The organism is Streptomyces sp. NPDC096311 (assembly GCF_044763085.1).
Classification (GTDB): domain Bacteria; phylum Actinomycetota; class Actinomycetes; order Streptomycetales; family Streptomycetaceae; genus Streptomyces.
In genome coordinates this window covers 114257-171421 of sequence record NZ_JBIWFN010000005.1, presented here as the reverse complement: position 1 = coordinate 171421, position 57165 = coordinate 114257, and the positions used below count along the sequence as shown (strand labels likewise).

The following is a 57165-nucleotide window of genomic DNA, read 5'->3' as shown; positions in this document are numbered from 1 at the left end:
TGCCCTCCTCGGCGAGGGCGAGCGCGACGGCCGCGCAGTCCTCGACGTCGACGACGCCCCACTGCTCGCGCAGCCGGTTGCGGTACTCCCGTCCGTGCCCCGCCGATCCCCCGTAGTTGACCTCGGCGACGCCGATGCCGCGCGAGGTGAAGTAGGCGATCTCCAGGTCGAGGACGAGGGGCGCGCGGCCGGTGGGCCCGCCGTGCGCCCACACGACGTAGGGCGGCAGTTCGTCGCCGGGTGCCACGTGGTCGGGGTGGTGCGGCGGGTAGATGTGGGCGTGGACCTCACGCCCGGCGGGGCCGGTGAAGGTGCGGATCTGCGGCTCCGGGTAGTGCGCGGGGTCCACCGGGTCGGCGTGGCCGGCGCCGATCACCCGGGCGCGGCCGGTGCGGGCGTCCAGTTCGACGACCTCGTACGCGCTGCGGGGGCTGGCGGCGACGCCCACGATCCGGCTGCCGTGGACCGCGAGTGTCGGGGTGAACTCGGTCCAGGGGCCGGCCGCGTCGACGACCTCGCCGGTCTCCGGGTCCAGTATCCCGAGCGCGGTCGCGCCCCGGCCGTGCACGACGGCGACGAGCCCGCTCTCCAGCGGCGCGAACCAGCGGTACCCGATCTTCCACAGCGGCCCGCCGAACTCCTCCTCCCGGGGGCAGACCGGCGTGTCCTCCCCGAGCCGGTAGAGGTTCCACCAGCCGGTGCGGTCACTGGCGTACAGGAGGGTGCCGTCGGGGGTCCAGTCCGCCTGGGCGATCGATTCCTCCGGTCCGCCCGCGACGGGCCGCGCGCCGCGCAGGGTGCCGTGCTCGGTGACGTCGGCGAGGATCAGTTCGGTGCCGTCCCAGGGCATGCGCGGGTGGTCCCAGGCGAGCCAGGCCGCCTGCGCGCCGTCGGGCGAGAGCCGGGGTCCTGTGACGAACCGGTGGCTGCCGTCGGTGAGTTCGCGCACCGCGTCGCGGTCCTGCGCCGCCGACCCGTCGAGCGGCACCGCGGCCACGACCCGTCGTACGTCGGTGGGTCCGTCTCCGGTGAACTCCTCCAGCACACACCACACTTCGCCCAGCTCGGGGCGCAGCCGCGGGTCCACCCAGCGCAGCCCGCCGCCCACCGGGGACACGGGGGTCAACGGGCGGGGCCGCACGTCCGGGGCGTCGGGCTCGTAGGCGTAGAGCCGCTGGTCGGCGAAGTCCACGAACACCACGAACGGCCCGTCGGGGCGCATCTCGCCGGCCCAGGGCTGCCCGCCGTACTCGATGACCCGGCTGCGCACGTTCCAGGGGGCCGGCAGCACCGGCTCCTGCGTGCCGTCGGCCCGTCGGCGTACGAGGGTGCGCCGTCCGCCCTCCGTGGGCCGGGGCTCGGTCCACCATGCCTCGTCGCCGACGAAGCCGACGAACTCGGGATGCCCGTCGTGCGCGGCGGCGAGCGCCGCGTCGATGGGCGAGGGCCACGATCCGTACGCCAGGTTCTGCATCCTGTCCTCTCTAGGCCGTGCGCAGGAAGCGGTCGAGGACGCGAACGCCGAAGTGCAGCGCCTCGACGGGAACGCGTTCGTCGACTCCGTGGAAGAGGGCCTGGTAGTCGAAGCCCTCGGGGAGCTTGAGCGGGGAGAAGCCGTAGCCGGTGATGCCGAGGCGCGAGAACTGCTTGGCGTCCGTACCGCCCGACATGCAGTACGGCACCACGTGCCCCTCCGGCGCGAACTCCTCGACGGCGGCACGCATCTTGGCGTACGTCGGCGAGTCCACCGGCGACTGGAGGGCCACCTCGCGGTGGTGGAACTCCCACTCCACGTCCGGTCCGGTGAGCCGGTCGAGGGTCGTGCGGAACTCCTCCTCGCCGCCGGGCAGATAGCGGCCGTCCACGTGGGCGACGGCCTCCCCCGGAATCACGTTGATCTTGTAACCGGCGCTGAGCATGGTCGGGTTGGCGCTGCTCCGGACGGTCGCCTCGACGAGCGCGGCGGCGGGCCCGAGCTTGTCGAGGAGGCCGTCGACATCGTCCAGGTCGGCGTCGACGCCGTACAACGTGGCGAGTTCGGTGAGGGCGGCGCGGACGGTCGGGGTGAGCCTGAGGGGCCACTCGTACGCGCCGATCCGGGCGATCGCCTCGGCCAGCCGGGTCACCGCGTTCGCCCGGTTCACCTTGGAGCCGTGGCCCGCCCGCCCGCGCGCGGTGAGCTTGAGCCAGCCCGTGCCGCGCTCGCCCGCCGCGATCGGGTACAGCTCCCGGCCCGCGCCGTCGTGGAAGGTGAACGCCCCGGACTCGCTGATGCCCTCGGTACAGCCCTCGAACAAGTCCGGATGCCGGTCGGCGAGGAACCCGGAGCCGTCCTGCGCGCTCGCCTCCTCGTCGGCTGTGAACGCGATCACCAGGTCGCGCCTGGGCCTGACGCCGAGGCGCGCCCACAGGCGTACGACCGCAAGGATCATCGCGTCCATGTTCTTCATGTCTACCGCGCCGCGACCCCACACAACCCCGTCGCGGATCTCCCCGGAGAACGGGTGCACGCTCCAGTCGTCGGCCTGCGCGGGCACCACGTCGAGGTGACCGTGGACGAGCAGCGCGTCGGCGGACGGGTCGGTGCCTTCGAGACGGGCGACGACGTTCGTACGGCCCTCGGTGCGCTCCAGCAGCGTGGGTTCGAGGCCCGCTTCGGCGAGGCGCGCGGCGGCGTACTCGGCGGCGGGGCGCTCCTGGCAGTCGCCGCCGCCCCGGTTGGTGGTGTCGAAGCGGATGAGATCGGAGGTGAACCGTACGACCTCGTCCAACGCCCGCTCGTCCACGGCCCGCTCCTCCGTGGCCCGCTCCTCCGTGGCCCGTTCGTCCACAGCCCACTCGTTCATGGCCCTCCGCTCAGCCATACTGCTCCTCCACCGCGGCCGAGACGATCGTGGTGACCGCCTTGAAGGTGCGAATCCCCTCGTACATGGTGTCGCTGGTGTACTCCACCTTGCGCTCCCCGACGCGCCGCACACCCGGCACGACGGTGGCCGCCATCGACAGGTGTTCGGCGTCGAATTCGAGTGCCACCGTGAACGGGCCACCCACCAGCGGTTCTTGACGTACCGCCAGGGCTGCCGCCGTCTTGGCCGCGGCCCGGATGTCGGCGGCGGTCCTGGCCGGTGTGCGGCAGACCGCCGTGTACCGCGACACATGGTCCTTGACCGCGACCTTGAGTGCCTCCGGCGCGTAGCCGAGCGCGTCCTCGCAGGTCAGGTCGTCGCCGGTGACGAGCACGACGGGCACCCCGTACTCGGCGACGACATGGGAGTTGAGCAGTCCCTCGCTGGCCCGTACGTCGTTCACCCACACGCCGGTGATCGAGTTGGGGAGGTAGGTGTGGGCGAGGACGCCCTCCGTGCCGGCGCCCGTGTGGTAGCCGACGAACGCGATCCCGTCGACGTCTCCGTTCTGGACGCCCTCCACCATGGACAGCGTCTTGTGGCGTCCGGTGATCATCTCGGCCCGGTCGTCGAGCTGCTCCAGCAACAGGTTGCGCATGGACCAGTGGGCCTCGTTGATCAGTACCTCGTCGGCGCCGCCGTCGAAGAAGCCGAGGACGGCGGCGTTGACGTCCGAGGTGAACATCGGCCGGCAACGCTCCCACTGCGGGGTCCCCGGCAACACGTCGGCGGGACAGGTCACCCCGGTGGCGCCCTCCATGTCGGCGCTGATGAGGATCTTCACGACACACCCTTCCGGCACAGGTCAGCGGCTGTCTCCATGTCGTGTCACGTTACGTGGCGCCGTGCGGCCGGGCCAGAAGGCCCTCCACGGACGGCGCCGGCGCCGTCCGTGGAGGGCCACTGTGCGCAGCAGACGAGACCCGGATCGAGGAGGTCCAGGCCCTCGACGAAGGTGGTGATCTCCGCGCGGCCACGGGCGGTGACCAGCGGGGTCGCGCACGTCGAGGGTTCCCGCGACGCTCCGCATGACGGCGCCGGGGTCGTGGACGCCGGCGTCGAGGTGGTCGGTGGCGCCCTCGGGCGTGCCGGTCAGCAGCGCGCGGGCGTGGGCGAGCACCTCGCGGTGGCTGTCCCGACCGCCGATCCAGTAGTTCCACGGCAACGGCTCAGAGGGTAGGCATCGCCCGGATCAGTCCTCGTAAACGGTCAGCACGACACCGTCGAGTTCGATGCGGCGCGGGGTGCCGCCCTCGCCCCGGACGAGGGCGTCCAGGCAGCGCCGGAAGAGTTTCAGCTCCTCCTCGTCGAGGACGGCCGCCGCGAGGTCGAGGAGTTCGGTGAGTGCGCCCTCGGTCAGTATGGCGGGCAGCTCACCGGAGAGGAGGACGACGGACTCGCCCGTACTGCCCCGCACCACTGCGGTGGTGGGTCCTCCGTGCACGAACAGCACATGTCCCCCTGGGTGACACAGGGGTCGTGCGGCTCACGTGCCCCGAGCAGAATGAGAGACTAGCTGCGGATCTTGGGGGTTTCGGCCGTTCTGGATTCTTTTACCGGGAACCCCGGGAAGCGGAACCGGAGCACTCGGACGGGCGTCTTCGCCGTACGGCCCTTGACCGGGCCAAAGCCTCCGGGGCGCCTGCGACGGAGCGACCGTACGGACCGAACCCAGGTCAACGTCTCCTTGACGAGGGGCTCCGACATCCGGCGCAGACCCCCGCAGCACCGCCGCCGCCCAAGTCCACCCGCCCCTACGACGCCACTCCGCCCCCCATCACCCGAATGCAAGCCGCCCTCGTAGACGCGGACGCATCCCCCTCCGGAGACGACCGCCACCCCGCCAGGACGGGCCATTGCCCACCGGCCGGGCCCCCCTCCGGCACCGAGGACCCCAGAGCCGCGGACGCCCGCCAACGCACCACCCACCCGGCGCGACGCGCCCCGACAGGCCCGGCCTGTCCGGCGGATCATGCCGCAGACGCGGGTCTGGCACGCCCTCCCCCAAGCTCTTCGAGCAGGGGGTGCCCCCAGCGGCGTTGTCGTCGGTCGCCAAACCTCCGCCATGACTCCCTCCTCCGCCTTGCAGCCGCACGCACCAGACCCCGCTCACCCGCGCCTATGAGGCGCCGTTACTTCCCTCCGACCTGATCCGCCGGACAGGCCCTAGCCGCGTCGCGCGTCGCGGCCCAGCAAGGACTCGACCAGGGCGGCGACATGGCGGCGGTCGTCGGCCGAGAGTTGCTGGACGCTGGCGATGAGCAGGTCGACCTCGGGGTCGGCCGGCGCGCCGGACGCGCCTTCGGCGGGCGGGGCGTCGGCCGCGTAGACATGAATGCCGCACGCCTCCGCGGCGGCCCGCCGCACGGTGTCCAACGACAGTCCAAGCCCCTTGGACAGTCCTTCCAGCGTGCTGGGCTGGGGCATGCGCACCACCCGCTCGGCCGTGGCCAAGTGGTGGACGGTGGAGCGCGGAATGCCGCCCCGACGTGCCACCTCGCCGTAGGACCAGCCTTCGCGGTCGAGGCGATCTCTGATGATCTGCTGCAGTGCGTTGGCCACCGATGGTCACTTCCTGCTCGCCGCCGGGCGGAACTCTTCCAAGCGGGATCGATTCTACGGGGGGCTTCGCTCCGGCCCCAGAAGTCTTTCCCCGAACCGCTTGCGCGGCGAGCTCCAGGGCTACTACTGTCCAATCTCGTTGGACAGCGCGTCCGACCAGATTGGACAGAGTTTGGGGGGAACCAGCCTCCGTCCGATCGGAAATGCCCATCCCTGAGGGGGAATTGATCATGATGGACAACCGTGAACTCGACACCGAGACCGCTGAGCTGCTTCCGGGTCGCGAGGCCCTCGGCCGGCTGAAGTTCAGCTTCGGCAAGACCGTCAACGTGACCAAGCACGTCGCGAACATCGACGCCTCCAACCAGTCGGCCGCCCTGAACGACCACTCCAGCTGGTCGGACGCGTCGTCGGGCGCCTCGCAGGCCATCAACGTCCACCAGTAATCGGCATCGGAGGCTCGCCCGCCTCCGCATCACCGGATGCTCGCCCGCATCCGCCTCTGTGCCATCACCACACCCGCATCAACGAACCACGTCCCGAAAGGACATCCCATGAGCATGGACATGAACGAGCTGCAGTCCGAGTCCGCCGAGCTGCTCCCCGGCCGCGAGGCCCTGGGCCGCCTGAAGTTCAGCTTCGGCCGCACCACCAACGTGACCAAGCACGTCGCCAACATCAGCGCCCACAACGAGTCGGCCGCTCTGAACGACCACTCCAGCTGGTCGGTGGCGGAGTCCAGCGCCAACCAGGCGATCAACGTCACGCAGTAACACCCGCCGCGTACGACGGCTGTTCGGCGGACCGCGCCCGGGGGCGGGCGGGGTCCGCCCTTGGGGGGGAAGGACCAGAAATGACGGCACTGGGGGACGGGCCCGCGTTGCTGTACGACACCGGGTCGCCGGTGCCGGGGCCGGGGGGAATCCCGGTCACCTACGAGCAGTTCGCCACGGGAAGCCTGCCGGTTGTCGGCGCCGGCGTCGAGGCGCTGCCGGTGCCTCGGCTGAGCTCCGGGCTCAAACTGCACGGGGAGTACCAGGGTTCGGGCTTCACCGAGCCGAAGTACATCGCGCGCCGCGGAGACGGCCAGGTCGTGCAGCTGTCACGGCTGCTGTACCTGGTCGCCTCCGCGATCGACGGCGTGAACGACATCGAGACCATCTCGCACCGGGTCAGCGCCCGCTACGGCCGCGAGCTCAGCGCCGACAACGTGCGATTCCTGGTCGAGGAGAAACTCGACCCGCTCGGCGTCACCGTGCCGGAGGGCAAGGAGGAGGACGAGGTCTCGGCGCCGCGCTCCGACCTGCTCCTCGCCCTCAAGGGGCACCGGATCATCTTCAACGAGCGCAGGGCGGACCGGATCGCCCGCTCGCTGGCCTGGCTGCACCGCCCCACGGTGGTCGTGCTGATGCTGGCGGCGGCCGTGGCCATGGACGTCTGGCTGTTCGGCTTCTTCGGCGCGGTGGAACCCGTGCTCCAGGTCCTCGACCAGCCGGTCCTGATGCTCGTCGTGTTCGCGCTCACCGTGGCCTCGCTGGTCTTCCACGAGTTCGGCCACGCCTCGGCGTGCAGATACGGGGGCGCACGGCCGGGCTGCATCGGCTGCGGGCTCTTCCTCATCTGGCCGTCCATGTACACCGACGTGACGGACATCTACCGGATCGGCCGGGCCGGACGGCTCCGTACCGACCTGGGCGGGGTGTACTTCAACGTCGTCTTCATGCTCGGGATGGCGGGCGCGTACTTCGCCACCGGGCAGCAGTTCTTCCTGGCCACGGTCTATCTCGGGCACTTCGAGATCCTGGAGCAGCTGATGCCGGCCGTCCGGCTGGACGGCTACTACATCCTGGGTGACCTCGCCGGCGTCCCGGACCTCTACGGCAAGATCAAACCGATTCTGCTCAGCACGGTGCCGGGCCGGCGTGGCAAGGCGGCGCGCGCCGAGGTCGTCGGGCTCAAGAAGTCGTCCCGGACCATCATCACCACCTGGGTCCTCACCATGGTGCCGCTGCTGATCGGCGAGCTCGGGTACGCGCTGTGGAACCTGCCGCGGATCGTCGCGACGATGGTCCGCTCGCTCACCGACCAGGTCGTGGGCACCGGGGACGCCTTCGCGGGCGGTCAGATCGCCGCGGCCCTGATGGGCGTGATCGGCTGCTTCATGCTGCTGTGCCCGATGGCCGGCGTGGTCTATCTGTCGCTCAAGATGGGCGGCCGGGTCTTCCGCGCCGCGAAGCGGTCGACGGCGGACAAGCCCCGGCTGCGGGTGGCACTGTGCGCGCTGGCACTGCTGGGCCTCGGCTCGCTGAGCTACGCGTGGGTGTCCGGTGTGACACCCGAGCCACTGCCGAAGCGTCCACCGATCGCGCCGATCCTCCAGCCCGGCGTGTCCACGGCCGAGCCGCCCGCCCGGCCCGCGACCGCGCCCCGGCCGCACACCTCACCGTCCGACACCTCGGCGGCCCTGCCGTCCGGCGCCGCGTCCCCCGGCTCCACGGCCACCACCGCGCCGAGCGCGTCGGCCTCGCCCAGCGCGGACGCCTCCGCCTCCACGTCACCCGGCGCCTCCCCGTCCACGAAGCCGACCACACCGGGCGGCGGTCCGGGCACGACGGGTTCCGTCTCGGCCGGTCCGTCCGCGGGTCCGTCCGAGCCGGCCGGCCCGTCGCCGTCCGTCTCGTCGTCCGCACCGGCGCCCTCGACGGATCCGCCGACGCCGACCGAATCCGTCAGCGCGACCGGCGCACCGAGCCCGGCCACCCCGTGACCGCCCTCGGCGATCACCGGCCCGGTGGCCGTCGTCCCGCCGAACCACGACCGCAGGAGACCCATGTGAGTATCCATCCCAACACGCACCGCAAGCCTCGCCCGGCAAGCCGGGGCCTCTCCCAACGAGCCATGCGCATAGGCCTGTTCGCGGCCGGCGCGGCCGGTATCGCCGCGGCTGTCCCGGCCCAGGCCGCCACCGCGGCGGCGGGCTCGGTCGCCCGCCACGCCGTCGCCGAGGACCACACCTTCAGTCACGCCGACCGGGCGCATCCGACCCAGGTCAAGGACTCCTTCACCGTGCGGCAGCTCGGCACGGCGAAGGCGGTGGGTGTACGCAACCAGGCGGGCGCCGTCTCCGTCGGCTGCTCGGTCGACGCGCACTGCCGGTCGGTCGCACTGTCCTTCCAGATCGTCACGCTGGCGGGCCAGAACACCCACCTGAACGCGGTGAACCTCAGCGACGCGACCAACGAGCACTGCGACGGCTGCCAAACCCTCGCCGGCGCCTACCAGTTCGTGGTGTCCACCGCCCGTCCGTTCACCCTGGACGCCACCGCGCAGCGCAAGCTCGCCGACATCCACCGCAGGCTGGACGACCTGACCCGGTCCAAGATCCCGGCGGCCGACCTCAAGACACAGGCCGACTCGCTGGCCGCGGAGGTCACCGACGTCCTGCACGACGCGGTGGCAGGCGCGCCGAAGGCCCCGGACGCGCCCGCCGTCGCGGTCCACCGTCACCTGGACGGCTGGCCCGGCCACTGACCCAACGGCCACCATGAAGGGGTACGGCGTCACCGACCGGCAGGTGACGCCGTACCCGTGCGTGCGGCTCAGCCGGCCGTACGTCCTGCCACCAGCCACTTCGACGGCAGCTCGATCCGCGCGCCCTCGGGCGTGAACTCAGTCGTCACGAGGGGGAGTTCACCACTCGCGAGGACGGTGAGGCCCGCCGCGCGAAGGTAGTCGGGAACCGCGTCGTCGGACACCTCGCCGGGCGCGATGCCGTGCCGAAAGATGGGGGCCAGTTTGGGCGGCGGTCCGTCGGAGCTCCGGGCCAGGCCCATCAGGACCGGACGGGCGGCTTCGGAGAGTTCGACGAGAAAGGCCCGGCCGCGCTCCCCCACCAAGGTGGCGAGGGCGTCCACCAGCGGCTGGCGGTCGTCCGGCTCGCACTGGTGGAGCACGCCCCGCATATAGACGTTGGCGTCGCCCAGCTCCGCGTGCAGGGTCTGCGCCTCGGTCTTCTCGGCCGCGTCGAGCAGCCGGTACGTCGCCTGGCCCGCCGGATCGGCGAGGCGGGCGTGCTCGAGAGCGGCGGCCGAGAGGTCGGCACCGACCACATGCCGGAAGCGGTCGGCCAGGAAGCGGGTCTGGGTGCCGTTGCCGCAGCCCAGGTCCACGACCGGCAGATCATGAGCCGACAGGTACGGCTCGAAGAGGGCGAGGTGAACGCCCGCGGTCAGTGCGGGGTCCGCGTCCCAGAAGACGGCTCCCTGCTCGTCGGGGGCCTCGCGCCAGAAGCCCTCCCAGGCCTCCCTGTACCGATGTGTCACGCTCATGCCCGCTCCCCAGGTCGCCACCGCGGCCCGCCGAGGATGGCGGGCGGGATCGGTCTATCGCGCCGGGCGTGCGTCGACAAGCCTCCGGCGCATTCCTGCACGGTTCATTTCGATCCGCGTACGCCGGTACGCGCCCCCGGGTCAGCGCCTCGGTCAGCGCCTCGGCAGGGTCAGCTCGAACCACACGGTCTTACCGGCGCTGGTGCGGCTCGTGCCCCACTCGCGGGCCAGCGTGCTGACGATACGCAGACCGCGGCCGAACTCGTCGCCGGGGCTCGCGCTGAGCAGCGTCGGCAGCGTGTGGTCGTCGTCGGCCACCTCGCACAGCAGGGTGTCGCCGCGCACGAGCCGCAGTTCGATCCGGCGGCTGTGCGCGTGCCGTACGGCGTTGGTCACCAGCTCGCTGACCATCGACTCGGCCGGGTCGGCCAGCCGGGCCAGGCCCCAGTCGTGGAGCTGTTCGCGGACCACGGCGCGGGCCCGACGGGCCTCGAGCGGGTCGAGCGAGAGCCGCCACTCGGCGACGTCCTCGGGTTCGATGCCGTTGAGCCGGGCCATCAGCAGGGCCACGTCGTCCTTGCGGCCGCCACGGGTGTTGAGGGAGCGGATGATCGTGTCGCAGGCGTCGTCCATGGACGCGGCCGGGTGGGCGGCGGACTCGCAGAGCGTGGCGAGGCCGACGCCGATGTCCTCGCCGCGCACCTCGACCAGGCCGTCGGTGCACATCACGAGCCGGTCGCCGGGTGCCACCCGCACGCGCACCGCCTCGAAGGGCACGCCGCCGACCCCGATGGGCGCGCCGGTCGGCAGGTCGAGCAGTTCGCTGTGGCCGTCCTCGGCTCGGACCAGGACGGGCGGGATGTGGCCCGCGTTGGCGATCTGCAGCTCGCCGGCGATGGGGTCGTAGACCGCGTACAGACAGGTCGCGAGGTAGTGCTCGCCGAGCCGCTGGGCCAGATCGTCGAGGCTGCGCAGGAGTTGGGCGGGCGGCAGGTCGAGCGCCGCCATGGTCTGCACCGCCGTACGCAACTGGCCCATCATCGCGGCCGAGTTGAGGCCGTGGCCCATCACGTCGCCGACGACGAGGGCGGTGCGGGAGCCGGGCAGTTTCACCGAGTCGAACCAGTCGCCGCCGACGCGTCCCAGCAGGGTGCCGGGCAGATAGCGGGTGGCGATGTCACAGCCGGCCATGCGGGGCGCGATGTGCGGCAGCATGCTGTCCTGGAGGGTCTCGGCGACGCTCTCCTGGTAGGTGTACATGCGCGCGTTGTCGAGGACGAGGCCCGCGCGGGCCGCGAGTTCGGCGCCGGTGGCCCGGTCCATGTCGTTGAACTCGACGCGCTCCGGGTGGCGCAGCAGGATCATGAACCCGAGGACCACGTTGCGGGCCTTCAGGGGCACGACCAGCATGGAGCGGTTGGTGATCAGCGGCCTGATGTCGCGCTTCTCGAACTGCGCGGCGATCATGTGCCCCATCTGCTCGCTGATGCGCGGCACGAGGACGGGTTCACCGGTGGTCATGCATTGGAAGAACGGTGTGTGCGCGGGGAACGGCATGGCCTCGCCGACCGGCACGACGTCGTCCCAGCGGCCCGGCTCGTCGGTGTGTTCGAGGGCGACGCGGTGCCACATGGTGGTCGTGTCGGGCACCCCGTCGGGGAAGCCCTCACCGGCGACGACCTGTTCGCGCAGATAGGTGCCCGCCACGTCCGTGAAGCGCGGCACCACGGCCCGGCTGACCTCGAGGATCGTCTGCGCGAGGTCGAGCGAGGTACCTATGCGCCCGCTGACCTCGTTGAGGAACTCCAGGTGTTCGCGGACGGCGACGTACTCGAGGTCCTCGCCCTCCTCGTCCTGGAGTTCCTGCGGCAGGAGCTCGCCGGTGGCCGCCGCGCGCGCCGCTCGCTCACGGCGCGCCTTGCGTTCGGCGCGCCGGGGCACGCCCCAGTCGGGAGTCACCGGCACCCGGTCGTTCTGGCTGAACTCCAGGACGGGGTAGCCCAGTTCGAGGACCTGGGAGACGATGCGGGCGCCCTCACCCACGCTCATGCTGGGCAGGATCTCGGGCAGTCTGTGGGCCAGTTCCTCGGCGCCGGGGAAGTCGGTGTGCAGCGCGAAGCCGGGCGCGATGCGCTCGATGGCCACCTCTTCGTCCTCGTGGCGCAGCGCGTCCGCGTCGGCGGCGAGCACCAGCAGCCGCTCCGGCCCGGGGCCGACCAGCGGGTACGCCCACCACAGGACGTCCACACGGTCCCGCTCGGGCACGGTGAGCCGGGCGCGTCCGGCGGCCGGGTAGGAGAACCGTCCGCCGAGGGAGGACTCCAGGCCGGGGCCGAGTCCGTCGTACGCCGCGTACGCCCCGTAGGGCGCGATCTCGTCCTCTTCGGGGAGCGCGCCGGAGACGGGGAGCAGGTCGACGGCGGGGCGGCCCACCGCGTCCTCCTTGGGCACGCCGAACTGACGCCGGGCGCCCTTGCTCCAGTGGGACACCAGTCCGTCGCGATCGACGACGACCACGGCCAGCGGGATACGCCCGGCGTCGGTGTGCTCCACCACGCCGTTCCCAGCCGAGGGGCCGGGAAGCGAACCCGTCTCGGTGCCATGGTCCATGGCTCAGGCCCTCTTTTCCCGAGTCCGCAAGATCTGTGCCGCCACGACCCACGGTACGACCACGGCCGGTTGCGATGTGTGGCATTACGCGAATTGCGCCCGGGGGCGCCTTCGGCACCCCGCGAGGGGCGCGGGGAACGGCGCGACCAGCCACGGACGACCGGCGGCCGACGGACCCGGCGGGTCCTCGCCCTCCTAGTCCTCGTGTCCCAGCTGCAGATCCCGCTCGGTCCTGCCACCCCCGGCCACCTGGAGCACCGTGGCCACCGGCGGGTACCCGGCCGCGATGACGGTGTACTCGCCGGAGGACAGGTCGACGAACCGGAACGCCCCGTCCGCACCGGTGGTGAGGGTGTCCACCACGTTCCCCGCGGCGTCCAGGAGCGTCACCCGCGCGTCCTCGACGGGCCGGCCGCCGCCCGCCCGCACGGTGCCGCGCAGCACGGCGCCGCCCGCGAGTTCGACGTCCTGACGGGTCTCGCGCGAGGCCTGCACGCTGACGGGGAGGGCGGCCGGGCGGAACGCGGGCGCGCTGGCGGCGAGGGTGTACTCGCCCGCCACCAATTCCGTGATGACATAGCCGCCTTCGCGCCCGCTGCGGGTGGTGGCCACGACTTCCCCGTGGACGTTGGTGAGCGTGACGGTGGCGTCGCGCACGGGGCTGCCGTCCGCGGTCAGCACGCTCCCGGCGAGGCGTCCCGCGCCGCCGAGGACGACGTCCAGTTCCACGGGGCGCTCGCCGATGGTCACCGAGACGGCCTGCGGCTGGTGGCCACCGGCCGCGGCGATCAGGACGTACGACCCTGATCCGGGCGTGGACAGCGCGTACCGGCCGTCCTCGCCGCTGGCGCCCCGCCCGATCTGCTGTCCGGCGATGTCGATGAGGGTGAGCGCGGCGCGCGGCACGACGGTCCCGTCGGGGTGCTGCACGGTGCCGCAGACGGGGATCCCGGCGGTGTGGGAGGAACGGGCCTGCGGGATCGGGGCGTTCACCCGTGGGGCTTCCGGGTCGGCGATGGGGGCGTTGTGGGACACCAGCGGTTTCTCCTTGAGGAAGCAGGCGATGAGCAGGCCCAGGACGAGCACCGGGACGAGATACAGGAAGATCCGCGGCATGGCGTCCGCGTAGGCGCGGACGTAGGCGTCGCGCAGGGCCCCGGGCAGGGAGTGGACGAGCTGCGGGGTGATGGACTCGGGGTCGGGCAGGCCGGTGCCCGCGCGCTGGGGCAGGCGGTCGGCGAGCGCGTCCGAGAGCCGGTGGGCGAACAGCGTGCCGAAGATGGCGGCGCCTACGCTGCCGCCGATCTGCCGGAAGTAGTTGTTGGCGCTGGTCGCGGTGCCGAGGTCGGCGGGGCGCACGGAGTTCTGCACGGCGAGGACCAGGACCGGCATCACCATGCCGATGCCCGCGCCGAGGATGGCCATCCAGACGCTGTACTGGAGGCGGGGCGTGTCGACTTCGAGGCGGGACAGCAGCCACATGCCGAGGACCGACAGGGCGCTGCCGAGGACCGGATAGATCTTGTAGCGACCGGTGCGGCTGATGAGCTGTCCGCAGACGACGGAGGCGCCGACGATGCCGCCCATCATGGGGAGCATCAGGAGTCCGGACTCGGTGGCGCTGGCCCCGTCGACCATCTGCAGGAACGTCGGCAGGTAACTGGCCGCTCCGAAGAGTGCGACGCCGATGACGAGCCCCACCAGGGCGGTGATGTTGAAGACGCCGTCCTTGAACAGCCTCGGCGGGATGAGGGGTTCGGTGGCGAAGCGCTCGGCGACGAAGAAGAGGACGGTCGCGACGAGCGCGCCCGCGCCGAGCCCCATGATGACCCGTGAGCCCCAGGCGTACTCGGTTCCGCCCCAACTGGTCAGCAGGACCAGGCAGGTCGACGCGGCGGCCAGCAGCAGCACACCGAGTACGTCGACGCGTCCGCGCGCGGGGGGCCTGGGCAGCTTCAGCACGACGGTGACGACGGCCAGGGTGAGCAGGCCGAACGGCACGTTGATGTAGAAGCACCAGCGCCAGGAGAGGTGGTCGGTGAAATAGCCGCCCAGGAGGGGCCCGGCGACCGAGGCGAGGCCGAAGGCGGCGCCGATCAGGCCCATGAAGCGGCCGCGCTCGCGAGGCGGCACGATGTCCGCGATGATCGCCTGCACGCCGATCATGAGGCCGCCCGCGCCGACGCCCTGGATCGCGCGGAAGGCGATCAGCTGGTCCATGCTCTGGGCGCGTCCCGAGCACGCCGAACCGGCCACGAAGACGACGATCGCGAACTGGAAGACGCCCTTGCGGCCGAAGAGGTCGCCGAGCTTGCCGTAGACGGGGAGTCCGACGGTGGAGGTGAGCAGATAGGCGGTGATCGCCCAGGACATCCTGCCCAGGCCGTGCAGCTCACCGACGATCTTCGGGAGCGCGGTGGCCACGATCATCTGGTCGAGGGCGGCGAGCAGCAGCGCGAGCATGAGCCCGAAGAAGACCAGCCGTACCTGGCGCGTGCTCAGCCGGGCGGTCCCGGAGGCCGGTGGAGGGGAGTGCCGCGGCGGCGCGGCAGCCGGTTCGTCCTGCACCAGAGTGATCCCGCCCACGTACCGCTCCCCTCGTCGCGCCCACCGCACAATTCCCGCTTATCGCGACAACTGTGAGCAAGCGCGACGAGTTACGGCGTACCGCCGCGTCGCGAGGAGATCCACTCGAACCGGTGAGGGTGACAACGCGCCCCGGGGAGTTGCCTCTTGGGCCGTGCGGCCGTCAAAGAGGCGTAAGTCCGGGCTACTTCTGCGTCTCGGTGGCGAGCTTGTCGAGCACCAGGTCGTAGATCCTGCCGAGGCCCTTGGGCGCGAAGGTCTTCTCGAAGAAGCCGCCGATGCCGCCCGCGCCGTCCCAGACGGTGGTGACGACGACGCGGGACTTGCCCTCGCCGGCCGGGGTGACCCGCCAGGTGGTGACCATGGAGGAGTTGCGGTCCTTCTCGACGAGCTCGCCGTCGGTGGGCTCGGTGACCTCGAGCAGGCAGTCGCGCACGCGCTTGCTGGTGGCCTGGAGCTTCCAGTGGACGAGGGTGCCCTCGCCGTCGCCGCCCTCGCGCACCTCGTACTCGCTGAAGTGCTCGGGCAGCAGCTTCGCGCGGGTGCCGCTGTAGTCGGCCAGGGCGTCGAACACCGCCTCCGCGTCCGCCGCGATGACCCGCTCCGTCGTGGCCTCGACCTGCGCCATTGCACTTCCTCCAGCACTTGGTGACTCGGGGTGTGCGGCAAGCCAACCACCCGGCGGCCCGACCCCCCAAATCGGGGCCCCGAAATGGCGGTCGCACGATCAAGGGAACATGTGTTCTATTCTGTGGCCAGTGCTATCGAGGAGGCGTCATGCGCTGGGACAACCTCACAGCGGACCCCGCCGGGGACCGCGCCCGGGACGCCGCGCTGTTCGGCGCGGACGCGGTGACCACCCGTACGTTCGACAGCCCGGAGTTCCGTGGCATCACCTTCCACGAGATCCGGGCCCGCTCAATCGTGAACCGGGTACCGGGGGCCTCGCGCATGCCCTTCGAGTGGACGGTCAACCCCTACCGGGGCTGCACACACGCGTGTGTGTACTGCTTCGCGCGCAAGACCCACAGCTATCTGGACCTCGACACGGGACTCGACTTCGACTCCCAGATCGTGGTGAAGGTCAACGCGCCGGAGCTGCTGCGCCGCCAGCTCGGCTCACGCCGCTGGCAGGGCGAGCACATCGCGATGGGCACGAACGTCGACTGCTACCAGCGGGCCGAGGGTCGCTACCGGCTGATGCCCGGCATCATCACGGCCCTGCGCGACCACGCGAACCCCTTCTCGATCCTGACGAAGGGCACACTGATCCTGCGCGACCTCGACCTGCTGAAGCAGGCCTCGGAGGTCACCGACGTCGGGATCTCGGTCTCCGTGGGCTTCACCGACTCCCAGCTGTGGCGCACCGTCGAGCCGGGCACCCCGGCCCCGGAGCGCCGCCTGGACGTCGTGCGCACCCTGACGGACCACGGCATCGGCTGCGGGGTCCTGATGGCCCCCGTGATCCCCTTCCTGGGCGACAGCCCGGCCCAACTGCGCGCCACCGTGCGGGCGATAGCGGCCTCCGGGGCCACCTCGGTGACCCCGCTCGTCCTGCATCTGCGGCCCGGCGCCCGGGAGTGGTTCATGGCCTGGCTCGAGCACTACCACCCCTATCTCGTCCGGCGTTACGAGCGGCTGTACGCGGAGGGCGCCTACGCCCCGAAGTGGTACCAGCGCCGGATCACCCGTCAGGTCCACGAGCTGGCCCAGGAGTACGGCATCGGTCCCACGCGCGCGGGGATGCCCCGCAGGATCGCCGCGCCCGCCGAGCCCGTGGCGCCCGCCACGCCGGAGCCGACCCAGCTCACCCTGCTCTGACCACGGCGAACGGCCGTTGTCCGGCCCGTTCCTGACGGCATCCGAGCGGATCACACGGCTCAATCGGGTCAAGACTTTCCAGAACGAGTTCTTCCGGGGCCCCTTTCCGGGACGATGCGGCGAAGGCCGTGGCGTGCACGGCTCAAAATCCTCCGTCCTTGGGAGGCTCTGTGAAGAAACGCGCAGCTGCTCTGTGCGGGGCGGCGGCCGTGCTGGCCGGGATGATCACGTCGATCCCCGCCGACGCGAGCGCCGGTTCCGCGACCGCACCGCGCACCACCCTCACCACCGCGAAACCCACCTGGAAGAAGTGCGGGACCAGCAGCTATCCGACACTCCAATGCGCGTCCCTGAAGGTGCCGCTGGACCACTCCAAGCCCCACGGCCGGCAGATCACCCTCGCCCTCTCACGCGTCCCGCACACCGCGAAGACGTACCAGGGGCCGCTGCTGGTGAACCCCGGCGGTCCCGGCGGCAGCGGGCTCTCGCTGGCCGGATTCGTCGCCTCCTCGCTGCCGAAGGCAGTGGCGGCGCAGTACGACGTCATCGGCTTCGACCCGCGCGGCGTCGGCGCCAGCAGGCCCGCCCTGGACTGCAGGCCCGGGTCCTTCAACCCGGTGCGCCCGGACTCCGTGCCCAGCACCCCCGCGATCGAGAAGGCCAACCTCGACCGCGCCAAGGCCTTCGCGAAGGCGTGCGGCAAGAAGTACGCCGACCTGCTCCCGTACATCGACACGGTGAGCGCGGTCCGGGACATGGACGCGATCCGCGCCGCGCTCGGCGCCAAGAAGATCAACTACTTCGGTTACTCGTACGGCACCTACCTCGGTGCCGTGTACGCGAAGCTCTACCCGCAGCGCGTACGCCGTCTGGTGCTCGACTCCATCGTCGACCCCAACGGTGTCTGGTACGAGGACAACATCGGCCAGGACTACGCCTTCAACGACCGCCACCAGGCGTTCATGGCCTGGGTCGCCAAGCACAACACGACCTACAAGCTCGGCACGGACCCGGCCAGGGTCGAGGCCAAGTGGTACGCCATGCGCAAGGCGCTCGCCAAGAACCCCGCCGGCAAGAAGGTGGGCGCCTCCGAACTGGAGGACACCTTCATCCCGGGCGGCTACTACAACGGCTACTGGCCCTCCCTCGCCGAGGCGTTCGCGGCCTACGTGAACGACAAGAAGACGGCCCCGCTCGTCGCGGCCTACGAGAACCTCGGCGCCATCGACGCCTCCGGCGACAACGGCTACAGCGTCTACACCGCGGTGCAGTGCCGTGACACGTCCTGGCCGCGCGACTGGAACCAGTGGCGCAAGGACAACTGGGCGGTGTACGGCAAGGCGCCGTTCATGGCCTGGAACAACGCCTGGTACAACGCGCCGTGCGCGTTCTGGCCGACGAAGACGCTGCGGCCGGTGAACATCGCCAACAAGGCGCTGCCGCCGACGCTGCTCTTCCAGGCCACGAACGACGCGGCCACTCCCTACCAGGGCGGCGTGACGGTCCACCACGCACTGCGCGGCTCCAGCCTGGTGGTCGAGCAGGGTGGCGGGAACCACGGCATCACGCTGAGCGGGAACGCCTGCCTGGACAAGTACCTGGCGGCGTACCTCACCAACGGCAAGGTGCCGCACGGCAGCGGTGTGGCCGACGCGGTGTGCAAGAAGCTGCCGGACCCGGAGCCGCAGAGCACGAAGGCGGCGCTGTCCACCGCCCCGGGCGGTGCGTCCTCGGCAGGCACGACGCTGCACGGGCTGCTCGGCTACCGCGGCTGAGCACGCCCTGACGGCCCGTCGGGGGCGTTGTCAGACCCATGGTCCACCATGGACGCATGAGTGAGCTGACCCGCATTCCCGCCCCCGACGGGGTCGCCCCCGCCGCCGCGTACTCGCATGTCGTCCTCGGTACGGGCCGCTTCGTCGCGGTCTCGGGGCAGCTCGCCCTGGACGAGGACGGCAGACTCGTCGGCGCGGGCGACGCGGCGGCGCAGGCCCGCCAGGTGTTCGAGAACCTGCGCCGTTGCCTGGCCGCCGCCGGGGCGACCTTTGACGACGTCGTCAAACTCACCTTCTTCGTCACGGACATGGCCCACATGCCGGCCGTCCGCGCGGCCCGCGACGCCCACATACCCGCGGACCGCCTCCCGGCCGCGTCGGCGGTCCAGGTCGCCGCGCTGGTCCGCCCCGAGTTCCTGATGGAGATCGAGGCGTACGCGGTGGTGGACGAGTGAGCGCACTCCCGGTCCGGATCCGGGAGATGGTCCTCTCGGACTGCGAGCGGGTGGCCGAGATCCGCGTCCGCGGCTGGCAGACCGCGTACCGGGGGCTGATGCCCCGGTCGTACCTCGACGCGCTCAGCGTGGCCGAGGACGCGGCCTGCCGGCGCGAGCGTTTCGGGCGGGGCGGCGGCGCGATCGCGAACCTGGTCGCCGAGCGGGACGGCGAGGTGGTCGGCTGGGCCTGCCACGGCCCCTACCGGGACGACGAAGGCCGCGGCGACGGCGTCGGGGCGGCCGAGTTGTACGCGATCTACGTCGATCCCGAGCGGGTCGGGGCCGGGGTGGGCCGAGCGCTTCTCACGGAATCGATCGCCCGCTGCACCGCCGCGGGGCACGAGCGAATGCTGCTGTGGCTGCTCGAGGGAAACACCAGGGCACGTCGGTTCTACGCCCAGGCCGGGTTCGGTCCCGACGGTGGCGAGGAGCCCTTCGATGTGGACGGTGTCGCGGTGCCCGAGATCCGGTACGCCCGCACCCTCACGCGCCCGGACGCCGGCACCGGCGCGCGCCCGTAGCGGGAGAACATCTTTGCGATTCCGACCGTTCCCGTGCGGACGTCACGGACTACGCTCGAAGGGCCGGGTCCGGAGCGCGACGACACGGTGAGCACGGTCGACGAGGCGCTGCGGGAGGCGGCCCGTCGGCCGCCCGCCGTGTCACCCGGGCAGCCGGGCCAGCGCGTGCACCGCCGCCTCGGCGAGTGCCGGATGGGCGAGCGCCTCGTCCAGGACGGGTCTCGCACGTACGTCCCCCAGCTCCCCGAGCCCCTCCACACAGGCCAGGGCGACTGCGCGGTAGGGGTCGTGGGGGCGCAGCCTGCGCCCCAGGGTGGCGATCAGCGCCGGTACGGCCTCGGGGGCGCGCAGCTCGACCAGGAGCCGTACGGGATGCAGCGCGTAGGCGACGCGCAGTTCGTTGGTGGCGAGCGCGGCCGCCGCGCGGGCCGTGCGCGGATCGCCGAGGCGGGCGAGCGCGTGCGCCGCGGACGCGCAGCGCTGTGGGTCGCGGTGGTTCAGCAGCAGGACGAGCGCCTCGAAGGCCCGCCGGTCCCCGGCGAGTCCGAGCCGGAAGGCGACCAACTCCCGGGCCCACAAGGGCTGTCCGGGCGCGATCAGCGCGTCGGCCAGCACCTTCGGATCCTCGGTCGCCGCAAGTCGCTCGTACGTCGGCGAAGCCCCCGCCTCGTTTCGTAGACGCTCCGTGAGTGATCGCAACTCTTCGTCCATGAAGCCGAGCCTAGGCGCGGCCCCCGTCGCTCCGGGACCTACCTCACAAACTCGGGGGCTGGCGCGCTCGTTACCGGCGGGTTAAGCTCAGACGAGCGAGTTACCCACTCGCGTCTTGCTTGCGGTGGCCTGGTGACGCAGCCACCGTGAGAGCAGTCGGTTCGGTACCTCAGGTACCTCAGTACGACACGGCTCCGGGACAGGGCCGGTCGGCTTCACCGTCCCCTGGGCGCGCCCTCGCGCGCACCTCCCTCTGGACGGCACCGGGCGTGTGCGCTCGTCAGCCCGGCACCACCCGCACTCTCCGCACTCCGTGCGCCTCCTGGGCGTACCTGCGTGCGCTCCTCAGTCGTCACCCTCTTCCTGGAGTCCCGCGATGGCAACTCCCCTGTCCGACACCCCTCTGTCCCCCATCAAGACCGTTGCCGTCGTCGGCCTCGGCACGATGGGCACCGGCATCGCCGAGGTCCTCGTCCGGGCCGGCCGCGAGGTCATCGGCATCGACATCAGCGAGGCGGCGGCCGCCCAGGCCGTCTCCGCCCTCGAAGCCTCCACCGCCCGCGCCGTGCGACGCGAGCGCCTCAGCGAGCAGGACCGCACCGACGCCCTGCCCCGCTTCCGCACCTTCACCGACCTCGCGGCCGCCGCCGACGCCGATCTGGTCATCGAGGTGACCCCGGAGTCGTACGACATCAAGCAGCAGGTCTTCCGGGCGCTGGACGGCATCGTGCGTCCGGACACCATCCTGGCCACCGGCACCAACGCCCTCTCGGTGACGCGCCTGGCCGCCGACTCGGCCCGCCCCGAGCGCGTCCTCGGCCTGCACTTCTTCAACCCGGCGCCCGCGATGAAGCTGGTCGAGGTCGTCTCCTCGGTGCTCACCGCGCCCGCGGCCGTCTCCGCGGTCACCAACCTCGCGCTCGACCTCGGCAAGGAGCCCGTCGCCGTCGGCGACCGCCCCGGCTTCGTCGCCGACGGGCTGCTGTTCGGCTACCTCAACCAGGCCGCCGCGATGTACGAGGCGAAGTACGCCTCCCGCGAGGACATCGACGCCGCGATGAAGCTCGGCTGCGGACTGCCCATGGGTCCGCTCGCGCTGCTCGACCTGATCGGCGTCGACACCGCGCGGACGGTCCTGGAGGCCATGTACGCCGAGTCCCGCGACCGGCTGCACGCCCCCGCACCCATCCTCAAGCAGCTCAGCGAGGCGGGCCTGACCGGCCGCAAGTCGGGGCGCGGCTTCTACTCCTACGAGGCGCCCGGCAGCGCGACGGTCGTGCGGGACGCGCTGACCCCCCTCTCCGGCGGCCCCGAGGTCCCCGGCCGCACGGTCCGCTCCGTCGGCGTCGCGGGCTCGGGAACCATGGCCTCCGGCATCGCCGAGGTCTTCGCGAAGGCCGGGTACGAGGTCGTCCTCGCCGCCCGCACCGAGGAGAAGGCACAGGCCGCGAAGGCCCGCATCGGCAAGTCCCTGGCCCGCTCGGTCGACAAGGGCCGGATGACCGCCGAGGCCGCCGCGAGCACCCTGGACCTGATCGTCCCGGCGGGCTCGTACGATGCCTTCGCCGACGTCGATCTCGCCCTGGAGGCGGTGGCCGAGGACCTGGAGGTCAAGCAGCAGCTGTTCGGGGTGTTCGACAAGGTCTGCAAGCCCGGCGCGATCCTCGCCACGACCACCTCCTCGCTGCCCGTCGTCGCCTGCGCCCGTGCCACCTCACGCCCCCAGGACGTGATCGGCATGCACTTCTTCAACCCGGCTCCGGCGATGAAGCTGGTCGAGGTGGTCCGAACCGTCCTGACCGCGGACGACGTGCACGCCACGGTCCGCGAGCTGTGCGGGAAGGTCCGCAAGCACCCGGTGGACTGCGGGGACCGGGCCGGTTTCATCGTGAACGCGCTGCTCTTCCCGTACCTGAACAACGCGATCAAGATGGTCCAGGAGCACTACGCCACCCTCGACGACATCGACGCCGCGATGAAGCTGGGCGGCGGTTACCCGATGGGGCCGTTCGAACTCCTCGACGTGGTCGGTCTGGACGTCTCGCTCGCCATCGAGAAGGTGCTGCACCGCGAGTTCCGCGACCCGGGTCTCGCCCCCGCGCCGCTCCTGGAGCATCTGGTGGCCGCGGGCTGCCTCGGCCGCAAGACGGGCCGCGGCTTCCGCGAATATGCCCGCCGCTGAGCGTCCCGGCGACCGGCTGGCCGACACCGCCGACTGGGGCGGACTGCTCGGCCCGGCCGGGAGCCCCCCGCCCGTCGAGGGCGGGGGGTTCCCCGGACATGCGCTTTCCCCTGCGCACATGCAGTACGTTCGGGTCATGCCCCAGCCCGCCAAGCCCTCACGTACACCAGCCACGCCCGACGCTCCGGAGAGCGCCGCGGGCAGTCGCGCCGCCGCCCAACGGCTCAAGATGCGCCGAGAACTGGCGGCCGCGGCCATGGAGCTGTTCGCGACCAAGGGGTACGAGGCGACCACCGTCGACGAGATCGCGGCCCGGGCCGGGGTGGCCCGCCGCACGTTCTTCCGCCACTTCCGCTCCAAGGAAGAGGCGATCTTCCCCGATCACGACGACACCCTGATCCGCGCGGAGGCGGTCCTCAACGCGGCTCCGGCGCACGAGCACCCGCTCGACACGGTGTGCCGCGGCATCAAGGAAGTCATGACGATGTACGCGGCCCAGCCCGAGATCTCCGTCTCGCGCTACAAACTGACCCGCGAGGTACCCACGCTCCGGGAGGCCGAGATCGCCTCCGTGGCCCGCTACGAGCGGCTCTTCACCCGCTATCTCCTGGGCCACTTCGACGAGCACGCGCACGACGACGACGCCAACGACGATCCGCTGCTCGCGGAGGTCGCCGCGTCCGCCGTGGTCACGGCCCACAACCACGTCCTGCGGCGCTGGCTGCGGGCGGGGGGACAAGGCGACGTCGAGGCGCAGCTGGACCACGCCTTCTCCATCGTCCGCAAGACCTTCGGGACGGGGATCGGGGCGGGGCGGGAGACCACGCCCCGTACGGCGCCGGCGTCCGCCTTCACCGAGGGCGACGTCCTGGTGACCGTGGCCCGGGTCGACGCGCCGTTGGACCAGGTCATGCGGACCATCGAGCAGGCGCTGCGGGAGCGGTCGTAGAACGCGGGGCGAGGGGGCCTTCCGGCGCCGGAGGCGCGGTCCCGCCCGGACTCACGCGCGCCCGGCGGACGGGCCGAGTCCCCTCCTGACGGCTCAGCGTACTGATCACGGACCGGTCCGCGGTGGTCATCGGCTGCGGGGACGCGGGCCGGCTGGGCACGGTCCACGAGGCGTCGTACGAGGTGCTGCACACCCGCGGACCCGCGACGCACAGCTGCGCACAGGCGCGGCGGCCGCGTGGGGTGCTGCCCGGGATGAGCCTGCCGGTGACCGTGGGCACGGAGGCGGTGGGCACGGTGTGCCTCACGGGCGATCCGGCGGAGGTGCGCCGGTTCGGGCTCGTGGTGCAGCGGCGGGCCGAGATCCTGCTGGAGGAGGCGGCCCCGCTGCGCTCGTGGCTGCTGCACGAGCGGGCGGTGGACGACTGCGTGCGGGACCTCGCGCCGTACGACCCCGAGGCCGTCGACGCCGAGACGGTGGAGGCGCGGGTGGCGGAGCTGGGGGCTCGATCCCTTCCTGCCGCGGACCGCCGTGCTGCTGCACGTCCGGGCGGGTGTGACGGCGCCGGTGTCACGGATGATGCTGCTTCGGACGGTACGGGAGGTGTTCGGCGGCGGGCAGGACGTGGCCGGGGATACGCCACCGCCCCAGCCGGACGGGCGGGCGCCTCGAGGCGTGGGCCGAAAAGTGCTGCCCCTCGGGCCGGTACGCCCCCGGATCCCGTCGCCCGCACCCCCGGCTCCGCCGCCGAGCGCCCCCGTCGTCGACCGCCCGGCGCAGCCGATGCCCGGCGCCCCCGGACGTCTCGCCGCCCCTCCGCGACGCCGGCTCACCCCGACGCCGCCTCCGCACGCACCCCCACACCAGAACCCTTACGCCGTGCCACCGACACCAGGTGTTCTCCGAAGCCGCCCACCGCCCCGCGCCTCCGGCCCCCGCACCGGCCCCTCCATACCGCCCCTGACCAGTGCGCTTTGATCGATCATCGGTCGATCTGATCGATCATCGCTCACGTGTTACGTAAAGATTTCACCTGAGCGAAACTCATGGCACTCCGTGCCTTGCGGGGTGACACGGCGTGCCATACGTTGATGTTGTCCGGGCGGCCGGCGTGCAGAGACCTTTCGTACGCCGGCTGTCCCCGCAAGCCACTGGCGAGCGCGCCCGGACGCCTGCGTCACAGGCAACCTTTTGCGCCAACCCGGCGCTGCCACCGCACCACCCCTCCGCCGAACCGACGGCACACCCCTCACTCCCAGCAGCACCGACGTAACCCTCAAGTGTCTTCCCTCAAGACGCTCATCGCCGGAGGCAACACCGTGAAGGACATCCTGGACGCGATTCAGTCGCAGACGGCCACGTCTGCCGACTTCGCCGCTCTTCCGCTCCCCGAGTCGTACCGCGCGATCACCGTGCACAAGGACGAGACGGAGATGTTCGCGGGGCTCACCACCCGCGACAAGGACCCCCGCAAGTCGATCCACCTGGACGACGTGCCGGTGCCGGAGCTCGGCCCGGGCGAGGCCCTGGTGGCCGTGATGGCCTCCTCCGTCAACTACAACTCCGTCTGGACCTCGATCTTCGAGCCGATGGCGACCTTCGGCTTCCTGGAGCGCTACGGCAGGCTCAGCGAGCTCACCAAGCGCCACGACCTGCCGTACCACATCATCGGTTCCGACCTCGCGGGCGTCGTCCTGCGCACCGGCCCCGGCGTCAACGCCTGGAAGCCCGGTGACGAGGTCGTCGCGCACTGCCTGTCCGTCGAGCTGGAGTCCAGCGACGGGCACAACGACACGATGCTCGACCCCGAGCAGCGCATCTGGGGCTTCGAGACCAACTTCGGCGGCCTCGCCGAGATAGCCCTCGTCAAGTCCAACCAGCTGATGCCCAAGCCCGACCACCTGTCGTGGGAGGAGGCCGCCGCTCCCGGGCTGGTGAACTCCACCGCGTACCGGCAGCTCGTGTCGAGGAACGGCGCCGGTATGAAGCAGGGCGACAACGTCCTCATCTGGGGCGCGAGCGGCGGGCTCGGCTCGTACGCGACGCAGTTCGCGCTCGCCGGTGGCGCCAACCCCATCTGCGTCGTCAGCAGCGACCAGAAGGCGGACATCTGCCGGGCGATGGGCGCCGAGGCGATCATCGACCGCAACGCCGAGGGCTTCAAGTTCTGGAAGGACGAGCACAACCAGGACCCGAAGGAGTGGAAGCGGTTCGGCAAGCGCATCCGTGAGCTGACGGGCGGCGAGGACGTCGACATCGTCTTCGAGCACCCGGGCCGCGAGACCTTCGGCGCCTCCGTCTACGTCACCCGCAAGGGCGGCACCATCGTCACCTGCGCCTCCACCTCGGGCTACAACCACGAGTACGACAACCGCTACCTGTGGATGTCGCTGAAGCGCATCATCGGCTCGCACTTCGCCAACTACCGCGAGGCCTGGGAGGCCAACCGGCTGGTCGCCAAGGGCAAGATCCACCCGACGCTCTCCAAGGTGTACTCCCTGGAGGAGACCGGGCAGGCCGCGTACGACGTCCACCGCAACCTCCACCAGGGCAAGGTCGGCGTGCTCGCGCTGGCGCCCCGCGAGGGCCTGGGTGTGCGCGACGAGGAGAAGCGTGCCCAGCACATCGACGCCATCAACCGCTTCCGGAACGTCTGAGGTCCCGAGATGACTGAGCGTCAGAACGCCGCTGGACGGCGGGAGAAGGACCGGCCGTGGCTCATGCGGACCTACGCCGGTCACTCCACCGCCGAGGCGTCCAACGAGTTGTACCGGCGCAACCTCGCCAAGGGGCAGACGGGTCTGTCCGTGGCCTTCGACCTGCCCACGCAGACCGGGTACGACCCCGACCACATCCTCGCCCGCGGCGAGGTCGGCCGGGTCGGGGTGCCGGTCTCGCACCTCGGTGACATGCGCCGGCTGTTCCAGGACATCCCCCTGGAGCAGATGAACACCTCGATGACCATCAACGCCACCGCCATGTGGCTGCTGGCGCTCTACCAGGTCGTCGCCGAGGAGCAGGGCGCCGACATCACCAAGCTCCAGGGGACGACGCAGAACGACATCGTCAAGGAGTACCTGTCGCGGGGTACGCATGTCTTTCCGCCGGTGCCCTCACTCCGGCTGACGACGGACATGATCGCGTACACGGTCTCCCACATCCCCAAGTGGAACCCGATCAACATCTGCTCGTACCACCTCCAGGAGGCGGGCGCGACACCCGTCCAGGAGATCGCGTACGCGATGTCGACGGCCATCGCCGTGCTGGACGCCGTCCGCGACTCGGGGCAGGTGCCCGCCGAGAAGTTCGGTGACGTCGTCGCCCGCATCTCCTTCTTCGTGAACGCGGGCGTCCGGTTCATCGAGGAGATGTGCAAGATGCGGGCGTTCGGGCGGATCTGGGACCAGGTCACGCGCGAGCGGTACGGCATCCAGGACGCCAAGCAGCGGCGTTTCCGCTACGGCGTCCAGGTCAACTCGCTCGGTCTGACCGAGGCGCAGCCGGAGAACAACGTCCAGCGGATCGTCCTCGAGATGCTGGCCGTGACGCTGTCGAAGGACGCACGCGCGCGTGCCGTGCAGCTGCCCGCCTGGAACGAGGCGCTGGGGCTGCCCCGGCCCTGGGACCAGCAGTGGTCGCTGCGCATCCAGCAGGTGCTGGCGCACGAGAGCGACCTGCTGGAGTACGAGGACATCTTCGAGGGCTCGCACGTCATCGAGGCGAAGGTCGCGGCGCTCGTCGAGGAGTCACTCGCCGAGATGGACCGGATCGACGAGATGGGCGGGGCGATGGCCGCCGTCGAGTCGGGCTATCTGAAGTCGCAGCTCGTCTCCTCGCACGCCGAGCGCCGGGCCCGGATCGAGGGTGGCACCGAGAAGATCGTCGGCGTCAACATCTTCGAATCGACCGAGCCGAACCCGCTCACCGCCGACCTGGACGCGGCGATCCAGACCGTCGACCCGGCCGTCGAGGCCCGTGTCGTCGCCGCGCTCCAGCAGTGGCGCGACACGCGCTATCAGCCGCCGTTCAACCACCCGCGCCCCTGCAAGGCGCTGGAGCGGCTGAAGGAGGCGGCCAAGGGCACCGACAACCTCATGGAGGCCACCCTGGAGTGCGCCCGCGCCGGGGTCACGACCGGCGAGTGGTCCGAGGCCCTGCGCGAGGTGTTCGGCGAGTTCCGCGCCCCGACCGGCGTCTCGTCCGCGCCCGTCGCGGTCACCGCCGAGGAGGGCACCGCGCTGGCGCTGGTGCGCCGCAAGGTCGAGGAGACCGCCCGCGAACTCGGCGTCGGCAAGCTCCGCTTCCTGGTGGGCAAGCCTGGCCTGGACGGGCACTCCAACGGCGCCGAGCAGATCGCCGTGCGCGCCCGCGACGCCGGGTTCGAGGTGGTCTACCAGGGCATCCGGCTCACGCCCGAACAGATCGTGGACGCGGCTGTCGCCGAGGACGTGCACGGCGTCGGCCTGTCCATCCTGTCCGGCTCGCACGCCCAGTTGGTGCCGGACGTGCTGGAGCGGCTGCGCGAGGCCGGCGCGGCCGACATCCCGGTGATCGCCGGCGGGATCATCCCGAACGCCGACGCCGAACTGCTGCGCGCCGCGGGAGTCGCCGCGGTATTCACACCGAAGGATTTCGACATCACCGGAATCATCGGCCGTATCGTCGACGAGATCCGGAAAGCGAACAAGCTCGACCCCCTGGAGGTCCCCGCATGACCACGCCCGTCAACCGCCTTCGCCCGCGGCGTTCCTGCCTGGCCGTGCCCGGCTCGAACCCCCGCTTCCTGGAGAAGGCCCAGGGCCTCCCCGCGGACCAGGTCTTCCTGGACCTGGAGGACGCCTGCGCCCCGCTTGCCAAGCCCGAGGCGCGGCACACCATCGTGAAGTTCCTGAACGAGGGCGACTGGACCGGCAAGACGCGGGTCGTGCGGGTGAACGACTGGACGACGCACTGGACGTACCGCGATGTCGTCACGGTCGTCGAGGGCGCGGGCCAGAACCTCGACTGCATCATGCTGCCCAAGGTCCAGGACGCCCAGCAGGTCGTCGCTCTCGACCTGCTGCTGACGCAGATCGAGAAGACGATGGGCTTCGAGGTCGGCAAGATCGGCATCGAGGCGCAGATCGAGAACGCGAAGGGGCTCGTCAACGTCGACGAGATCGCCGGGGCCTCACCGCGTGTAGAGACCATCATCTTCGGCCCGGCCGACTTCATGGCCTCCATCAACATGAAGTCGCTGGTCGTGGGCGAGCAGCCGCCGGGCTACCCGGCGGACGCGTACCACTACATCCTGATGCGCATCCTGATGGCCGCCCGTATGCACGACCTCCAGGCGATCGACGGCCCCTACCTCCAGATCCGCAACCAGGAGGGCTACCGCGAGGTCGCCCGGCGCGCCGCCGCCCTGGGCTTCGACGGCAAGTGGGTGCTGCACCCGGACCAGGTCGCCGCGGCCAACGAGATCTTCTCGCCCTCCCAGGAGGACTTCGACCACGCCGAGCTCATCCTCGACGCGTACGAGTACTACACGTCCGAGGCGGGCGGCAAGAAGGGCTCCGCGATGCTCGTTGACGAGATGATCGACGAGGCCAGCCGCAAGATGGCCCTGGTCATCTCGGGCAAGGGCCGGGCGGCCGGCATGCAGCGCACGTCCAAGTTCGAAGCCCCGGAGGCCTGAGCACCATGCAGTTCGGACGCACGTACGAGGAGTTCGAGGTCGGCGCGGTCTACAAGCACTGGCCCGGGAAAACGGTCACGGAGTACGACGACCACCTCTTCTGTCTCCTGACCATGAACCACCACCCCCTCCACATGGACACGAACTATGCGGAGCGGACGACGGACTTCGGCAGGAACGTCGTCGTGGGCAACTACATCTACTCGCTGCTGCTCGGCATGTCCGTCCCGGACGTCTCCGGGAAGGCGATCGCCAACCTCGAGATCGAGTCGCTGAAGCACGTGGCGCCGACCTTCCACGGCGACACGATCTACGGCGAGACCACGGTCCTCGACAAGACACCCTCGAAGTCGAAGAGCGACCGCGGGATCGTCTACGTCGAGACCAAGGGCTACAAGCAGGACGGCACGCTGGTGTGCGTGTTCCGCCGCAAGGTCATGGTGCCGACCGAGACGTACATCAAGGAGCGCGGGGGCGAGCAGCCCGGCCGTCCGGAACTCACCGCACCTGCGGACAAGAAAGCGGAGAAGTAGCCATGGCGCGACTCGCCCAGACCGCCGGTCTCACCGACGTCCAGCAGGAGATCCTCTCCACCGTCCGCGACTTCGTGGACAAGGAGATCATCCCGGTCGCGACCGAGCTGGAGCACCGCGACGAGTACCCCCAGCAGATCGTCGACGGCCTCAAGGAACTGGGCCTGTTCGGCCTGATGATCCCCGAGGAGTACGGGGGCCTGGGCGAGTCCCTCCTCACCTACGCGCTCTGCGTCGAGGAGATCGCCCGCGGCTGGATGTCGGTCTCCGGCATCATCAACACGCACTTCATCGTGGCGTACATGCTCAAGCAGCACGGCACGCAGGAGCAGAAGGACCACTTCCTGCCCCGGATGGCACTGGGCGAGGTGCGCGGCGCGTTCTCGATGTCGGAGCCGGCTCTCGGCTCGGACGTCTCCGCGATCACCTCGAAGGCGGTCAGGGACGGCGACGAGTACGTCCTGAACGGTCAGAAGATGTGGCTGACGAACGGCGGCTCGTCGAACCTGGTGGCCGTGCTCGTACGAAGTGACGAAGGACACCCGGAGGGCACCGCGCCCCACAAGTCGATGACGACCTTCCTGGTCGAGAAGGAGCCCGGCTTCGGAGAGGTCCGCCCCGGCCTCACCATTCCCGGGAAGATCGACAAGATGGGCTACAAGGGCGTCGACACCACCGAGCTCATCATGGACGGACTGCGCGTTCCGGCCAATCGGGTACTCGGCGGCACCACTGGCCGAGGGTTTTACCAAATGATGGACGGAGTCGAGGTCGGCCGCGTCAACGTGGCGGCACGTGGTTGCGGTGTCGCACAGCGTGCGTTCGAGCTGGGTGTCTCGTATGCCCAGCAGCGTCACACTTTCGGCAAGCCGATCGCGCAGCACCAGGCCATCCAGTTCAAGCTGGCCGAGATGGCCACCAAGGTCGAAGCGGCCCATGCAATGATGGTGAACGCGGCCCGCAAAAAGGACTCCGGGGAACGAAACGACCTCGAGGCGGGGATGGCGAAGTACCTCGCCTCCGAATACTGCAAGGAAGTGGTCGAGGACGCCTTCCGGATCCACGGCGGCTACGGCTTCTCCAAGGAATACGAGATCGAGCGCCTCTACCGCGAGGCACCGATGCTGCTGATCGGCGAAGGTACCGCCGAAATCCAGAAAATGATCATCGGGCGCCGACTGCTCGAAGAGTATCGACTCCAGGGTTAAGCAGGGCTGGATGTCCTGGTACGGGGTGTTTTCTTCGAGAAGAAGATCACACCCCGTCAACACTCTTCGGCCGCCGACTCGGCTTCCTGGCTTGCCCAGTTGCGGCCCACGCCCGGTACGATCCCGGGAAAGCCGCCGTCCCCCGTTCCAGCGCGGCATCATCCGCTACGAAGGTCATCCATGCCCCACAGCCAAACCTCTGCACCTCGCGACAGCCTGGTCGGCGTACGCCTTGCGCGCGGAGCATCGCCGTGGCTTCTCCCGACCGTCGCCACCGCAGCACTCAGTCTGGCCAAGGCGCGCCGCTCCGGCGCCGCCAAGGCCGTGGCCGTACCCGCCACCGCGCTCGCGGCGGGCATGCTGTGGTTCTTCCGCGACCCCGAGCGCGAGATCGCCCCGGGCCGGGTCATCTCGCCCGCCGACGGTGTGGTGCAGAGCATCATGCCGTGGAAGGACGGACGCACCCGCGTCGCGATCTTCATGAGCCCTCTGAACGTCCATGTCAACCGCGCGCCGCTCTCCGGCACGGTGACCTCGGTCGAGCACATCCCCGGCGGGTTCGTTCCGGCGTTCAACAAGGAGAGCGAGAACAACGAGCGCGTCGTCTGGCATTTCGACACCGAACTCGGTGACATCGAGATGATCCAGATCGCCGGCGCGGTCGCCCGCCGTATCGTTCCTTATATCCCGCAAGGTACGAAGGTCGAGCAGGGCGACCGGATCGGTCTCATCCGCTTCGGCTCGCGCGTCGACATCTACCTCCCCGAGGGTGTCGAGGTCGATGTGGAAGTCGGTCAGAAGACCGTGGCTGGGGTGACTCGAATTGACCGTGATTGATCCTGAGACTCAGGCCGGCTGGGTGCCGGAGGCCGACGAGGTGGACGACGAGGAGGAGATGCCCCTCTCTCTCCGCCTCTCAATAGCGGACACCCTCACCCTCGGCAACGCCACGTGCGGCTTCATGGCGGTGTACTTCACCACCACGGGCATTCTGATCCCGCACCTCACCGGCAGCCAGGAATCGGGCATGGCGCGCCACAGCGCCGCCACGGCCGTCATCCTGATGCTCTGCGCCGCGGTCTTCGACCTCTTCGACGGCCTCGTCGCCCGCAAACTGCGCTCCTCCCCCATGGGCGCGGAACTGGACAACCTGTCGGACCTGATCAGCTTCGGTCTGGCGCCCGCGTACTTCGTCCTCGTCTATGGCATGGTCGCGGACGACGCGCACCAGAGAATGGCGGCGCTCGGCGCGATCGTGGTGTTGCTCGCGGTCGTCCTCCGCCTCGCCCGCTTCTCCTGTGTCACGGTGAAGGACGGCACGTTCCAGGGCATGCCATCGCCGTTCGGAGCGCTGACGGTCGTCTCGATCGTGCTCCTGGAGCTGCCCTTCGCGGCGACGCTGATGGCGATCCTCGGCACGGCGTGGCTGATGGTGAGCCGGGTGGAGTACCCGAAGCCGCGGGGCCGCCTCGCGGTGGCGATGCTCTCCTGGATCGTCCTGTCCATGGGTCTGCTGGCGGCGTGGGCCTTCGACGCCCCCAGCGGTCAGCTCCTGCTCCAGACCGGCTGTGCGCTGCAGCTCGTGATGGGTGCGGTGATTCCGCTGTTCGCGACGGCTCGGCGGGTGAACAACTTCCGCGACAACCGGCGTGAGGCACGGGCGGCGCAGCTGCCGTAGCTTTGCCTCGTACACGCCCGAAGGGGCCCGAACCGGACAACCGGTTCGGGCCCCTTCGTCGTACCTCGTCGTACCTCGTAGTCCCTGGGACGGACCAGGTCAGGCCAGGTCAGGTCAGGAAGTCACGGGCGATGTTCTGGGCCACCGTCTCCAGGATCGGCCCCGCGTCGGAGATGCATCGCGCGATGTCGGGCTCGACCTCCGTGAGGGGGTACGCGCGCCGGATGCCGGCCCTGCCGAGCGCCTCCGGTCGCAGTGCCAGGCGCCCGCACACCGCGACGACCTCCTTGCCCGCGGCACGGGCGGCCGCGGCCACCCCCGCCGGAGCCTTGCCGTGGAGGGTCTGTTCGTCGAGGGACCCCTCACCGGTGATCACCAGGGTGGCCCTCTCCAGCGCGGGCGCGAAGCCGAGGACATCGAGCATCACCTCGATACCGGGACGGAACCGGGCGCCCAGGACCAGCGCGCCGTAGCCGATGCCACCCGCGGCTCCCGCCCCCGGCGCCGCGGCGTACTCCGTGGCGCTGGACCCGATCGACTTCTCCAGAACCGCGGCGAAGTGTCCGAGGGCCGCGTCCAGGATCTCCACGTCGTCGGGGCTCGCCCCCTTCTGGGGGCCGTACACGGCGGGCGCGCCCTTGGGCCCGGTGAGCGGGTTGTCCACGTCGCTGGCGAGGACGAAGTCCACGGAGGACAGCCGGGGGTCCAGGCCGGACAGGTCCGCGGTCGCCACGTCACTCAGCGCCGCACCGCCGGGAGCCACCGGCTCCCCCTCCGCGTCCACGAACCGCGCCCCGAGCGCGGACAGCATCCCCGCCCCGCCGTCCGTCGTCGCGCTGCCGCCCACACCGAACACGATCGTCCGGGCCCCGGCGTCCAGCGCGGCCCGCAGGAGCTCCCCGGACCCGTACGTGGAGGATGTCAGCGGCGCGAACACCCCGGCGGGCAGCCGCTGCAATCCGCTCGCCTCCGCCATCTCCACCACCGCGGTGTCGCCGCGCAGCGCGAAGGCTGCGGTGAGCTCGTCGCCCAGCGGGCCGGCGACGCGCACCTCCCGCCGCTCGAACCCGGCCGCGACCGCCGCGTCCACGGTCCCGTCGCCGCCGTCGGCCACGGGCAGCGCCTCGACCTCGACACCCGGCACGACGCGGCGCAGCCCGGTCATGACGCGCTCCGCGACCTGCACGGCGGTCAGCGACCCCTTGAACTTGTCCGCGGCGATCAGCACCCGCGGAACACGCCCGGTGCCCGCACGTGTCGTCTTCACAGCAGAGTCCGCCACCTTGCATTCCCCTTGCTTTCCGGCCTCGCACACGTCAAGGCAGTCGCGCCGCTGCGACCTTAACCGGCGGACGCCCCCGCCGTCATGCCCGACCGGCCCGTGGAACACCGCGCGCTCATGCCCGGAATTGGGTAAACCGGAGCTATGACCCCTGTGGGCACCGAACTCGCGGACCGCGTTCTCGGGGGCTGGCTGGGCCGGATCGCGGGCAACATGCTCGGCAAGCCGGTCGAGCAGGGCGACCACTGGACGCGGGACCGTATCGACCGCTATCTGCGACAGGCCGCCGCCCTGCCGCTCACCGACTATCTTCCCGAGCCCGCCACCGACGGTGACATCGGCGAGTTCGAACTGCGGCCCGAGTGGCGGCAGTGCGTGCGCGGCCGCATCCACGGCAGCTGCCGTGACGACGACGTCGACTACGCGATCCTGGGCCTGCACCTGCTGGAGACGCACGGTTTCGGTTTCAGCACCGAGCAGGTCGGCGACCTGTGGCTGCTGCGGCTGCCGTATCTGCAGACGTTCACGGCGGAGCGGGCCGCATACCGCAACCTCGCCCAGGGCATCAAACCGCCGCTGACGGCGACGTACGACAACCCCTACCAGGAGTGGATCGGCGCCCTGATCCGCGCCGATGTCTACGGCTGGACCAGCCCGGGTGCGCCGCGCCGGGCGGCCTCCCTCGCCCGTCGGGACGCCGTGCTGTCCCACACCGGCAACGGCGTTTACGGGGCAATGTGGGCGGCGGCGCTGATCTCGGCGGCGTTCACGGTCGACACCGTGCGGCAGGCCGTGGACCAGGCGCTCGCCGTGATCCCCGCGAGCAGCCGGCTCGCCCGGGCCGTACGGCGGGTGGTCTCCCTCCATGACACCCGGATGACCTGGGAGGACACCCTGACGACGGTCGCGGAGGAGACGGCTGGGCTCGGCTGGATCCACACGATCCCCAACGCGGCCGTCCTGACCGCCGGGCTGCTGTACGGCGACGGGGACTTCACCCGCTCGATCACGCTGACGGTCCGGGGCGGACTGGACACCGACTCCAACGGCGCGACCGCGGGCTCGGTGGCCGGTGTGCTCACCGGCGCGGAGGCGATCCCGGCGCAGTGGAAGGAGCCGCTGGAGGACCGGGTGCGCAGCGCGGTGTTCGGCTTCGACGGGGTGCACATCAGCGAACTGGCGGAGCGGACGGTGCGGTTGGTGGGGGCGGAGGGCTGAGAGGGCGCCTTCTTCCGTTGTTTCATCCCGGATTGCCGGATTGGGGCGGTTCAACTTCGCTGTCCAAGGACAACTGCCGTTCCGAGTCATTAGTGGGGTCTCAGATGGTGTGGCCAAATTTCACGGCCATTGGCCACGGAGCTGAGATCCCCGAGCCACCTTGCTCGCACTTTTGGGTGCAGCGGCCCCCCGCCCGGCCGCACTGTCCGACCTGCGGGCTACGGTCGGGCCATGAGCACGCGCGCGTACGAACGAACGTCCTGGCCGGAGCCGTCCGGGCCTAACGGCGCAGTCCTGCGGAGAGGAACACGAGCCCTCGCGCCCCCGTAGCCGCCCCGTCGTCCCCGCTCGATGCGAGTTCTCGTCGTACCGGCCATCCTGCTCGTGGCCCTCCTGCGGACCCTGGCGAGCGCATCCACTGCGCGACCCTCGTCCGCCACGCCCCCTGCCGTCCCTGACTGGTCGACCTGCCCCAGCAGCCGCCCGCCGCCGAACTGGCCTGGACCCGCGCTGGCCCCGTACCGAGGACGTGGCGAACACCGGGCGGCCCGTCAGCCGCAGCAACTTCGACGCGATCACCGACATTGCCCAGTCGGGCCTGGATGCGGTCGGCCTCCTCCCGCAGCTCGTCCACGCGACGGCGAGCGACGAGCTCACGCTGTTCCAGCAGCCCCATGACCGACGGCATCCATGACCTCCACAGCAGCGGCGACACAACAGACCACCACTCCCACAGGATCGCCGACCCTATGCCCGACCAGCGGAAACGCTGTCCTCAAGCCCGGAAAGACTGTGAGGATGATCTGGTACCGCTTCGAGCGGTGGCCTGACCCGCGGAAAGACTGGCTTTGGTGCCCTGCTGTTGATCTGTCGGCCACCGCGCGGAGCGGCATCTGCTGCCGCCGGGCAGGGGACGTGTCCCGATAGGGGCCTTCGCGACAGGCACCATCACAGTCTTGACCTCCCCTGCCCGACGACGGCCACCGGTTCCGAGGCGATCAGGAGACAGACGGCCTTGCCCAGCATCACGCAGCCCACAGCACCGTGTCACGTCCCGGCCGGCGCCGCGGAGGAGGTCCTGCTCGGCGTCGACACCCATAAGGACTTCCATGCGGCAGCCGTCGTCACCGTCCTCGGCGCCGCATTGGACGGCCGCAGCTTCCCGGCCACCACCGAGGGCTATCACCAACTTGTCTCCTGGGCACGCTCGTTCGGCGCCCTGCACCGGGCAGGGGTGGAGTGCACCGGCTCCTATGGCGCCGCGCTCGCCCGTTACCTGCGCGCCGAGGGCATTGAGGTGACCGAGGTCAACCAGCCTGACAAGGCAGCGCGCCGGCGACGTGGCAAGACCGACGCCGTCGACGCGGAAGCGGCGGCCCGCGCCGTGCTGTCCGGTCGCGCGACCGCGACCGCGAAGACGAGCGACGGCCCGGTCGAAGAGCTGCGGCTGCTCAAGCTCGCGAAAGGGTCCGCGATCAAGTCCCGGACCCAGGCCATCAACCAGCTCAAGTGTGTCCTGGTCTCGGCCGACACTGCCTTGCGCGAGTCGCTGGCCGGGCTGAGCAACCCGCACCTGTTCAAGCGGTGCGCCGAGCTGGACGACTCGCAAGAATGCGGTCCGGCGGGCACCGCCCGGCACGTGCTGAAACTCCTCGCTGGCCGCATCCAGCACCTGACCAGGGAGATCGACGACCTGAACAAGCGGATAGCCGCGGGAGTCGAAGCAAACTTCCCCGGCCTGCTCGACACGCAGGGCGTCGGCCCGGACAGTGCCGCCGCCCTGCTGATCTCGGCCGGCGACAACCCCGATCGCCTCAGCAGCGAGTCATCCTTCGCCGCCCTGTGCGGCACCAGCCCCGTCGAGGCATCCTCCGGCAAGACCCAACGACGCCGCCTCAACCGTGGCGGTGACCGCCAGGCCAACGCGGCCCTCTACCGGATCGTCCTCAGCCGCCTGCGCTGGGACGACCGCACCCAGGACTACCTGCGGCGACGCCTCGCGGAAGGTAAGACCCGCCGGGAGATCATCAGGTGCCTGAAGCGATACGTCGCACGCGAAATCTACCGACTCATCGCCCCCATCAGGACAGCCGCATGCCCTGCAGAGCCCAACGGAACCGCAAGTTGACATCCATAGGGGCATCAACAGCTTCTAAGAAAGTCACCCAGTTCGTCCAGGCTCGCATCGCGGTGCACACCCACAGCTTCCCATGTGCCCGGGCCGTCGGCGCGACCCACACGATGGACATGCCGCCCCACTTCAGGGGCGCCCCCGCCAGCAGCCCGCCCGGCTCACGGACGGGCTGCCGCCAGGGTGTAGACGAGGAAGGAGTCTCCGGCGCCATTGCCCGACAGCCAGGTCTGCAGAGATGGGCGGTACCTCCGGCCAGAGCGACGGCCACGGCATTGGGCAGGCCGAATCCTGTGGCACGTACGCGGGTGGGGAACAGTTCGGCGTACATGGCAGGACCCGGACCGGAAGCCGGCGACATGAGCAGCAGTCCGACGGACATGGCCACGATCAACTGCCAACTCTGGCCCTGTATCAGGCGGTCGAGCGGGAAGGCCAGCACTGTGGCGTCGGCAGCGAGCATCGTCTGCCAGGGCCGCCGTCGCAACCGGTCCGACAGCATGCCCACCGCCGGCAGAGCGTCGATGAAGACGGCATTGGCCACGGAGCCGGCCCGCAGAGCGTCGGAAGGCCTCATGCCCTTCACATCGATGGCAGAGGCGGGAGCGGCGACTCCCCAGCTGTTGTAGACCGTGGCGCTCAGAGTGAGCCCGCGAGGGCAGTACCGCCAAGCGGTTGTCCCAGATCCCGCGCCTGATGGCGGACCGCTCACACGTCTGCGCCCCCTACGGCCCGGTGTTTTCCGACCGGGCCTGGACGGCGAACATCGCCCGCTTCAAGTTTCTCGTCCCAGTCGCGGTCGAGTTCGTCCGCGACTGGGACACCTCGGCGAACACCAGCGTCTCCCTTGTTGCCTACGGAGGCCAGCCACCATCCTCATGACCGCGACTTGTCCGACCTGATCGGCGAACTCGCCACGCGCAGCGACGACTTCCGCGGCCTGCGGGCCAACCGCACCGTGCGCCCTCACTACACCGGGATCAAACGATTCCACCACCCCGTCGCGATGGACCTCACTTTGGCCTTCCAGGTGATGCCGCTCCCAGCAGATCCAGGGCTTACGCTTACCGCCTTCAGCGCCGAGTCGGGTTCCGCGTCGCGCGACGGGCTGGAGCTTCTGGCAGGCACGTGCCCTGGCGTGGTTGAACTGCATGCCAGGGCTGATGGCGTACGGCTGGCACTCGATGGATTCGCAGAGCCCGGTCGGTCACCGGCGGCAGAACTACACTCCGAGTCACCGGAGTTGGCGGCCGACGCCGACGTGATCTGTCGAGGCCGCCGCCCTGGCTCGGCGCGGCGACCTCGACGGCGAACTCGAACCCGGCCTGGTACTCCGTGCCGTAGCCGGTCGCCTTGGGCGAAAGCCTTACTTGTCCAAATGTGTTCGGCCCGAGGGGGCATAGCGCTCACCGACGGCCGCGTCTGCCGGCACGGCGTCCGTGATCCGCGCCACCTGCTCGGTCGTCAGCTCGATGTCGGCGGCCGCCGTGTTCTCCTCCAGGTACTTGATCCGCTTGGTGCCGGGGATCGGCACGAAGTCGGGACCCTGGGCCAAGATCCACGCCAGAGCCAGCTGCACCGCGCTGTGCCCGGTCTCCGCGGCAATCGCCTTGATCTCGGCGACCAGTTTCAGGTTCGCCTCCAGGTTGTCGCCCTGGAACCGCGGGTTGTTGCGCCGGAAGTCGTCGTCCGCCAGTCCGTCCAGCGTCGTGATGGTTCCGGTGAGCAGACCACGGCCGACCGGTGCGTAAGGCACGATCCCGGTGCCCAGCTCGCGTGCCGCCGGGATGATCTGCTCCTCCAGGTGACGTGTGAACAGCGAGTACTCGCTCTGCAGCGCCGCGATCGGATGCACAGCGTTGGCTGCCCGCAAGGTGTCGGCGCTGACCTCCGACAGGCCAAGGTGCCTGACCTTGCCGGTCTGTACCAGTTCGGCCATGGCGCCGACCGACTCCTCGATCGGGACGTCCGGGGTACGACGGTGCATGTAGTACAGGTCGATGTGGTCGACGCCGAGCCGGGTCAGCGAGGCGTCCACGGCCTGGCGGATGTAGGCGGGATCGTTGCGGACCCCGAGACTGCCGTCTGCATTGCGCTGGAAGGCGAACTTGGTGGCCAGCACGACCTGATCACGCCGCCCACCTGCCAGGGCGCGCCCGACGAGCTTCTCGTTTTCCCCGCTGCCGTACATGTCCGCGGTGTCCAGGAACGTTACGCCGAGGTCGAGGGCGCGATGGATCACCTGGACGTAGGTCGACTCGTCGGCATTGCGAGTCTCGGGACCGTAGAAGTCGGACATGCCCATGCAGCCGAGGCCGAGGGCGGATACTTCGGGGCCGCTCGCACCGAGCTTGCGGTACTTCATTTCGGTGACTCCTAGGTATGAATAAGAGCGTTGCAGGCGGCCATTTCGCGGCGACGACCGTCGAGTACTTCGACCAGGCTTACGGCGAGGTCGCCGGGACGGCCCGGCTCAGCCTTGCTACGAGGACGTCAGGCAGCGGCCCTCGGTGTAGGCATAGGCACGGTCTGGAGCGACGCCGCCAATGAGGCAGGTGCTGCACCCGGCCCGCAGGGGCATCTCCGCTGCGCCGGCTTCTCGACGCTATCCCGGAGAAGATGCACACGCACGCTCGGAAGGGGGGAGAGTTCCCTCCCTGGCAGACCACCTCCTGGTAGGGGAATCCTGCGGGCTGCCCAAACTCACGATCCGGCAGCGATCGGCGAGGCATTCATCTCAGGTCCGCGACGATCCTCGGAAAGTCGACGGTGGTTCGGATCCCCGGCGGCGCCTCGCACACCACGGGCACGGCGTTCACCACGATGTGCGCGCTGCAGCCGGGCGAGACGGCCGCATAGTTCTCGGCGGGGACACGGGATGTTCACGCCCAGTCGCACGTCAGCGTCCTTGCTGATCCTCGGTCTGCGTGGTCTCGGTCAGTTGTCGTCGGACGTGCGAACGGCGGCCTCGGCCAGCTCCTTCACCCGGGCTGCGGGCACCTGGTCGCCCGGCGTCCCGATGTACCAGCGGAACATCTCCTCCTGGCTCAGTCCCTTGGCGGGCTGTGCCGAGAAGTACGGCTGAACGTAGACCGGGGTGCCCGGCTCGCTGCGCCAGCTGTCGGCGAGGGTGCCGATGTCGACCGCGTCGTAGCCGAGGACGTCCAGCAGCTGGCCCGCCTCCGCCTTGGCGGCCGCGTCGTCGCCGGCGATGGGCAGGGCACTGCGGTCCGGTGCGCCAACGGGCCGGGCACTGCTGAACAGGCGGGCGAAGTCGATGTTGTTGAACGCCTTCACCACGCGGGAGCCGGCGAGGTGTTGCTGCACCAAGGCGCTGGAGGTCAGCCTGCCCGCGTCCAGCTCGGCGATCTGGCCGTCACGGTCCGGGTAGTAATTCATCGTGTCGATCACGGTCTTGCCCGCCAGCGCCTCGGCCGGGAGCTGGGGATAGGCAATCAGCGGCACGGCGGCCACCACGAGGTCTCCGGCCCGTGCGGCCTCGGCGGGCGTGGCGGCTCGCGCATGCTCGCCGAGTTCGGCGACGAGACCGGCGAGGGTCTCGGGGCCGCGGGAGTTGCTGACTACGACGTCCAGGCCGGCGGCGACCGCGAGGCGGGCCAGAGCGCCTCCGATGTTGCCGCTGCCGATGAGTGCGAGGGTCTTCGTCATGGTTCTACGTCTCCGATATCAGAAGTAGCGGTAAGGGATGGTGCAGAAATTGATGGGGGTCTCAGTCGCGCAGGCTCATGCCGCCGCAGATCGACCAGACCTGTCCGTTGATCCACTCCGAGTCGTCGGAGAGAAGGAAGGCGACGGCCCCCGCCAGGTCGGCGGGCTCGCCCAGCCGCGGACTGCGGGCGTACTGCAGCGCCATGGCCTGCAACTGCTGGTCGTCCTGCTGTTTCTGCGTCTCGCCCATGACCAGGCCGGGGGCGACGGCGTTGCAGCGGATGCCCTCCTTGCCCCAGCGGGAGGCGATGTGGCGGGTCAGCGCGTTGATCCCGGCCTTGGAGGCGGCGTACGCGGGACGCTGCGGCTCGCCACCCCACGCCGCTCCGGACGACGTGTTGACGATCACCCCGCCACCCCGGGCGAGGAGGTGCGGCAGGACCGCCCGGCAGGTGAGGGCATAGCCGATCAGGTTCACCTCATGAGTGCGCCGCCACACCGCCGGGTCCATCTCCAGCAGGTCGGTGTCCCGCCCCAAGGTGTCGCCCGACAGATCGGCTCCGACGTTGTGCAGCCCGTCGACCCCGCCGAGCTCAGTGACCGCCCGGTCGACCAGCGCCCGTATCGAGTCCTCGTCTGCCAGATCGAACTCGACCGCAACCGCCGTGCCGCCCGCCTCGACGACGCGTTTCGCGGTGGTCTCCGCACCGGCGAGGTTGATGTCACCGATGACCACCGAGGCACCTTCCCCGGCCAGCCGCTCAGCGGTAGCGGCGCCGATTCCGGTGGCCCCACCGGCGATGACGATCCTCTTGCCCTGCAGTCCTCGCATGCCCCTCTCCTCGTTCCTCGGCGCCAGTTCCTGCCCGTTCCGGGGCCCTCAGCGTTCGAAACCCGAAGCGCTGGACTAAAGAATCACCATTGATGCTTTAGGCCGTGCGTGAACCTCAGTCTCATACTAGGGACTGTACATCAGTACTGCACTTCGGGATCGAGAGAGAGGTAGGATCGCCGGGTGAACGGAACAGCGCGTACGAGCACGAGAGACATCGCCCGAGCAGCCATCCGCGCCGAGCTGGCCGAGGTTGCCTTCGAGCTGTTCCGCCGCGAGGGCTTCGAGAACGTCACGGTGAACGACCTGGCCGCGGCCGCCGGTGTGTCGCGCAGCACCTTCATGCGCTACTTCGCCAGCAAGGAAGAGGCCGTTCTCAGCGCCTTTGACGCACACGGGGAGCAGGTCGCCAGCGCTCTGCGCGCCCGGCCCGCCGACGAGGACGACTGGACGGCACTACGACGCGCCCTGGACGTCGTCATCGAGTACTACCGCCAGGACCCGGCCAACGCCCTGGCCATGACCCGCCTTGTGCAGGACACCCCCGCTCTGTGCGCACGCCAGTTGGAGAAGCAGAACAGCTGGCGCCCGCTCCTGACCCAGGCCCTCGCCGAGCGCACCGGACCGCCGCAGGCCACGATGCTGGCCCTCGCGGTGCGGGCCGCCGCCGCCCTGGACTGCCTGAACATCGCCCTCGACCACTGGACCGGATCCGACGGCGACCTCGACCTCATCGCCCTGCTGGACGAGGCCTTCGCGGCCCTCACGCTTGGGCGGGACGTCCCCCGTCAGCCTCGAACCGCCCGGCGCGGGAAATGAGTCCGGGCTGCGGCCCGACCGTCTCATCAGAGGAGGTCGGGCCGCAGCCCGAAGTCACCACATCGTCTGGCATCTGTTCATCTGACGCCCGGCCGGGACCTGAGCATGAGTCCGGCCGCTGCGGCTGCCAGAACCACCACGGCGGCGATCACCAGGCTGGTGCGCAGACCGTGCAGGAAATCGGAAGGGGTGGCGAGCAGGGCGCCGAAGACCGCAACGGCCAGCGCACCTCCGACCTGCCTGCTGGTGTTGAACACGCCGCTCGCGGTGCCTGCACGCCGGGCCGGAACGCTCTCCAGCAGCACCGCCGTCGTCGGAGGCATGACCAGCGGCCCGGCCAGTCCGACGGGAATGAGGAGCAAGGCCATGGCCCAGATGGGCGTGGAGGCCGGGACCGCACTGAGCGCGGCCGAGCCGGCCGCCAGGAGGACCAGGCCTGTGACGATCGGAGGCCGCGGTCCGGTCCGCTCCACGATCCGGGCGGCGAACGGAGTCAGACAGGCACCCAGAAGCATCATCGGCAGGAAAGTGACGCCTGCTGCCGCCGACGACAGGCCGCGGCCCTGCTGGAAGTAAAGGCTGAACAGGAACGGCAGGCCGTAGAAGCCGACCATGAACGCGAAGCCGATCACGACCGATATCACCATCGTCCGCGACCGGAACATGTCCAGGGGCACCATCGGGTGGGCGACTCGAGCCTGGGCCGTGAGGAAGGCGGCGAACGAGATGACGGCGATGGTCAGCGAGACGAGGACGCGGGGTGCGGTGAAACCGTCGGCACCGCTCTCGATCGCACCGTAGGTCAGTCCGCCCATCGCCAGGACCGCGGTCACCTGCCCGATCCAGTCGAACGGCACCTTGTGCTGTGGGGAGGGATTGGTCCGGGCGAGCAGCAGCAGCGTCACCGCGCCGACCGGCAGGTTGATGTAGAAGATCATCCGCCAGCTGGCCAGGCTCAGCACACCGCCCAGGACGGGGCCCGCTGCCGCGGCCACCGCGCCGCCCATGGCCCACACGGCGACCGCGCGGGCGCGCTTGGCCGCATCGGGGTAGGCGTGACGGATCAGCGCCATTGATGCCGGCATCGTCACGGCGGCCCCCGCGCCCTGCACGAACCGCGCGGCGACAAGCGCTCCGAGGCTGGGCGCCAGTCCGCACGCCACGGATGCGACGACGAACAGAGCAAGCCCGGCCGCGAACGCTCGTCGCGCGCCGATCCGGTCGGACAGTGCGCCGGCGGACAGCAGCAGTGCGGCGAACATCAGCGTGTAACCGTCCACGACCCACTGCAGACCGGTGATGCCGCCGCCCAGGCCGTCGCGGATCGACGGCAGGGCGACGTTGACGATCGTCGCGTCGAGGGTGATGACGAAGAAGCCCAGGACGGCGGCGGCCAGCGTCGATGTTGCGGGGCGCTCGGCCGACGCCTCACCTGGGGTGACGGACCGGTGGGAGGAAGCCGTGAGGGACATGAGGGTGCTCGTGATCCTTCGCTTGGGGAGAGTGCCGCGCGGCCAGTCGTCGGAAGGGACCGGCCGGGCGCCGCACAACCAGGCAAGCACCCGCGTGCGCCGTGAGGGAGTCACGAGTGTTGGGGGTACTGGCAGGGCCCCCTTCGGCCCGCTCCGCTGCGTAGCCTGGGAGGCGTGAGTTCCGGCAACGACGTGAGCGACGACATCCGCCAGTTCCTGACCACCCGGCGAGCGAGGATCACGCCGCAGCAGGCCGGGCTTCCCGAATACGGCGGAAGGCGCCGCGTGACCGGCCTTCGCCGTGCGGAGGTGGCACAGCTCGCGGGCATCAGCATCGAGTACTACACGCGGCTGGAGCGGGGGAACGTCCGTGGCGTCTCCGAGGACGTGGTGGAGAGCCTGGCCCGCGCGCTCCGGCTCGACGATGTCGAACGCGCCCACCTCGTCGACCTCGTGCGCGCCGCCAACGCCGCACCCACCGCACGTCACCGTCAGGCCCCTCAGCGTGTGCGCCGCGGTGTGCAACAGGTCCTGGACTCGATGACCGGCGCCGCGGCGTTCGTGCGCAATGGGGCCCTCGACATCCTGTCGGCCAATCACCTGGGGTACGCGCTGTACTCGCAGGTGTTTGAAAACCCGGCCCGTCCTGCCAACCTCGCCCGGTTCGTCTTCCTCGATGCCCGCTCTGCCGACTTCTACCGGGACTGGGACCGCATCGCCCACGACGCCGTCGGCAGCCTCCGCGCGGAAGTGGGGCGCAATCCGTCCGATCGGGCCCTGGCCGAACTGATCCGCGAACTGTCCGCCGGCAGCGAGCAGTTCCGGGCCCGCTGGGCCGCGCATGACGTCGAGTACTACCGCAGCGGCCTGCAAGCCTTCCACCACCCGGCAGTCGGCGACATCGACCTCGACTATGAGGCCCTGGAGGTCCCGGCCGACCCGGGTCTGACGATCGTGGCTTACACCGCCGAACCGAACTCGGACGCGGAAAAGTCACTGAATCGGCTCGGCAGTTGGGCCTCGGCGCCAGCCGCGACCTCCCAGGAGCGGGCCGAGGACGGTCGGGCAGCCGAGGAGTAACCGGACTGTTTGGGCTCTTGGGAGGGAGAGTTTTCTCCCTGGATAGAACTTCCCCAGGCTGGAATTCTCCCCTTTACGAGGACGAACGAAGAAGCCATGGTCTTTGACGCGACCGCAACGGAACGGCGTGCAAACACCCCGGCCATACGCGTGGGAGAAAGTCCCGCGATTTCGATATCCCGCGCGGACCGGACGAGATCTGAAGTACGGAGACACACCGTGGCCACACCGGACAGGCCGGCACCCACCGCCCCGATCGAGCCTCACGACGCGACACCACAGCCATCGGCACACACGCGGATCATGTCCCGCGGACTGACCTTTCTCTTTGCGGTGGCCGGTGGTGTGGCGGTCGGAAACCTGTACTGGGCACAGCCGCTCCTCGACTTCATCGCCGAGGATCTACACACCTCCACCGCGGCCGCAGGCTGGCTCATCACCGCGACCCAGATCGGATACGCGGCCGGGATCCTGCTGATCGTGCCGCTCGGCGACGTACGCGATCGGCGCCGGCTCATCCCGGTGATGCTGCTCTGCTCAGCGGTCGCGCTCGTGCTGTGTGCGCTTGCACCGTCGTTCGCGGTGTTCCTTGTCGCGATCACCCTGCTCGGGGTGACGACCGTCTCCGGGCAGCTGCTCACTCCGCTCGCCGGTGACCTCGCCGACGACGACAACCGGGGCAGGGTGGTCGGAACCGTGGTGTCGGGCCTTCTCACCGGCATCCTGGCGTCCCGGACGATCAGCGGGCTCGTCGCGGAGTACGCGGGATGGCGCACGATCTTCGCCGCCGCGGCGGTCGCCGCTGTCCTCTTCGCCGTACTCCTGTACCGGGCGATCCCACCGGTCGCGCCGAAGGCACACATGGCCTACCCGGCACTCATCGCCTCCGTCGGGTCGGTGATCCGGCGTGAGCGGACGGTGCGGTGGACGCTGGTGCTCGGGGCGACCGGGTTCGGCGTGTTCACGATGTTCTGGACAGCGCTGACGTTCCTGCTCAGCGCCCCACCATTCGACTATCCGGTGTCCGTCATCGGGCTCTTCGGGCTCGCGGGCCTCGCAGGTGCGATCGCGGCCCAACGAGCCGGCGGCCTCCATGACCGCGGCTGGTCGGTACCCGCGACCGGCGTGGCATGGGCGCTGGCCCTGTCCGCCTTCGTCGTCGCGGCGTTCGCGGGTCACTCGGTCGCGCTCGTCCTCGTCGCGATCGTCCTGCTGGACATCGCCATCCAGGCCGTGAACCTGCTCAACCAATCCCGGATGTTCGCCGTCTCCAGTGAAGCCCGCAGCAGGCTCAACACAGCCTTCGTGACGAGCAACTTCATCGGCGGCGCTTTCGGTTCCGCCGCTGCCTCGGTGCTCTGGTCCGTGGGCGAGTGGAAGGCTGTGAGCATCGCAGGCATGGCGCTGTGTGCCTTCGCGCTCGCCGTGTGGGCGGCGGGACGCCGAGGCCCGCTCCTCGTGGCGCCGGCGCCGCCTCGCTGAACGCCTGCTCGTGGGGCGGACAGGTCCCCGTCCGCCCCACGCCCGGCTCCCAAATCGGTGCTGCAGTCCAGCCGTCAGCCCTTGGTGCCTGGGGCAGGCTGGCCTTGACTGCTCCCGGCGGCCCATGAGGCGAGGATGCGCAGACCGTCGTGGGTAGGCGTGCCGGGCTCCGCGGTCCAGATGACCAGTTGTTGCTCGGGGTCGGACGTGCAGGTGAGGGTGTCCCATTCGAGGGTGAGAGTGCCGGCGATCGGGTGGTTGAGGGTCTTGGCTCCCACGGTGCGGGCGGACACATGGTGCTCGGCCCACCACTGGCGAAAGTCCCCGTCCCTCTCGGACAGTTCCCTGACCAGGGCGGTGAGCCGTGCGGAGCCGGCATTGTGAGCCGCCTCCATACGCAATTGGGCGACGGTCATGCGGGCCGTGGCCTCCCAGTCCGCGTAAAGCCCCTTCATACGGTCGCTGAAGACCATCTTCGCGTAATTGCGGTCCTTCTCCGGGATCTGCCCGAAGTCGCCGACCAGGGCCGCAGCCAACGGATTCCACGCCAGGACGTCCATCTGACGTCCCAGAACCATGGCCGGGATCGAGCTCATATCGTCGAGCAGCCGCTGAAGCTGCGCGTTGACCTGCTGCACCTCCTCCCGCCGCGACCTGCCTGACTCCTTCCCCGCCAGCTGGAACACGTACTCGCGCTGGTCCTCGTCCAGCCGCAGGACACGCACGATGGCGTCGAGCACCTGCTCGGACACCTGCATGCGCCCCTGTTCCAGGCGGGTGTAGTAATCGGTGCTGATGGCGACCAGCCTGGCCACTTCCTCCCGGCGCAGGCCGGGAACACGCCGTGGCGACCCGGAGTCGGGCAGCCCCACGGACCGGGGGTCCAGCTCCGCGCGTCGGGCCTTGAGGAACTCGCCTAGCTCATGAGCTGCGCTGCGCGTCATATCACCCATCTTTGCAGGAAACGACGACTGCGTCGGCCCACGCGTCAGAAAAGAACCTGCATGCCACAGATGAGCATGCGATCCATACACAGGACAGGATCTTATGCCGCCGTGTGTGCGGCCCGCGAAGGGACCGGGGTCGCAGGAGCAGAGCGGTGGATGGATCCGGAACCGCAGGTGAGGGGTAGGCCCGTGCCGTCGTTCGTGCGGGCGATGATCTCCGCGGTGATCGAGACAGCCGTCTCTTCGGGGGTGTGGGCCCCGAGGTCCAGGCCGATCGGGGAGCGGAGGCGGGCAAGCCGGTCCTCCGGTACACCGGCCTCACGCAGCATTTCCAGACGGCGCTTATGGGTACGCCGGGAGCCCATCGCTCCCACGTACGCCACTGGGAGGCCAAGGGCGAGGCGGAGCAGGGGGATGTCGAACTTGGCGTCGTGGGTGAGGACGCAAACGGCGGTACGGGCGTCCACCGCCGTGCGCTTTAGGTAACGGTGCGGCCAGTCGACGACGACCTCGTCCGCATGTGGGAAGCGCGCGGAAGTAGCGAAGACGGGCCGGGCGTCGCAGACGGTGACCCGGTACCCGAGGAATCGGCCGGCCTGGCTGAGCGCGGCGGCAAAGTCGACCGCACCGAAGATCAGCATGCGGGGGCTGCGCGCGTGGGCGTGGACGAGAACGGACAGCTTCTCGGGGCAGGTGGCAGCGTCCCCGCCGACCTCGATACGGCCGCTGCGCCCGGCCCGGAGTAGCGCCCGGGCCTGTGCCGCCACTGCCCGGTTCGCACCGTCGCCGCCCAGACTTCCCTCGTGCGCACCACTCCCGTCGGGGATAGTGAGGACGCGACCGACGATCTCTCCCGGGCCGTCGACGACCTGGGCGATGGCGACGGGACGGCCCTGCACCACGGTTTCGAGGGCCGCGCTGAGAAGGGGCTGGTCCCCTGGCTCCACGCGGTGCACCAGTACGTCGAGCTCACCCCCACAGGTCAGCCCCACGGCGAAGGCGTCGTCGTCGGAGTAGCCGAAGCGGGCTCTCACCGGGGTGCCGCCGTCCTCCAGTACTTGTCGGCACAGCTCGTAGACCGCTCCCTCGACACAGCCTCCCGAGACGCTGCCCACCACGGTGCCGTGAGTGTCCAGGGCCAGCGCGGTGCCGACCGGCAGGGGCGCACTGCCACTGACGCCGACGACGGTGGCGAGGGCGAAGGGCCGGGCCTCGCGGCACCAGAGGTGCAGCGTCTCCGCGATGTTCAGCATGAACAGTCTCCGTGCGTGGCGGCGTGGACGCATGGTTGGACGGGCCGCCGCCGCGCCGCGGGGGAACGGAGTACGCGGCGGCGGCCCTGAGGTCCGGCGGCCAGGCGTGGAGGGCCACCGGACGTTCGGAGGAGGACTCTGGCGCTCAGAGCAGAGTCTCGGCAGTGATGGGCAATTCGCGGATGCGGCGTCCGGTGGCGTGGAAGACCGCGTTGGCGATGGCGGGTGCCACGCCGACGTGGACGACCTCGCCGAGGCCCTTGACGCCAATGGGGTCGGCCTCGCGGTCGTCGCCGTCGAGGTAGATCGCCCGGAGGTCCGGGACGTCGGCGTTGACGGCTACCAGGTAGTCGGCGAGGTTGGCGTTCACGATCCGGCCGTCGCGGTGGTCGGTGACCGTGTGTTCCAGCAGGGCTGTGCCGATGCCGCCGACCATGCCGCCGAGCGCCTGGCTGTCGGCAAGCTTGGGGCTGATGATCCGGCCCGCGTCGTACACGCCGAGCACTCGCCGCACCCGTACCAGCCCCAGTCGGGCGTCCACGGCGACCTCGGCGAACGTCGCGCCGTAGGCATACATGGAGAACCGCTCCGGACCGGACGGCGGGGCGAAGGCACCGGCTGCTTCGAGGTGGGGCCGGTCGTTGCGGGACAGAAGCCGCTGGTACGTCTCACCGCGTGCGGGGGTGCCCTTCACGTGCAGCCGACCGCCACGGACCACGACGTCGGCGGGGGCGACGCCGTACAGCGGCGATTCCTCGTCCTCGACGGCGAGCTTGATTGCCTGCTGTCGCAGCTTGTCGCAGCCGTCCTGGACGGCGGAGCCGACGCTGGCCATGGTCATCGAACCGCCGTGCGGCGGGGTCGGCGGCATGAGTGAGTCGCCGAGCCGGAACGTCACGTTGCGCATGCTCAGGCCAAGGGCGTCGGCGGCGACCTGGGTCATGGAGGTGTAGGTGCCAGGACCCATGTCGCTGGTGGCGGCCTCGACCACGGCGGTGCCGTCGGCGTCGAGCCGGACGTGGGCCTGGGCTGCGTTGCGCAGGGTGTCGTAGACGCCGGCCGCCATGCCCGTACCGATCAGCCAGTCGCCGTCGCTAGTCGAACGCGGCTTGGGGTTGCGCCGGTGCCAGCCGAACTCGCTGGCGCCGGTGGTGTAGCACTCGCGCAGGCGCCGGGTGGAGAACGGCAGGCCGGTGGACTCGTCGTCGGCGGGTTCGTTGCGCCGGCGCAACTCGATCGGGTCGACGCCGAGTTCGTGGGCGAGTTCGTCCATCGCCGACTCGATGACGTACGAGGCCGTGGCGTAGCCGGGGCCGCGCATGTACAGCGGGGTGTTCACGTCCAGCGGCACAGTTCGGTACGCCTGGCGGACGTTGGGCATGCTGTAGAGCATCTGTCCCGCCGCCAGGATGGACTCCTGGAAGTCCTCGTAGGTCGAGGTCTCGGCACGGATGTCGTGGACCATCGCGGTCAGACGGCCGCGCCGGTCGCTGCCCAGCCTCACTTGGTACTCGTACGCGGGCCGGAAGCCCGTCCCGAAGTACAGCTGCCTGCGCGACAGAACGAGCTTGACCGGTCGGCCCACCTCACGCGCGGCGACCGCCGCCACGGTGACGTGCGGCCAGGCCCGCAGTCCGCTGCCGAAGCCGCCACCGACGAACGGCGAGATGACGCGCACCGAGTCGAGCCCGACGCCGAACACGGCGGCGAGTTCCGTCTGCGTGCCGACAACCCACTGGGTCTTGTCCCACACGGTGAGTTGGCCGCCGTCCCAGCGGGCGATGGTCGCGTGCGGCTCCATCGGGTTGTGGTGGTTGCGGGCGGCCCGGTACGTCATCTCCAGCCGTACGGCGGCGGATTGCAGTGCCTTGTCCGTGTCGCCGCGCGCATACGTCACGGGGTCGTGGGCGGAAGCCTTGGTCAGATCGGTCGAGGGCTGTTCGGCGTCGTAATGGACCTGCACCAGGCTCGCGGCGTGCTGCGCGGCCTCCAGGGTCGTGGCCACCACGACGGCGACCGGCTGGCCGTGGAAGAGGACCTTGTCGTCCTGGAAGACATGCAGTCGCTCGCCGGACGGGTTGTTGGAACTCCGGTTCTCGCGATACGCCAGCTTCGGTGCGTTGAGGTGGCTGATCACCTTCAGCACGCCGGCCTGGGCGAGAGCGGCGCGGGTGTCGATGCCGGTGACGCGACCACGGCCGATGCTGCTGTCGACGACGACCGCGTGCACGACACCGTCGACGTCGTGTTCAGCGGCATACTTCGCCCTTCCGGTCACCTTCAGGCGCCCGTCCACCCGGGAGAGCGGCGCTCCGACGGCGGCCTGCGGCTGCGGGCTCACTTGCTACCTCCTACGATGCGCAGCTGACGTTCCACGGTCCGCTTGAGCAGCTCGACCTTGAAGCGGTTGTGCTCCAGGGGGCGCGCGCCGTCCGCTGCCCGCTCGGCCGCTTCGGCCCACAGGGCATCCGTGGGCCGCTCGCCGATGAGGTGGTGCTCGACCGCGGGCAGCTTCCACGGCACGGTGCCGACACCGCCGACGGCGACCTTCGCCTCGCGGATCACGCCGCCACGGATGTGCAGGGCGATCGCCGCGGAGGTCAGGGCGAATTCGTAGCTCTGCCGGTCGCGCACCTTGAGGTAGCCCGACTTCAGCGGACGGGGAAGCGCGGGGATCTCCACGGCGGTTATCAACTCGCCGTTCCGCAAGGCGTGTTCACGCTGAGGGGTACTGCCCGGACGCAGCAGGAAGTCGACGAAGGGGACTTGGCGTTCCCCGTCGGGGCCCACCAGGTGCACGGTCGCCTCCAGCGCGGCGAACGCCACGGCCACATCGGAGGGATGGGTGGCCACGCAGGAGTCGGAGGTGCCCAGGATCGCGTGGGTGCGGTTGACGCCGTGCGTAGCGGCACAACCCGAGCCGGGCTCGCGCTTGTTGCAGGCGGCCGTCACGTCCCGGAAGTACGTGCACCGGGTGCGCTGCATGATGTTGCCGCCGATGGTGGCCATATTGCGCAGCTGGGCTGACGCGCTCAGCTCCAGCGCCTGCGACACGACCGGGTAGGAGAGGCGCACCTTTGGATCGGCGGCGGCCTCGGCCATCCGCACCAGGGCGCCGATCCGCAGGCCCCCGCGCTCGGTGACCGTGACCTCCCGCAGGGGCAGGGCACTGATGTCGACCAGAGTGCCGGGCCGCTCGACGGTCTCACGCATCAGGTCGACGAGGGTGGTGCCGCCGGCGATGTAACGACCGCCGCGCCGACCCGCGTCGAGGGCTTCCCGGGTGTCGGAGACCTTGGTGAAGGAGAAGGGATACATGGCTCACCTCCCGCCCGCGGCCTGCTCGACAGCCCGCACGATCTTGACGTAGCAGCCGCAGCGGCAGATGTTGCCGCTCATCCACTCCCGGATCTCCTCAGCGGAGTGGGCGTGGCCCTCCTGGATACAGCCGACGCCGGACATGATCTGGCCCGGGGTGCAGTAGCCGCACTGGAAGGCGTCCTGGTCGACGAACGCCTGCTGGAGTGGGTGGAGTTGGTCGCCGTCGGCCAGGCCCTCGATCGTCGTGACCTCGGCGCCCTCCAGGCGTATCGCCAGTGTCAGACAGGAGTTGACCCGGCGGCCGTCGACCAGGACCGTGCAGGCGCCGCAGGCACCGGCATTGCAGCCCTTCTTCGAACCGTTCAGCCCCAAGTGCTCGCGCAGCAGGTCCAGCAGCGACGTCCGGTTGTCGACTGCGACGGTGTGGCGCTCGCCGTTCACGCTCACCGTGACGCGGCTGTTGGGCGGCCTGTCTGCGGCGGTCACCTCCTCGGCTCCGGCTGCCGGCGGTCCAGTGACCAGGCCGCCGGCCACGACGGCACCACCGACCGCGGTGGTTGTCGCGATGAACGTGCGCCGGGACGGCGCCGAAGAGGACTCTGCAGAGGGGGGAACAGCTGACTCGGTGATTTCAGAGGACATACGTACGCTTTCGAATCGGCGGAGGGGGGCGGTCCTACTCGTCGGCGTGCCGGAAGGCAGAGCCCGCGGTGTCGTCACCTCGACACTCCGAGATGCGCGGGCTGGTCTTGGCCGCAGTCTTACATCGCCCGCAAGCCGCGTGGGAGGGAGAGTTTCCTCCCCGGATGTTTCCTTCCCTGGAAAGAACTCTCCCCTTTTGCCAGTGCTCGTGTCGGTGCAAATGTCGGAGATGCGGTGGGCTCCACTCCGCTGATATTGGCGCGGTGGCCTGGCCCTCTCGTTCGGTCCACTTCGCGGTATCCGGGAAGTCGCCCGCCGAACGGGTCCGCTGAACGTACATATGACGTCGAAGCAATGGAGTTCGCATGAAAGCTGTAGGAGTAACGGAATTCGGCGGCCCGGACGCCCTGCAGATCCTGGACCTTCCGGCCCCAGAGGCAGGCCCGGGCGAGATACGCATCCGGGTGCACGCGGCAGCCGTCAACGCCACCGACACGCTGCTGCGTAGCGGGTTCGTCGCCGCGCCGGACTCCAAGCCCCCTTACATTCCGGGGATGGACGCCGCGGGCGTGGTGGAGCAGATCGGCGAGGGAGTCAGCGCCGGCCTGCAGGTCGGTGACCATGTGATGGCCAACGTGGTTCCGTCCGAGACACACGGCGCGTACGCGGAACAGATCGTCGTGCCCGCGGAGTCGGTCGCCAAGGTTCCGGCCGGTGCGACCGACGAGGAGGCCGCGTCCCTGCCGATGAACGGCCTGACCGCGCGCATGGCGCTGGACCTGCTCGGCCTTGCGCCGGGCGAGACCGTGGCGGTCACGGGCGGGGCCGGCGCGGTCGGCGGCTACGTCATCCAGCTCGCCAAGGCGGACGGCCTGCGCGTCGTCGCCGACGCCGCGCCGCACGACGAGCAGCTGGTCAGGGAGCTGGGTGCCGACATCGTGCTGCCTCGCGGGCCCGAGTTCCCGAAGAAGGTCCGTGCGGAGGTGCCGGAGGGCGTCGACGGGCTTGTCGACGGCGCGCTCCTCGGAGAGTCCACGGCTCCGGCGGTACGGGACGGGGGCCGGATCGCGACACTGCGCGGCTTCAAGGGCATCGGCGAGCGCGGCGTCAGCTTCGAGCCCGTGTTCGTTCCCGGATACGCGCGCGAGCAGGCGAAGCTCGACCGCCTTCGGCAGCAGGTCGAGGACGGTCAGGTCACGCTGCGGATCGCGAAGGTCCTTCCTGCCGAACAGGCTATGGAGGCTCACCGGATCCTCTCGGAGGGCGGTGTCCGAGGACGTCTGATCCTCACGTTCTGAGGGCGCGAACCGGACCGAAATGAACCCTTCGGTGGGCGACCTCACCTATTGCGCGCCATGGGGCAATCCGGCGATCTTCTACCGGGACTTCGACTACGGCGCGGTCTCATGAAGCTGGGCAGCCTCGAATCCGGTATCGAGAAACTGGCGGGCATGAGTGGCGATTTCACCGTCACCATCGAGCTCGCGGATTAGAGCACATCACCTATGCAGGACATCGAAGAACACTCCTTCACCGGCGAGCGGGCGCTGTTCCACGGGCGTGATCTGCGCATCACCCACTCCACCTTCGCCGACGGGGAATCCCCGCTCAAGGAGAGCCGGGACATCGCACTTCACCGCAGCGTGTTCCAGTGGAAGTACCCGCTGTGGTACAGCAAGAACATCACCGTGACCGACAGCGCTTTTCTGGAGACGGCGCGGTCGGGTATCTGGTACAGCGACAACATCTCTGTCTCGAACAGCATGATCGAGGCTCCGAAGACCTTCCGCAGAGCGAAGAACATCACGCTCGAGCATGTGGACATGCCCCTCGCGAGCGAGACGCTGTGGCACTGCGACGGAATCTCGCTGTCCCATGTCACAGCCAGGGGCGACTACTTCGGCATGAACAGCCAGAACGTCAGAGCCAGTGACCTCCGGCTGAGCGGCAACTACGCCTTCGATGGCGCGAAGAACATCGAGATCGACAATGCGACGCTGCTCTCCAAGGACGCCTTCTGGAACTGCGAGAACGTGACGGTGCGCGACTCACTGATCGTCGGCGAGTATCTGGGCTGGAACTCCAAGAACCTGACCTTCGTCGACTGCACGATCGAGAGCCTGCAGGGTCTGTGTTACGTCGAGAACCTGACGCTGAAGAACTGCCGACTGATCAACACTACGCTCGCCTTCGAGTACTCGACCGTGGACGCCGACGTCACGACGGTGATCGACAGTGTGATGAACCCCAGCGGGGGCACCATCCGTGCCAAGGGCATCCGCGAGCTGATCTTGGAGGATACCAAGATCGACCCTCGGAACACCACGATCGTCGTCACGGAGCGAGCCCATGCGGCATGACTTCGACGAGCTGACCGAACGCCGAGGGACCAACTCGCTCAAGTGGGACGTCACCGACGGCGAACTGCCCATGTGGGTCGCCGACATGGACTTCCGCACCGCACCCGAGGTCGTCGAGGCGATCCACGCGAAGGCCGCCATCGGCATCTTCGGCTACACCACGGTCCCGGACGAATACGTCCGTACCGTTGCCGCATGGTGGGCGCGCCGCCATGACTTCAAGATACAGCAGGACTGGATCGTCTTCTGCACCGGCGTCGTACCCGCCCTCTCCTCGATCGTGCGCAAGATGACGACCGTGGGCGAGAACGTGCTGGTCCAGCCGCCCGTCTACAACATCTTCTACAACTCGATCGTCAACAACGGCCGGAACGTGCTCTGCAGCGACCTGCAGTACGACGGCACCGGCTACCGGATCGACTTCGAGGACCTCGAACGCAAGCTCGCGGCTCCGCAGACCACGCTGATGATCCTGTGCAACCCGCACAACCCCGTTGGCATGATCTGGGACCCGGAGACGCTGGCCAGGATCGGCGAGCTCTGCGCCCGCCACCACGTCCTGGTCGTTTCGGACGAAATCCACTGCGATCTGACCGACCCGGGACACCCGTACACCCCGTTCGCCTCCGTATCCGACACGTGCGCGGACAACAGCATCACGTGCCTCGCACCGACCAAGGCGTTCAACCTCGCCGGCCTGCAGACGGCGAGCGTCGTCATACCGAACGAGCATATCCGCGCCAAGGTCAACCGAGGACTCAACACCGACGAGGTGGCGGAGCCGAACGCCTTCGCCATCGAGGCGACGATCGCGGCCTTCACTGCCGGGCAACCGTGGCTGGACGACCTGCGCGCCTACATCCGGCAGAACAAGGATCGCGCATCCGAGTTCATCCGGGCCGAGCTGCACGAGCTGCACGTCGTCCCCTCGCAGGCGACGTATCTGATGTGGATCGACTGCGGTGCCATCACCTCCGACACCACTGAGCTGAGCCGCTTCATACGGCAGAAGACCGGGCTCCGGCTCTCCGACGGTGCGGACTTCGGCGGCCACGGATCGCGGTTCATGCGGATGAACGTGGCCTGCTCACGCGCTCGTCTGGAGGACGGACTGACGCGTTTGAAGGCTGGTGTCGAGGCCTATCGCGCACGGTAGGGCCGCTCCGCCCGTGCCATACGAGGCACCCACTACGCCCCCCCCAGAGACAGGAGCCGAGTCAGCATGGACGGAGTAAGTACCACCCGAGAAACCACCTGCGGTGCTGTTCGCGGCAGCCGCACCGGCGATGTGGTCAGCTGGAAAGGCATCCCGTTCGCGGCTCCGCCCGTGGGCCCGCTCCGCTTCGCACCGCCGGAGCCGGCGGTCCCGTGGGAGGGCGTCCGTGACGGCTCCCGCTACGGAGCGGCCTCACTCCAGCACCCCGGCTTCCCGACGCCGCTCGTCCAGGACGTCGTGCAGTCCGAGGACTGTCTGAACCTCAACGTCTGGGCTCCGGCCACCGCCGAGCCGCGCGGACGTGCCGTCCTGGTGTGGATCCACGGCGGTGCCTACCTCGGCGGCTCCGGTGCCGAGTACTGGAGCGACGGGACGAATCTGGCCGGGCAGGAAGACATCGTCGTCGTGTCGGTCAACTACCGGCTCGGCGCCCTCGGCGGCCTCGCCCTCGACGAGGCCGGCACCCTCGGCAACAACTTCCTTCTCGACGTGGTGCAGGCGCTGCGCTGGGTGCGCGACAACATCGCCGCGTTCGGGGGCGACCCCGACCGGGTCACCATCGGCGGCCAGTCCGCCGGCGCGATGATCGTGGCCGCGCTGGTCGCGAGTCCCTACGCGCACGGGCTGTTCCACGCCGCCATCGTGCAGAGTGGCCACGGCACGGGCAACGCTCCCCGCGCATCGGCCCACCGGGCACGCGACCTGGTCGTTTCCGAACTGGGCATCGCACGCGACGACCACATGATGGAACGGCTTCTGGCTGCTGACGTCGCGGATCTGATCCGAGCTCAGCAAAAGGCGGCGGAGGAGATGATCACACCGTTCAAGCCAGTGACCGACGGCGACATACTGCCCTTGCCGGTCATCGGCCTCTTCGCAGCGGCTACGCAGCAGTCC

The 57165-nt window shown here is 69.9% G+C and carries 52 protein-coding genes and 1 pseudogene (2 of these 53 only partly in view); 31 read left to right on the top strand and 22 right to left on the bottom strand.

What is annotated here, in order from left to right; genetic code table 11:
* The 6 genes from ACIRA5_RS15030 to ACIRA5_RS15005 all read right to left on the bottom strand — a co-directional run.
* Positions 1-1474, bottom strand: the 5' portion of a protein-coding gene (locus ACIRA5_RS15030; protein WP_403690931.1) for a prolyl oligopeptidase family serine peptidase. 563 nt of this gene lie to the left of the window's left edge; the window shows 1474 of its 2037 coding nt (coding positions 1-1474); its start codon is at positions 1472-1474; its stop codon lies beyond the left edge, outside the window.
* A gap of 10 nt (positions 1475-1484) precedes the next feature.
* Entirely contained in the window at positions 1485-2846 is a 1362-nt protein-coding gene (locus tag ACIRA5_RS15025; protein ID WP_403691328.1) for a M20/M25/M40 family metallo-hydrolase, read from the bottom strand.
* A gap of 10 nt (positions 2847-2856) precedes the next feature.
* Complete coding sequence (locus ACIRA5_RS15020; RefSeq protein ID WP_403690930.1) at positions 2857-3690, bottom strand: M55 family metallopeptidase; 834 nt, start codon at positions 3688-3690, stop codon at positions 2857-2859.
* Positions 3691-3711: 21 nt separating this feature from the next.
* Entirely contained in the window at positions 3712-4026 is a 315-nt protein-coding gene (locus tag ACIRA5_RS15015; RefSeq protein ID WP_403691326.1) for an SAM-dependent methyltransferase, read from the bottom strand.
* A gap of 72 nt (positions 4027-4098) precedes the next feature.
* Positions 4099-4350 (bottom strand): hypothetical protein, encoded by a 252-nt coding sequence (locus ACIRA5_RS15010; RefSeq protein ID WP_403690929.1) that lies wholly within the window; start codon positions 4348-4350, stop codon positions 4099-4101.
* Between the two features lie 722 nt (positions 4351-5072).
* Entirely contained in the window at positions 5073-5468 is a 396-nt protein-coding gene (locus ACIRA5_RS15005; RefSeq protein WP_351438890.1) for a helix-turn-helix transcriptional regulator, read from the bottom strand.
* 230 nt (positions 5469-5698) lie between these two features.
* Between ACIRA5_RS15005 and ACIRA5_RS15000 the strand changes: the two genes are divergently transcribed.
* From ACIRA5_RS15000 to ACIRA5_RS14985, 4 genes are all read left to right on the top strand, one after another.
* Complete coding sequence (locus tag ACIRA5_RS15000) at positions 5699-5914, top strand: hypothetical protein (protein ID WP_254649600.1); 216 nt, start codon at positions 5699-5701, stop codon at positions 5912-5914.
* A 108-nt stretch (positions 5915-6022) separates the two neighbouring features.
* Positions 6023-6241 carry a hypothetical protein gene (locus ACIRA5_RS14995; RefSeq protein ID WP_054230284.1) on the top strand — a complete coding sequence of 73 codons (219 nt, stop codon included), beginning with the start codon at positions 6023-6025 and terminating at the stop codon, positions 6239-6241.
* A gap of 80 nt (positions 6242-6321) precedes the next feature.
* On the top strand, positions 6322-8235 hold the full coding sequence (locus ACIRA5_RS14990) for a hypothetical protein (protein WP_403690926.1): 1914 nt from the start codon (positions 6322-6324) through the stop codon (positions 8233-8235).
* 65 nt (positions 8236-8300) lie between these two features.
* Positions 8301-8999: a hypothetical protein gene (locus ACIRA5_RS14985; RefSeq protein WP_403690925.1), complete on the top strand. Its 699-nt coding sequence runs from the start codon at positions 8301-8303 to the stop codon at positions 8997-8999.
* A gap of 68 nt (positions 9000-9067) precedes the next feature.
* Here the strand turns inward: ACIRA5_RS14985 and ACIRA5_RS14980 are convergent, their stop codons facing one another.
* The 4 genes from ACIRA5_RS14980 to ACIRA5_RS14965 form a co-directional block, all read right to left on the bottom strand.
* Entirely contained in the window at positions 9068-9796 is a 729-nt protein-coding gene (locus tag ACIRA5_RS14980; RefSeq protein WP_403690923.1) for a class I SAM-dependent methyltransferase, read from the bottom strand.
* A 153-nt stretch (positions 9797-9949) separates the two neighbouring features.
* Positions 9950-12406, bottom strand: coding sequence for a SpoIIE family protein phosphatase (locus tag ACIRA5_RS14975; protein ID WP_403690922.1), 2457 nt, complete (start codon positions 12404-12406; stop codon positions 9950-9952).
* 195 nt (positions 12407-12601) lie between these two features.
* On the bottom strand, positions 12602-14992 hold the full coding sequence (locus ACIRA5_RS14970; protein WP_403690921.1) for an MFS transporter: 2391 nt from the start codon (positions 14990-14992) through the stop codon (positions 12602-12604).
* Between the two features lie 184 nt (positions 14993-15176).
* Complete coding sequence (locus tag ACIRA5_RS14965) at positions 15177-15620, bottom strand: SRPBCC family protein (RefSeq protein WP_054230290.1); 444 nt, start codon at positions 15618-15620, stop codon at positions 15177-15179.
* A 149-nt stretch (positions 15621-15769) separates the two neighbouring features.
* Between ACIRA5_RS14965 and ACIRA5_RS14960 the strand changes: the two genes are divergently transcribed.
* The 4 genes from ACIRA5_RS14960 (at position 15770) to ACIRA5_RS14945 (ending at position 19606) form a co-directional block, all read left to right on the top strand.
* The gene (locus ACIRA5_RS14960) at positions 15770-16813 is read left to right on the top strand and encodes an Rv2578c family radical SAM protein (RefSeq protein WP_403690919.1); all 1044 of its coding nucleotides are present in this window, start codon (positions 15770-15772) and stop codon (positions 16811-16813) included.
* Between the two features lie 170 nt (positions 16814-16983).
* The gene (locus ACIRA5_RS14955; protein WP_403690917.1) at positions 16984-18588 is read left to right on the top strand and encodes an alpha/beta hydrolase; all 1605 of its coding nucleotides are present in this window, start codon (positions 16984-16986) and stop codon (positions 18586-18588) included.
* A 56-nt stretch (positions 18589-18644) separates the two neighbouring features.
* On the top strand, positions 18645-19043 hold the full coding sequence (locus tag ACIRA5_RS14950) for a RidA family protein (RefSeq protein ID WP_403690915.1): 399 nt from the start codon (positions 18645-18647) through the stop codon (positions 19041-19043).
* Positions 19044-19069: 26 nt separating this feature from the next.
* Positions 19070-19606 carry a GNAT family N-acetyltransferase gene (locus tag ACIRA5_RS14945; RefSeq protein WP_403691325.1) on the top strand — a complete coding sequence of 179 codons (537 nt, stop codon included), beginning with the start codon at positions 19070-19072 and terminating at the stop codon, positions 19604-19606.
* A 141-nt stretch (positions 19607-19747) separates the two neighbouring features.
* Here ACIRA5_RS14945 and ACIRA5_RS14940 read toward each other — a convergent pair whose 3' ends face one another.
* A complete protein-coding gene (locus ACIRA5_RS14940) occupies positions 19748-20317 on the bottom strand; it encodes an adenylosuccinate lyase (RefSeq protein ID WP_403690913.1) in 570 nt (189 codons plus the stop codon).
* Positions 20318-20693: 376 nt separating this feature from the next.
* Between ACIRA5_RS14940 and ACIRA5_RS14935 the strand changes: the two genes are divergently transcribed.
* The 10 genes from ACIRA5_RS14935 (at position 20694) to pssA (ending at position 32544) form a co-directional block, all read left to right on the top strand.
* Complete coding sequence (locus tag ACIRA5_RS14935; protein WP_403690911.1) at positions 20694-22499, top strand: 3-hydroxyacyl-CoA dehydrogenase family protein; 1806 nt, start codon at positions 20694-20696, stop codon at positions 22497-22499.
* 136 nt (positions 22500-22635) lie between these two features.
* Positions 22636-23448, top strand: coding sequence for a TetR family transcriptional regulator (locus tag ACIRA5_RS14930; RefSeq protein ID WP_403690909.1), 813 nt, complete (start codon positions 22636-22638; stop codon positions 23446-23448).
* Between the two features lie 122 nt (positions 23449-23570).
* Positions 23571-24446, top strand: coding sequence for a sugar diacid recognition domain-containing protein (locus tag ACIRA5_RS14925; protein ID WP_403690907.1), 876 nt, complete (start codon positions 23571-23573; stop codon positions 24444-24446).
* A 321-nt stretch (positions 24447-24767) separates the two neighbouring features.
* Positions 24768-26105, top strand: a complete 1338-nt coding sequence (gene ccrA / locus ACIRA5_RS14920; protein WP_054230524.1) for a crotonyl-CoA carboxylase/reductase — start codon at positions 24768-24770, stop codon at positions 26103-26105.
* Between the two features lie 9 nt (positions 26106-26114).
* Entirely contained in the window at positions 26115-28163 is a 2049-nt protein-coding gene (locus tag ACIRA5_RS14915) for a protein meaA (protein ID WP_403690906.1), read from the top strand.
* Entirely contained in the window at positions 28160-29125 is a 966-nt protein-coding gene (locus tag ACIRA5_RS14910) for an HpcH/HpaI aldolase/citrate lyase family protein (protein ID WP_403690904.1), read from the top strand. The genes ACIRA5_RS14915 and ACIRA5_RS14910 overlap by 4 nt, the downstream gene beginning before the upstream one ends.
* 5 nt (positions 29126-29130) lie before the next feature.
* Positions 29131-29658: a MaoC family dehydratase gene (locus tag ACIRA5_RS14905; protein WP_403690902.1), complete on the top strand. Its 528-nt coding sequence runs from the start codon at positions 29131-29133 to the stop codon at positions 29656-29658.
* Positions 29659-29660: 2 nt separating this feature from the next.
* Positions 29661-30866 carry an acyl-CoA dehydrogenase family protein gene (locus tag ACIRA5_RS14900; protein WP_054230299.1) on the top strand — a complete coding sequence of 402 codons (1206 nt, stop codon included), beginning with the start codon at positions 29661-29663 and terminating at the stop codon, positions 30864-30866.
* Between the two features lie 180 nt (positions 30867-31046).
* Positions 31047-31703, top strand: a complete 657-nt coding sequence (locus tag ACIRA5_RS14895) for a phosphatidylserine decarboxylase (protein ID WP_352044666.1) — start codon at positions 31047-31049, stop codon at positions 31701-31703.
* A gap of 22 nt (positions 31704-31725) precedes the next feature.
* On the top strand, positions 31726-32544 hold the full coding sequence (pssA, locus tag ACIRA5_RS14890) for a CDP-diacylglycerol--serine O-phosphatidyltransferase (RefSeq protein WP_355314172.1): 819 nt from the start codon (positions 31726-31728) through the stop codon (positions 32542-32544).
* Positions 32545-32653: 109 nt separating this feature from the next.
* Here pssA and ACIRA5_RS14885 read toward each other — a convergent pair whose 3' ends face one another.
* The gene (locus tag ACIRA5_RS14885; protein WP_403691323.1) at positions 32654-33772 is read right to left on the bottom strand and encodes a glycerate kinase; all 1119 of its coding nucleotides are present in this window, start codon (positions 33770-33772) and stop codon (positions 32654-32656) included.
* A 198-nt stretch (positions 33773-33970) separates the two neighbouring features.
* On the opposite strand from ACIRA5_RS14885, the gene ACIRA5_RS14880 reads away from it, so the two are divergent.
* From ACIRA5_RS14880 to ACIRA5_RS14870, 3 genes are all read left to right on the top strand, one after another.
* A complete protein-coding gene (locus tag ACIRA5_RS14880; protein ID WP_403690900.1) occupies positions 33971-35044 on the top strand; it encodes an ADP-ribosylglycohydrolase family protein in 1074 nt (357 codons plus the stop codon).
* A gap of 529 nt (positions 35045-35573) precedes the next feature.
* The gene (locus tag ACIRA5_RS14875) at positions 35574-35738 is read left to right on the top strand and encodes a hypothetical protein (RefSeq protein WP_403691349.1); all 165 of its coding nucleotides are present in this window, start codon (positions 35574-35576) and stop codon (positions 35736-35738) included.
* A gap of 330 nt (positions 35739-36068) precedes the next feature.
* Positions 36069-37172 (top strand): IS110 family transposase, encoded by a 1104-nt coding sequence (locus tag ACIRA5_RS14870; RefSeq protein ID WP_403691322.1) that lies wholly within the window; start codon positions 36069-36071, stop codon positions 37170-37172.
* On the opposite strand, the gene ACIRA5_RS14865 is transcribed toward ACIRA5_RS14870, so the two are convergent.
* The gene (locus ACIRA5_RS14865; protein ID WP_403690898.1) at positions 37126-37752 is read right to left on the bottom strand and encodes a hypothetical protein; all 627 of its coding nucleotides are present in this window, start codon (positions 37750-37752) and stop codon (positions 37126-37128) included. The two genes, ACIRA5_RS14870 and ACIRA5_RS14865, sit on opposite strands and share 47 nt — an antisense overlap.
* A gap of 98 nt (positions 37753-37850) precedes the next feature.
* Between ACIRA5_RS14865 and ACIRA5_RS14860 the strand changes: the two genes are divergently transcribed.
* Positions 37851-38057 carry a hypothetical protein gene (locus tag ACIRA5_RS14860; protein WP_403690896.1) on the top strand — a complete coding sequence of 69 codons (207 nt, stop codon included), beginning with the start codon at positions 37851-37853 and terminating at the stop codon, positions 38055-38057.
* A pseudogene (locus ACIRA5_RS14855) lies at positions 38023-38235 on the top strand (transcriptional regulator); the annotation flags it as partial. The gene ACIRA5_RS14860 and the pseudogene ACIRA5_RS14855, both read left to right, overlap by 35 nt.
* A gap of 306 nt (positions 38236-38541) precedes the next feature.
* On the opposite strand, the gene ACIRA5_RS14850 reads toward ACIRA5_RS14855, so the two are convergent.
* The 3 genes from ACIRA5_RS14850 to ACIRA5_RS14840 form a co-directional block, all read right to left on the bottom strand.
* Positions 38542-39540 (bottom strand): aldo/keto reductase, encoded by a 999-nt coding sequence (locus ACIRA5_RS14850; RefSeq protein ID WP_403690894.1) that lies wholly within the window; start codon positions 39538-39540, stop codon positions 38542-38544.
* Positions 39541-40112: 572 nt separating this feature from the next.
* Positions 40113-40844, bottom strand: coding sequence for an NADPH-dependent F420 reductase (locus tag ACIRA5_RS14845; protein ID WP_403690892.1), 732 nt, complete (start codon positions 40842-40844; stop codon positions 40113-40115).
* Between the two features lie 61 nt (positions 40845-40905).
* Positions 40906-41676: an SDR family NAD(P)-dependent oxidoreductase gene (locus ACIRA5_RS14840; RefSeq protein ID WP_403690890.1), complete on the bottom strand. Its 771-nt coding sequence runs from the start codon at positions 41674-41676 to the stop codon at positions 40906-40908.
* Positions 41677-41859: 183 nt separating this feature from the next.
* Between ACIRA5_RS14840 and ACIRA5_RS14835 the strand changes: the two genes are divergently transcribed.
* Positions 41860-42495 (top strand): TetR/AcrR family transcriptional regulator, encoded by a 636-nt coding sequence (locus tag ACIRA5_RS14835; RefSeq protein ID WP_403690889.1) that lies wholly within the window; start codon positions 41860-41862, stop codon positions 42493-42495.
* 77 nt (positions 42496-42572) lie between these two features.
* On the opposite strand, the gene ACIRA5_RS14830 is transcribed toward ACIRA5_RS14835, so the two are convergent.
* Positions 42573-43967 (bottom strand): DHA2 family efflux MFS transporter permease subunit, encoded by a 1395-nt coding sequence (locus ACIRA5_RS14830; RefSeq protein ID WP_403690888.1) that lies wholly within the window; start codon positions 43965-43967, stop codon positions 42573-42575.
* 174 nt (positions 43968-44141) lie between these two features.
* On the opposite strand from ACIRA5_RS14830, the gene ACIRA5_RS14825 reads away from it, so the two are divergent.
* Both ACIRA5_RS14825 and ACIRA5_RS14820 read left to right on the top strand, forming a co-directional pair.
* Positions 44142-45047 (top strand): helix-turn-helix transcriptional regulator, encoded by a 906-nt coding sequence (locus tag ACIRA5_RS14825; RefSeq protein ID WP_403690887.1) that lies wholly within the window; start codon positions 44142-44144, stop codon positions 45045-45047.
* 303 nt (positions 45048-45350) lie between these two features.
* On the top strand, positions 45351-46529 hold the full coding sequence (locus tag ACIRA5_RS14820; protein ID WP_403690885.1) for an MFS transporter: 1179 nt from the start codon (positions 45351-45353) through the stop codon (positions 46527-46529).
* Positions 46530-46603: 74 nt separating this feature from the next.
* Here the strand turns inward: ACIRA5_RS14820 and ACIRA5_RS14815 are convergent, their stop codons facing one another.
* From ACIRA5_RS14815 to ACIRA5_RS14795, 5 genes are all read right to left on the bottom strand, one after another.
* Positions 46604-47473: a helix-turn-helix transcriptional regulator gene (locus ACIRA5_RS14815; protein ID WP_403690884.1), complete on the bottom strand. Its 870-nt coding sequence runs from the start codon at positions 47471-47473 to the stop codon at positions 46604-46606.
* A 101-nt stretch (positions 47474-47574) separates the two neighbouring features.
* Positions 47575-48729 (bottom strand): XdhC family protein, encoded by a 1155-nt coding sequence (locus ACIRA5_RS14810; protein ID WP_403690882.1) that lies wholly within the window; start codon positions 48727-48729, stop codon positions 47575-47577.
* Between the two features lie 145 nt (positions 48730-48874).
* On the bottom strand, positions 48875-51070 hold the full coding sequence (locus tag ACIRA5_RS14805) for a xanthine dehydrogenase family protein molybdopterin-binding subunit (RefSeq protein WP_403690880.1): 2196 nt from the start codon (positions 51068-51070) through the stop codon (positions 48875-48877).
* Positions 51067-52047: an FAD binding domain-containing protein gene (locus tag ACIRA5_RS14800; RefSeq protein WP_403690878.1), complete on the bottom strand. Its 981-nt coding sequence runs from the start codon at positions 52045-52047 to the stop codon at positions 51067-51069. Before ACIRA5_RS14800 ends, ACIRA5_RS14805 begins: the two co-directional genes overlap by 4 nt.
* A 3-nt stretch (positions 52048-52050) precedes the next feature.
* Positions 52051-52692, bottom strand: coding sequence for a (2Fe-2S)-binding protein (locus ACIRA5_RS14795; protein WP_403690876.1), 642 nt, complete (start codon positions 52690-52692; stop codon positions 52051-52053).
* Between the two features lie 365 nt (positions 52693-53057).
* Between ACIRA5_RS14795 and ACIRA5_RS14790 the strand changes: the two genes are divergently transcribed.
* The 5 genes from ACIRA5_RS14790 to ACIRA5_RS14770 form a co-directional block, all read left to right on the top strand.
* Complete coding sequence (locus tag ACIRA5_RS14790; RefSeq protein WP_403690875.1) at positions 53058-53990, top strand: NADP-dependent oxidoreductase; 933 nt, start codon at positions 53058-53060, stop codon at positions 53988-53990.
* 19 nt (positions 53991-54009) lie between these two features.
* Positions 54010-54102, top strand: coding sequence for a cyclophilin-like fold protein (locus ACIRA5_RS14785; RefSeq protein ID WP_403690873.1), 93 nt, complete (start codon positions 54010-54012; stop codon positions 54100-54102).
* Between the two features lie 95 nt (positions 54103-54197).
* Positions 54198-55052, top strand: a complete 855-nt coding sequence (locus tag ACIRA5_RS14780) for a DUF3737 family protein (protein WP_403690871.1) — start codon at positions 54198-54200, stop codon at positions 55050-55052.
* Positions 55042-56208, top strand: a complete 1167-nt coding sequence (locus ACIRA5_RS14775) for a MalY/PatB family protein (RefSeq protein WP_403690870.1) — start codon at positions 55042-55044, stop codon at positions 56206-56208. Before ACIRA5_RS14780 ends, ACIRA5_RS14775 begins: the two co-directional genes overlap by 11 nt.
* 66 nt (positions 56209-56274) lie before the next feature.
* A protein-coding gene (locus ACIRA5_RS14770) for a carboxylesterase/lipase family protein (protein WP_403690869.1) crosses the window boundary here: on the top strand, positions 56275-57165 show its 5' portion. Its footprint extends 654 nt past the window's final position; the window shows 891 of its 1545 coding nt (coding positions 1-891); the start codon lies at positions 56275-56277; its stop codon lies beyond the right edge, outside the window.

Excerpts from the sequence above, each read along its gene's own strand:
- ACIRA5_RS14800 (WP_403690878.1), bottom strand. The coding sequence starts at position 52,047 with ATGTATCCCTTCTCCTTCACCAAGGTCTCCGACACCCGGGAAGCCCTC.
- ACIRA5_RS14980 (WP_403690923.1), bottom strand. The coding sequence starts at position 9,796 with ATGAGCGTGACACATCGGTACAGGGAGGCCTGGGAGGGCTTCTGGCGC.
- ACIRA5_RS14775 (WP_403690870.1), top strand. The coding sequence starts at position 55,042 with ATGCGGCATGACTTCGACGAGCTGACCGAACGCCGAGGGACCAACTCG.
- ACIRA5_RS14995 (WP_054230284.1), top strand. The coding sequence starts at position 6,023 with ATGAGCATGGACATGAACGAGCTGCAGTCCGAGTCCGCCGAGCTGCTC.
- ACIRA5_RS14850 (WP_403690894.1), bottom strand. The coding sequence starts at position 39,540 with ATGAAGTACCGCAAGCTCGGTGCGAGCGGCCCCGAAGTATCCGCCCTC.
- ACIRA5_RS14830 (WP_403690888.1), bottom strand. The coding sequence starts at position 43,967 with ATGTCCCTCACGGCTTCCTCCCACCGGTCCGTCACCCCAGGTGAGGCG.
- ACIRA5_RS14940 (WP_403690913.1), bottom strand. The coding sequence starts at position 20,317 with ATGGACGAAGAGTTGCGATCACTCACGGAGCGTCTACGAAACGAGGCG.
- ACIRA5_RS14975 (WP_403690922.1), bottom strand. The coding sequence starts at position 12,406 with ATGGACCATGGCACCGAGACGGGTTCGCTTCCCGGCCCCTCGGCTGGG.
- ACIRA5_RS14820 (WP_403690885.1), top strand. The coding sequence starts at position 45,351 with ATGTCCCGCGGACTGACCTTTCTCTTTGCGGTGGCCGGTGGTGTGGCG.
- ACIRA5_RS14935 (WP_403690911.1), top strand. The coding sequence starts at position 20,694 with ATGGCAACTCCCCTGTCCGACACCCCTCTGTCCCCCATCAAGACCGTT.
- ACIRA5_RS14990 (WP_403690926.1), top strand. The coding sequence starts at position 6,322 with ATGACGGCACTGGGGGACGGGCCCGCGTTGCTGTACGACACCGGGTCG.
- ACIRA5_RS14780 (WP_403690871.1), top strand. The coding sequence starts at position 54,198 with ATGCAGGACATCGAAGAACACTCCTTCACCGGCGAGCGGGCGCTGTTC.
- ACIRA5_RS14845 (WP_403690892.1), bottom strand. The coding sequence starts at position 40,844 with ATGACGAAGACCCTCGCACTCATCGGCAGCGGCAACATCGGAGGCGCT.
- ACIRA5_RS14930 (WP_403690909.1), top strand. The coding sequence starts at position 22,636 with ATGCCCCAGCCCGCCAAGCCCTCACGTACACCAGCCACGCCCGACGCT.
- ACIRA5_RS14795 (WP_403690876.1), bottom strand. The coding sequence starts at position 52,692 with ATGTCCTCTGAAATCACCGAGTCAGCTGTTCCCCCCTCTGCAGAGTCC.
- ACIRA5_RS14965 (WP_054230290.1), bottom strand. The coding sequence starts at position 15,620 with ATGGCGCAGGTCGAGGCCACGACGGAGCGGGTCATCGCGGCGGACGCG.
- ACIRA5_RS14865 (WP_403690898.1), bottom strand. The coding sequence starts at position 37,752 with ATGAGGCCTTCCGACGCTCTGCGGGCCGGCTCCGTGGCCAATGCCGTC.
- ACIRA5_RS14960 (WP_403690919.1), top strand. The coding sequence starts at position 15,770 with ATGCGCTGGGACAACCTCACAGCGGACCCCGCCGGGGACCGCGCCCGG.
- ACIRA5_RS14905 (WP_403690902.1), top strand. The coding sequence starts at position 29,131 with ATGCAGTTCGGACGCACGTACGAGGAGTTCGAGGTCGGCGCGGTCTAC.
- ACIRA5_RS15025 (WP_403691328.1), bottom strand. The coding sequence starts at position 2,846 with ATGAACGAGTGGGCTGTGGACGAACGGGCCACGGAGGAGCGGGCCACG.
- ACIRA5_RS14915 (WP_403690906.1), top strand. The coding sequence starts at position 26,115 with ATGACTGAGCGTCAGAACGCCGCTGGACGGCGGGAGAAGGACCGGCCG.
- ACIRA5_RS14910 (WP_403690904.1), top strand. The coding sequence starts at position 28,160 with ATGACCACGCCCGTCAACCGCCTTCGCCCGCGGCGTTCCTGCCTGGCC.
- ACIRA5_RS14815 (WP_403690884.1), bottom strand. The coding sequence starts at position 47,473 with ATGACGCGCAGCGCAGCTCATGAGCTAGGCGAGTTCCTCAAGGCCCGA.
- ACIRA5_RS15000 (WP_254649600.1), top strand. The coding sequence starts at position 5,699 with ATGATGGACAACCGTGAACTCGACACCGAGACCGCTGAGCTGCTTCCG.
- ACIRA5_RS14945 (WP_403691325.1), top strand. The coding sequence starts at position 19,070 with ATGGTCCTCTCGGACTGCGAGCGGGTGGCCGAGATCCGCGTCCGCGGC.
- ACIRA5_RS14785 (WP_403690873.1), top strand. The coding sequence starts at position 54,010 with ATGAACCCTTCGGTGGGCGACCTCACCTATTGCGCGCCATGGGGCAAT.
- ACIRA5_RS14790 (WP_403690875.1), top strand. The coding sequence starts at position 53,058 with ATGAAAGCTGTAGGAGTAACGGAATTCGGCGGCCCGGACGCCCTGCAG.
- ACIRA5_RS14840 (WP_403690890.1), bottom strand. The coding sequence starts at position 41,676 with ATGCGAGGACTGCAGGGCAAGAGGATCGTCATCGCCGGTGGGGCCACC.
- ACIRA5_RS14880 (WP_403690900.1), top strand. The coding sequence starts at position 33,971 with ATGACCCCTGTGGGCACCGAACTCGCGGACCGCGTTCTCGGGGGCTGG.
- ACIRA5_RS14810 (WP_403690882.1), bottom strand. The coding sequence starts at position 48,729 with ATGCTGAACATCGCGGAGACGCTGCACCTCTGGTGCCGCGAGGCCCGG.
- ACIRA5_RS14900 (WP_054230299.1), top strand. The coding sequence starts at position 29,661 with ATGGCGCGACTCGCCCAGACCGCCGGTCTCACCGACGTCCAGCAGGAG.
- ACIRA5_RS14950 (WP_403690915.1), top strand. The coding sequence starts at position 18,645 with ATGAGTGAGCTGACCCGCATTCCCGCCCCCGACGGGGTCGCCCCCGCC.
- ACIRA5_RS14895 (WP_352044666.1), top strand. The coding sequence starts at position 31,047 with ATGCCCCACAGCCAAACCTCTGCACCTCGCGACAGCCTGGTCGGCGTA.